Here is a 46,961-nt window from a genome sequence, read left to right on the forward strand (position 1 = left end):
AACCCGGAGCAGCGCGCGCGCCTCGCGCCGGGGGAACGGCGGCTGGTCGAGGTGCAGCTGACGCCGCAGCGCCGCGGCGACCTGCAGGCGCACCACGTCACCGTCCGGTCGCTGGGGCCGCTCGGGGTGGCCGCGCGCCAGATCACCATCGCCCTGCCCGGCCGGCTGCGGGTGCTGCCGCCGTTCCATTCCAAGCGTCACCTGCCCTCCAAGCTGCGCAAGCTGCGCGAACTGGACGGCCGCGTGGCGGTGCAAATCCGCGGGGCCGGCACCGAATTCGATTCGCTGCGCGACTACGTGCGCGGCGACGACGTGCGCTCCATCGACTGGCGCGCCACCGCCCGGCGGCAGGCCGTCGTCGTCCGCACCTGGCGTCCCGAACGCGACCGCCGGGTGGTGATCGTGCTGGACACCTCCCGCACCTCGGCCGCACGGATCGAGGACGAGCCGCGGCTGGACACCGGAATCGAGGCGTCGCTGCTGCTGGCCGTGCTCGCCGAGCGCGGCGGCGACCGCGTGGATTTTTTGGCCTTCGACCGGCGGCCGCGGGCCAGGGTCGCCTCCGCGGCCAAGGGCAACCTGCTCAACCAGCTGGTCAACGCCATGGCCCCGCTGGAACCGGAACTGATCGAAGCGGACTGGTCGCAGATACCCGCGGAGATCCACGCCCTGTCCTCGCACCGGTCGCTGGTGGTGCTGCTGACCTCGCTGGACTCCGGGGCGGCGGAGGAGGGGCTGCTGCCGGTGCTGGCCCAGTTGACCGCCAAGCACACCGTGGTGGTCGCCTCCGTCAGCGATCCGCACGTGGACCGGCTGCGCGCCGTCCGCGGGACCGCCGACGACACGTACCGGGCCGCCGCCGCCGAGCGTGCCGTGCTGGAACGGGCGGCAGTCGCCGCGCAGATCCGCCAGTTCGGCGCGGAAGTGGTGGACGCTCCCCCGCACGAACTGCCGCCTCAACTGGCCGACCTGTACATCCGGCTCAAAGCCGCCGGACGGCTGTAACCGCCGTGGACCCCGCCACCGGCCTGCCTGGCCGGCCCGCCTCCCGACCCGGATGGTGATGCAATGGTTTCCGTCTACCAGATGGCCCTGGGGCCGGACTTTCCCCGCCTGGCGCCCGAACTGCAGGAATACTTCTCGCTCGCCCCGCCGGCAGCGGACGACGGCGGACACGAAGCCCGGGGCATCGGGTCCGGCCTGTTCGACGTCGCCGGCTGCCCGGTTCCGGCGCTGCGGCCGTTCCTCGGCCTGACCAGCGGCGACAACGCCTTGTTCCCCGAGTACCAGCAGAATGTGCCCTTCAGCATCGAGAACCGGGCTTCCCTGAACGCCAGCGGCCAGCCGGAGCTCACCGCCGTCAGGACACTCAGCTTCGACGACCGGACCCGGATCGTGGAGGACCGGACCAGCTGGGACGACGATCTGCGCCGGCCCGTCGGTGCCCTGGGCCGCAGCGGTCGCCTGCTGACGGACGTGGCGTGCTCGGTCGGTGCCGACGGCCGGATGCGCCTCGCGTCGCGGCGATGCCGGATATCAGCCGGCCCGCTCACCATCGGGCTTCCGCTGCTGCTGGATGCCGCGGCCTTCACGGAACAGTGGTGGGATAGGTCCGAGGGCCGTTTCCGGATCCGGACGAAGGTCATCCAGCGCCAACTCGGCACCGTGCTGGAATACTCCGGATCCTTTACGTACGCGGTGCACGCCTAATCGAAGTCCAACACAGCGCCGAATCCGGGATTCTTTGCCGGCCGCCCGCCGCCGGCTCTTGTCGGAACCGCCCCGGTCGGAGCCGCTCCGGGCTCATGCCTCGGCGACGACCTGGTTCAGGGCGTCGGCCGTCTGGGTGAGCCGCTTGACCACCGCGCGCGCCGTCTCCGGTGAACGTCCGGCCAGGCCGGCGGACGGCGTAATCCTCAACCGCGGCAGCCGCGTCAACGGCAGGCCCAGCTGCCGCCAGGGACGGACGACCGCATCTACGAGCGCGCTGACCTGCGGAACGGCGCCTGCGGCCGGGTCAATGATGCCTGCCCACACGGTCCGGTCCGCTTCCACCGCGGCGGCGATGGTTTCCCACTGCCGGGTGGTCAGGGCACCGGTGGGGAGGGCGACCCCGTCCAGTCCGCTGCCGGCCACGGCGTCGAGAGAGGAATCGGCGGCAGGGACCAGGGCGACCACCTCCACGGCTCCGGCATCGCGCAGTGCGGCGGCCACCAGGTCCCAGGCGGCGGAGGCCTCCGTTGCCGCGACCGCGCGCAGGGTGCGGTATCCGCTGGCCGTGGGGATGGTCCCGGCCAGCACGGCATCGAGCTCCGGTTCCTCGAGCTGGACCACCAGTTCCGTGCCGGCCGGCAGCGCGGCCCTGACGTTGGCCAGGTGTCCGGCCGCGCCTGCCGCGAGCGACTGGGCGAGGTCCCGCCGGGCGCCGGCGTCGATCAGGGCGCGTTCGCCGTTGTGCAGGTGGAGGTTGGCGGCCAGGGACATCGGTCCGCGCATTTGGATCTTGAGTTGGCTGCCGGGGCGGTCTTCGGCGCCGACCACATCGGCCAGCACGTTCAGGTCGGTCCGCAGCGCGGACACGGTCCTGCGGTGATCCTGCCCCGGACGGTCCACCAAGCGCCAGCCGTGCGGCTGCAGATCGATGAACAGCCCCTCCAGCATGCCCGCGGTTCGTGCGGTCGGATCCGACCCGGCGCCTCGGTCCGGCAGCTCGACCAGATGCGGCAGGTTCGGCTCGCCCAGTTCACCGCGGACGATGCGCGCGGCCTCGGCTGGTTCCGTGCCGGGCCAGCTGCCCAGCCCGGTGGCGCTCACGTGGGCGGGCCGCCCGGGCCCGGCAGGCACGTCGGCGGCAGGCCCGTGGGAACCGGCGGCCATGTCAGTTGCCGCCGTTGTGCTCGTCGGAGATGGCCTGGTGGTGCCTGATGACCTCCGAAATGATGAAGTTCAGGAACTTCTCGGCAAAGGCCGGATCCAAATGCGCTTCTTCGGCCAGCCGCCGCAACCGGTTGATCTGGGCGGTCTCGCGGTCGGGGTCGGCCGGCGGCAGTTTGTGCGCGGCCTTCAGGTACCCCACCCGCTGGGTGGCCTTGAACCGCTCGGCGAGCAGATAGACCAGCGTCGCGTCGATGTTGTCGATGCTTCCCCGCACCGCCAACAGCTCCGCCATCACCTCGGGCGCCACCTGATCGGAGAGGGAGCTGGCGGTCGGGTCGTAATCATCGGCAAGGCGGGGGTCGGTCATGCCACCAGTTTATGGTTCGGCCCGCGCGGGAGGTGCACCGGTTACCGCTCTGTGAAGCACCGCCCGTGACGCGGCCCGCGCCCCCGGCCCGCGTCACGGGCCCGCGTCACGGGCCGGCGTCCCCGGCCCCGGCCCGAAAGGACGACCGCCGCCGGCGCGGCCCGGACGAAGGGGTCCCGCGCCGGGCGGGCCCTTCATCTAGGAAACGTTGGCCGGGTCCCAGCTCAGCGAACGCGCCGAATCGATGGTTGCCTGGCCCAGCACCCTGGTTCCTTGGTAGAGCACCATGGTCTGGCCCGGGGCCACGCCGCGCATCGGTTCGATGAGGGTCACGACCAACTGCTGCCGGCCATCCTCGCCAACCTCCGCCTGCGCCCGCGCCGCCACCGGGTCGCCGTGCGCGCGGACCTGCACCATGCAGTCGAACTCGGTGTGCGCCTCGACCTCGGGCAACGGCAGGCCCGCCCAGGAAACCTTGATGCCGCGCATCTGGTCGACGGCCAGCAGGTCCTCGGGTCCCACCACCACCTTGTTCTCCTTGGGCCGGATCTCCAGCACGAACCGCGGCTTGCCGTCCGGGGCGGGCCGGCCCAGCTTCAGTCCGCGGCGCTGGCCGACGGTGAACGCATTGGCGCCCTCGTGTTCGCCGACCACCTGGCCGTCCTGGTCAACGATGGATCCCGATTCCATCTCGATCTTTTCGGCCAGCCAGCCGCGGGTGTCGCCGTCGGAAATGAAGCAGATGTCATGGCTGTCCGGTTTGTTCGCCACGGAGAGCCCGCGCGCCGCCGCCTCGGCGCGGACCTCGGCCTTGGACGGCGTTTCGGCCAGCGGGAACATCGAGTGTTTGAGCTGCTCGTGGGTCAGCACGCCCAGCACGTAGGACTGGTCCTTGGCCCAGTCGGCGGCGCGGTGCAGTTCGCGGTTGCCGTGCTCGTCCTCGATGACCTTGGCGTAGTGGCCGGTACACACCGCGTCGAACCCCAGCGCCAGAGCCTTCTCCAGCAACGCGGCGAACTTGATCCGCTCGTTGCAGCGCATGCAGGGGTTCGGCGTCCGGCCGGCGGCGTATTCGGCGATGAAATCGTCCACCACGTCTTCCTTGAACCGCTCGGAGAAATCCCAGACGTAGTACGGGATGCCCAGAATGTCGCAGGCACGCCAGGCGTCACGCGAATCCTCGATGGTGCAGCAGCCCCGGCTGCCGGTGCGCAGGGTGCCGGGCATCCGGCTCAGGGCCAGGTGCACGCCCACCACGTCGTGGCCGGCCTCCACCGCCCGTGCCGCCGCCACGGCGGAGTCCACGCCGCCGCTCATCGCTGCCAGTACCTTCATGAATTCGTTTCCCTACTGATTCGTTGTCGTGTCCCCGCGGCCGCCACGTTCCGTGCACCCCACCGCACCTGCCCGGTCCGCCGAGGCCTCAGCCGAACTGCGTGCCCGCGGTCTGGATGCTGGAGACGTGGCCGGCCATCCCGGCCTTCCTGGCCCGCGCGTATGCCTCCGGCAGCGCCGCCACCAGTGAGTCAACGTCTGACTCGGTAGTTGTATGCCCGAGCGTGAAGCGCTGGGCCCCGCGGGCTTCTTCTTCGCTCAGCCCCATGGCCAGCAGGACGTGCGACGGCCGGGGCACTCCCGCGGTGCAGGCCGACCCGGTGGAGGACTCCACGCCGGCCAGATCCAGCAGGAACAACAGCGAATCGCCCTCGCAGCCCGGGAAGGTGAAATGCGCGTTGCCGGGCAGCCGCAGGCCCTCGTGCTGCGGATCCGGAGTGCCCCGCAACACCGCCTCCGGCACGCCGCGCGCGACGCCGGCGATGAGCCGGTCGCGCAATTCCGCCAGCCGTGCGGCTTCTTCCGGCAACTGCCCGACGGCGGCCTCCGCGGCCGCGGCGAAGGCCGCGATCGCCGGGGTGTCCAGGGTGCCCGACCGGATGTCGCGTTCCTGGCCGCCGCCGTGCTGGACGGGCGTCAGCTTCACGTCCCGGCCGACCAGCAGCGCACCGACCCCCACCGGGCCGCCGATCTTGTGCCCGCTGATGGCGAGGGTGTCCAGCCCGGAGGCCTTGAAATCCACCCGCAGGTGGCCGAACGCCTGGACGGCGTCCGAGTGGACCGGGATGCCGTGCGGCTGCGCGGCGGCGACTATTTCTGCCATCGGCTGGACGCTGCCGACCTCGTTGTTGGCCCACATGACGGTGACCAACGCCACGGCCGCGGGGTCGGCTTCGATTTCCCGCCGCAGGGCCTCGACGGAGACCACGCCGTGGGCGTCGACCGGCAGCCAGACCGCCTCGGCGCCCTCATGCTTCGCCAGCCATTCCACCGTGTCGAGCACGGCATGGTGCTCCACCGGCGAACACAGGATCCGCCGCCGCCGGGGGTCGGCGTCGCGCCGGGACCAATACAGGCCCTTGACGGCAAGATTGTCGGCTTCGGTACCGCCGGACGTGAAAATCACCTCGGACGGATGCGCCCCGGCCGCGGCGGCGATGGTCTCGCGGGCGTCCTCGACCACCCTGCGGGCACGCCGGCCGGAACCGTGCAGCGAGGAGGGGTTTCCGCTGCGGCTGAGTTCATGGGTGAGTGCGGCCAGGGCCTGCGCCACAAGGGGCGTGGTCGCCGCGTGGTCAAGGTACACGGGCACGCCAATATTTTACATGCCCCGGTGCGCCTGGTTTCAGCCCGTCGCCCGGCCCCGGGAGGCTCGAAGCCCGCAGGCGGTTCAGCGCCGGTTGATCCTGGCGCAGCAGAACGGCCCGTCCGGATCCGCGGCGACGCCGTGGGACTGGTCCGCGCAGCCGGCCAGCATCCCTTGCAGCAGGGCGAGGTTCAGGCCGCATACCGTTTCCGTGTGGCTGCGGGCCAGCAAGTGGAACGGGCAGTTCCCCAGCGCGAAACCGGCCGCGTCCGGCAGCGGCCGGTAGCCCGCCGCGGCGAGGGCTTCCGCCAGGCCGCCGGCGCCGGCCCCCAGCTCGCGGCCCTTGGCGCGGGCGGCCTCGGCCACCAGTTCGTGCGCCGGGCGGGCGGTCCTGGCCGATTCCTCGACCGCCGTGGCCAGCAACTCGCCGGCCAGGCCGTAGGCACGTTCCGGCACGGAGGCCGATACTTCCGGCACCGCCGCCGCGTACACCTTGGCCGGCCGGCCGGAGCCCGGCCCTGATTTGCCGCTGAGTTTCCTGAACTCGATGCTCAGCAGTCCGTGCCCGGCGAGCGCGTCCAGTTGGAGGGACACGGTGCTGCGCGGCAAATCCAGGGCGGCGGCTGCCTGGTCCCGGGTCACCGGTTCGGCGCTGTAGCGGACGAATTCGAAGAGGCGGCGGCGGACGTCGTCGCCCAGGGCCGAGACGGCGGGGAGTCCGGGTGGCGGCTGGTCGGCCATGGGGTCCTTTCCGCTGGGGGGGGGGGTGCATTGACTTATCCGGAACCGGTTTCTAAAGTCGGATGTACCCATTTTAGAACATCTGGCCCTGCCCCGACAGGCAGCTGCCGGTGCTTCCATCAGATCGGCGGCCAGGGGGCGGACCCGCCGCGTGCCCGCCGGCACATGAAGGAGCGCTGCCATGGCTGGGAAACCGATCGTCATCGCCGGGGCCGGCCTGGCCGGTGCGACAGCGGCCAGGGAGCTGCGCAGCGGCGGCTTCGGCGGCGAGATCGTGCTGGCCGGCGCCGAGGACCAGCACCCTTATCTTCGTCCGCCGCTGTCCAAGGGCTTTCTGGCGGGCCGGGAGGATGAACAGTCGGGGCTCGTGCAGCAGCCCGACTGGTATGCGGAGCACGGCGTCCAACTGTTGCGCGGCACCACGGTGGAATCCTTCGACCCCGCTGCGCGTACTGTCTCGCTCGCCGATGCGGGCACCCTGGAGTACTCGCAGCTGTTGCTGGCCACCGGGGCATCGCCGCGCAGGCTGGAACTGCCCGGCGCCGGGCTGGGCGGCGTGCACTACCTGCGCACGCTGGCGGACAGCCGGGCCCTGCACGCCGTGCTGGCTTCCGGGGACCAGCGGCTGGTCGTGATCGGCATGGGCTGGATCGGCATGGAGGTTGCGGCCACGGCGCGCCAGCTCGGCAACGAGGTCACGGTCCTGGGCCGCGGCGACATCCCGCTCGCCCCCGCCCTGGGCGACGCCATCGGCAGCATCTTCGCCGATACCCACCGCCGCGAGGGCGTCCTGCTGCGCACCCGTCGCTGGCCGGTGGAAATTTTCGGCGAGGACGGCAACGGCGGGGAGGGCAGGGTCGCCGGCATTGTCCTGGACAACGGCGAGCGCCTGCCCGCCGACCTGGTCCTGGTGGCCATCGGCGCCGTCCCGAACACCGCCTTGGCCGAAGCTGCGGGGCTGGCCGTGTCCAGCGGCATTGACACCGACCAGACCCTGCGCACCTCCGCCGAGCATGTCTACGCTGCCGGCGACGTTGCCCATGCCTACCATCCCGGTTACGGCCGCCCGCTGCGCAGCGAGCACTGGGCGAACGCCCTGGCCCAAGGGAAGACCGCCGCTGCCGCCATGCTGGGCCAGGACGCGTCCAACGACGACATCCCGTACTTCTACACCGACCAGTTCGGGATCGGCATGGAGTACTCCGGCTATTTCCCCTGGTCGGCGCGGGGCGAGCCGGTGTTCCGGGGCAACCACCAGGACCTGGACTCATTGGAGTTCATCGCGTTCTGGCTGCGCGAGGGCAAGGTGGTGGCTGGTATGAATGTAAATATCTGGGACGTCCAGGAGCCCATCCAGGACCTGATCCGTTCCGGCCGCAGCGTCGATGCCGCGGACCTGTCCAATCCCGACAAGGAGCTGACCAGCCTGTGAGCCAGCCACTGACGACGCGGTCGCCGTCCAGCGCCTTCCTGCCCGAGCTGTACCACCCGGTGCACGACTTCGGTGTCCGACGGATCGACTTCCGCCGCCAGGTGGCGCTGATGGCCATCATCAACCGCACCCCCGACTCTTTCTACGACACCGGCCGCACCTTCACCCGGCGGGCCGCCATCGACGCCGCCCTGGCGGCGGTGGCCGCGGGCGCGGACTGGGTGGACATCGGCGGCGTGCCGTTCGCCCCGGGCCCGGCATTGTCAGCGCGGGAGGAAGCCGAGCGGGTTGTCCCGGTCATCGAGACCGTGCGGGCCGGTTCGGACGCCATCATCTCCGCCGACACCTTCCTGCCCGAGGTGGCCGAAGCGAGCATCCGCGCCGGAGCCAACGTCATCAACGACACCACCGGATTGCACCACCCGGAGCTGGCGGCGGTCGTGGCGGAAGGCGGGGCGCATCTGGTCATCACGCACTCGCTCGCCGCCCCACGCACCGTCTTTCCCCGCCCCCGTTACGACGACGTGGTCGACGACGTCGCCGGGTTCCTGCGACGAAAGGTGCAGCTGGCCCTGGACCTGGGCATCCCGGCCGGGAAAATCATCGTCGACCCGGGCCACGACCTGAACAAGAACACGCTGCATTCGTTGGAAATCACCCGGCGCTTTGCCGAAATCGCGTCCCTCGGCTACCCGGCGCTGGCGGCGGTGTCCAACAAGGACTTCATCGGCGAGACGCTGGCGCAGCGCAAGCAGGAACGGCTCTCCGGCTCGCTGGCCGCAGCGGTCATGTGCATCATGAACGGGGCGCGGATCCTGCGCATGCACAACGTCGCGGAAGCCAGCTCGGCCATCCGCATGACCGAGGCCGTGATGGGCTGGCGGGAACCGTCCTGCCTGAGGCACAACATGGGCGACGTCAACGAACCGGCGGCGCCGTGACGCGCCCGATCCGGCGCCTCCTGCCGCCTGGGCCGGAGCAGGCTACCGACCAGCAGCTGCTGGCCTGGTACGGCGATCTCCCCCGCTCCGGCCCGTGGGTCCGCTTCAATTTCGTGGCCAGCCTGGACGGCGCCTCGACCTATGCCGGCCGCTCCGGAACCCTGGGCGACGAGGTGGACCAGCGGGTGTTCCTGCTGTTGCGCAGGCTGGCCGATGTCCTGGTGGTCGGTGCCGGAACGATCCGGGCCGAAGGCTACGGCGGCGAGCTGCTCTCGGCGGAGTCCCAGGCCTGGCGCCTCGCCCGCGGCATGAGTGCGCATCCGCCTGTCGCCGTGGTCTCGGCGTCGCTGGACCTGGACCCGGGCAGCGCATTCTTCACCGCCGCGCCCGTGCGGCCGATCGTGTTGACCAGCGCCGCGTCGCCCGCGACCCGGCGCCGGGCGCTGGAACCGGTGGCCGACGTGCTCGACGCCGGCACCACCAAGGTGGAACCGGCGCGGGTGGTGAAGGCGCTGGCCGCCCGCGGCTACGAGCAGATCCACAGCGAGGGCGGGCCGCTTCTCTTCGGCAGCTTCCAGGCGGCGGGGCTGGTGGACGAGCTGTGCCTGACGATCAGCCCGGTGTTGGCCGGCGGGGCCGCCAAGCGGATATCCGACCATGTTCCCGGCGCGCGCGAGTCGCTGCAGCGGCTTCAACTGCGGCAGGTGCTCGAGTCCGGGTCGATGCTGCTGTTGCGTTACACCGCCGCGGACAGCGCACCGGGGACCACGTCCACGGACACCGGCAGCCTCCCCACCCGCTCGCCGTCGGCGTAAGCGGTGACGCCGGCGGCCTCCAACCGGACCGTCCTGACCCGCTCGATGCGGACGGCCGGATGGCCGAGGTGCCGGCCGGCGTAGACGCGCGGAAAGATGCCGACGAAGGCCCGACGGGACAGTGGCGAGACGATGAACAGATCCAGCAAACCGTCGTCGTACGCCGCCCCCGGCACAATGCGCATCCCGCCGCCAAAGGAGCGGCCGTTGGCCACGGCGACGAGCATCGCGTCGACCTCCCGCGGCACGCCGTCCACGACGAGGCTGTAGCGGATGGGCCGGAAGGAAGCGAGTTCGCGCAGCATGGCCAGCGGATAGCGCAGCCGGCCGCGGGGGAATTTCCAGCGGTTGGCACGGTCGTTGACGGCCGCATCGAAGCCGGCCGAGAGCACCCCGGCGAACCAGGCCGTGGACCCGTCCGGATGCGTCACCCGGCCCAGGTCCACCCTGCGCGGTTGCTCCAAGGCGTGCAGGAAATGCCCGACGGCGGCGGCCGGCCCGGCGGGCAGGCCGAACAGCCGGCCAAAGTCGTTCCCGGTGCCCGCCGGCACGATGCCCAGCGGAACCTGTGTGCCCGCCAGCGCGTTGACTGCTAAGTGAACCATTCCGTCACCGCCCACCACCAGGAGGGCGGAGACCCCGCGGCGCAGCGCGCCGGCGACCAGGTCGGCGAGCGCGGCCCCCGTTTCCGCCCGCAGCTCGACGGCGGGGCGGCCACGCCGGGCGAGCTCGGCCATGACCTCCGCTCCCGCACCGGCGGCCGTTCCAAAGGACGCACGGGGGTTGACCGCGACGGCGATCGGCGCAGAGGACGGCAGCGAGGTCACAGCAGATCATTGTGGCATCGCGGCGGCCCGCGGTCGCGGTACGACACAGGCGGCCGGCGGTTACACTTGGCTTCGCGCAGGACTCCCGAGACCCGACAGAGAGGCGGCCGGTGATTCCCCTATCCCACTACGACGTCCTGGGGTTGCCGGTTAATGCCACGGCGCACCAGATCAAGGCCGCGTACCGCCGGGCCGCCCGCGCCACGCACCCGGACCATGGCGGGGATGCCGCCGAGTTCCGCCGCGTCAGCCAGGCCTACGAAGTCCTCAGCAACCCGCAGGCCAGGTCCCGCTACGACCGTTCCTACGGTGCCGCCGGCCCGGGCGCCCCGACGGACAGCACCGGAACCTTCGCGGCCGGCCCCGGCCCCCGGCACTCTGCGCCCGGACAACGCGGGCCGTCGGCGTCGGACTCCCCCGTCTATGTTCCCGCCTACGGCTCCCCGGACGGGTCCCCTGCATTGCCGGAGAACATCGCCCGCCAACACATCCATGGGGCGCCGCGGAAGCGTGGCATCTTCGGCGCCGGGGCCCGACTGCGGCGCGAGGCGCTGACGGCGCAGCTGATCAGCCGGCAGATCCTGCCGGCCATCCCGTCCGCACGGCTGGTCAACGGCTTGCACTCGCCGGCGGACAACGGCTTCATCGACCACGCGCTGTTGGCAGGCTACCGGCTGGCACTGATTGATTCGATGCTGCTGCCGCGGGGGAATTTCCGCTGGGACGGCCGCACCCTGCACAAGGACGGACGGATCGTGGAACCGCCGAGGCTGGCACCGGCGGTGCGCAGGATGCAGGAACTGTTTCCGGAACTCAATGTCACCGGTTGGACGGTGATCCACTCCGCCGACGGGAACCTCCACGAACCGGTCATCGATTACACGCGCGGCTACGACCCGGACGGGATCGTCCCGGTGCACGTGGTCAACGCGGCGCGTCTGGTGCGCGAGCTCAAACAGTTCCTGTCCTCCGGCCCGGCGCCAAACACCGTGCACGTCCCCTCGCTCGCCAGGTTGCTGGGCGGCATGCACGCCTGACGGCGTGCTTCCCCGCCCGCCCGGGTGCTGCTCCGCCCGCCAGCCCGGATGCCGGGCCGCGGCTGAGGCGCGCTTAGGATGTAATCCGTGTTCCGCATCCTCTTCTACGCCCCCGAAATCCCCGGCAATACCGGCAACGCCATCCGGCTGGCCGCGGTCACCGGAGCCGAACTGCACCTGGTCGAGCCGCTGGGCTTCACCTTCGAAGACTCCAAGCTGCGCCGCGCCGGGCTGGACTACCACGATCTTGCCGTGGTCCGGGTCCACGCGGATCTGGAGGCTGCGTGGGACGCCCTGCAGCCGGAACGGGTCTTCGCTTTTGCGTCCGACGGGGAGCGCTCCTACACGGACGTCGCCTACGCTCCCGGCGACGTGCTGATGTTCGGGCCGGAGTCGGTCGGTCTGCCGGCATCGGTCAAACAGGATCCGCACGTCACGGCGCGGCTGCGCCTGCCCATGCTTCCGTCGCTGCGGTCGCTGAACCTGGCCAACGCGGCCTCCATCGCCGTCTATGAGGCGTGGCGGCAGCACGGTTTTGCCGGGGCCAAACTGTAGCGCCGACGCGGTTCGGTGCGGCGGCGTGTCGGGCTGGACCCTGCCTTCGGCGGGGACGGATAGACTTGAATGATATGGATACGCCCCAGCCATCTGATCGCCTGGCCAGCCCCGGTAACTCCCCCGGGGACAACGACTACGCACCGGATGACGATGCCTCCGTGCTGCACGCCGACCAGCTCACCGGCGGATCGGAAGACGCCGAGCGGCGGCCGATGCCGGCCGTCACGAAGTGGCTGCTGCTTGCCCTGGCCGCCGTCGTCGTGGTGGTGGGGGCCATCGCCGTAGCGAAAACCGTGGGCGGAACCTCGGACCAGGACGTCACGGCTGCCGCGGACGTCGTCGCCAGCCAGCAGGAACTGGAGGGAGGCGGCACCGTGGACGCCTCGGTGTCGCTCCGCGAGAACGCCGCCGTCCTGACGTTCCACGGCGTCCAGGCGTCCGAGGGGCGCACGTACCAGGTCTGGCGGCTTCCGGCGGACGGTTCGGCGCCGGTGTCGGCCGGCACCATCGACGCCGCCGACATCACCTCGGGCAAGCCGGTGGTTATCGACGGCATCTCCACCAGCCGAGAACTGGCCGTCTCCATCGAGGCACCCGGCGGAGCCGAATCGCCCCGCCTGCCGTTCGCCGTCGTCATTCCGCTCGCCACGCCGTAGCCCGGCGCCGCCGGCCACCTGCCGAGGCACGGGCACAGGCACCCGCGCGGCCTGCCACCGTGACGCCGTGGGGGCGCAGGTCTCCCACCGGGCCGGCGTGAGCGGGAGATCGGCCGGCGGCCTGCGGCCTGCGTCAGAATCCGGCGATGGTTTCCGGGGTATTGATTTCCACCACGTGGAAGGCCTCGGCGCTGCGTCCGGGCAGGCCGCCGCGCATGGCGTTCTCCGCCAGGTTCTGGCGCACGCGGGCGTCCATGGCGGCCAAGTCCGGGTGTTGGCTCGCGTGGATCCTGATGGCGGCCAGCTTCGTGTCGACGTGGTCGGTGATGTCCACGTAGTGGTTCTCGCGTTCCCGCGGCCCGCCGTAGAACCACAGGAACGGCACCTTGTAGGCGGCCAGCCCTGCCTCGAGCAGTTCGGGATAGGCGTACGGGTTTTCCACGGCCGGGTAGATCGCGCGGGTGACGATTTCTCCGCAGGCCAGATGGTCCGGGTGGCTCTTTTGAATGCGGTCCCAGGCACGCTCCGGGTGCATGGACAGCACGATGTCGGGCCGGATGCGGCGCATCAGCTCCACCACCTGGCGGATCACCTCGTGGGTGGGCTCCAGGTAGCCGTCGGGCTGATGCAGGAAATGCAGGTCGGTGACGCCGGCCAGCGCTGCGGCCTTGGCCTGCTCGGCCGCCCGCAGTTCGACGATGCCGGCGCGCTGGGCGTCGTCAAAGCCGCCCGCGTCGCCGTCGGTCATGATGCAGTAGCTGACTTCCACGCCCGCCGCGGTCCAGCGGGCAATGGTGCCGGCGGCCCCGAAGTCCAGGTCGTCGGGGTGCGCGGCAAAGACCAGGACGCGTGCTGGCTGGAATTCCTCAACCGTCACCGCCGCTAGCCCTTCCGCCGGCGGATCTCGGCGGCGGCCTGCGGCAAGACGGTGGCCAGGTCGCCCACGATGCCAAAGTCGGCGATCTCGAAGACCGGCGAGTCGGCGTCGTTGTTGACCGCAACAATCACCTTGGCGGTCTGCATGCCGGCCTTCTGCTGGATGGCCCCGGAGATGCCCGCGGAAATGTAGAGCTGAGGCGAGACGGTCTTGCCGGTCTGGCCGACCTGCGCCGAGTGCTCGATCCAGCCGGCATCGGTGGCGGCCCGGGAGGCACCCACCGCCCCGCCGAGCGCGTCGGCCAGGTCTTCGATCGGCGCGAAATCGCCGCCGGTGCCGCGGCCCCCGGCCACGACGACGCGTGCCTCGGTCAGGTCAGGACGGCCGGTGGCGGTCTTCTCGGTGCGTTCGGTGATCCGGGCGGCGGGGCCGAAGTCCCCGGCGTCGACCGTCACGACCTGCGGCGCCGCCGCCTGGGCCGCCGGAGCCTCGGCCACAACATTGGCCTTCACGGTGATGACCGGCGTGCCTTCGGTGACGTTGGCCTGCACGGTATAGGCGCCGGCCAGCACGCTCTTGGTGACCGTCAGGTCCGCCGAGACGTCGATGGCGTCGGTGATGACCCCGGATGACAGTTTGATGCCGGCCCGTGCGGCGATCTCCTTGCCTTCGAACGTGTTGTCCAGCAGCACCGCGGCCGGAGCGGCCTGGCGCACGGCCGCCGCCAGAAAGGCGGCCTTCGGGGCCACCAGGGCGCCGTCCACGTCCGCGGCCGGCAGGTAGACGGTGCCCACGCCGTACTCCCCGAGCTCGGTCCGCAGGGCGTCGGTGAGATCGCCGTTGAATGCTGCCACCGGTTCTCCGATGCCGCGGGCGAGCGTGAGCAGTTCCCGGTGGATCTTGTGCAGGGCGTGGCCGGGACGGTCGATGAAGACAAGAACAGTAGTCATGGTGCCGATATCCTTCGCGGTTTCCGTGGCGGACTAGAGCAGGTTCTGGGCGGCCAGGAAGTCCACCAGGCGGATCCCGGCGTCGCCCTCATCGGTGATGATGGTGCCCTGCGACCGCGGCGGCCGCGCTTCTGCCTTGGCGACGGCGGTCCAGGCACCCGCCGTGCCGACCGCGCCGGGTTCGATGCCCAAATCCGCCAGCGACACGGTGGCCACGGGCTTTTTCTTGGCGGCGATGATGCCCTTGAAGTTCGGGTAACGCGGTTCGTTAATCTGGTCGGTGACCGATACCACCGCGGGGAGTTCCGCTTCCAGGCTGTCGGCGTGGGTATCGCCGTCCCGACGGGCGCGCACGGTGGTCCCGTCGACCTCCAGGCTGGCGGCGAAGGTCAGCTGCGGCAGGCCCAGGCGCTCGGCCAGCTGCGCCGGAACCAGCGAGGTTTCGCCGTCGGTGGATGCCATCCCGGTGAGCACCAGGTCGATGTCGCCGAGGCTGCGGACGGCGGCCGCCAGCACCAGCGACGTCCCGGCGGCGTCCGAGCCGGCCAGGGCATCATCGTTTACGTGCATGCCTTCGGTGGCGCCGATCTGGAGCGCCTTCTTCACGGCGGTGGCCGCTGCTGCCGGGCCCATGCTCAGTGCGATGACCCGGTTGCCGGCCTTCGGGCCGCCGCGCTCCTCCGCCAGCTGCAGGGCGGCTTCGATGGCGTATTCGTCCAGTTCGGACAGGATGCTCTCCGAGCGGTCCACCGTTGCCGGATCGCCGGTCAGGTGCCGGTCGAACTGTGCGTCCGGTACGTGCTTGACCAGCACCACGATGTTCAAGGCTGTGCCTGCTGCTTTTTGCATCCTCGCTGAACTTCCTTCCGCCGTCCACGGCCCGCGCGGGTGTTGCGGGCCGCTGCAAACACCCTAACCTTACCGGCATCGCCGCGGCGGTAAACACCTGCGGGGCCGCCGCCTGCGCCACGGCAAACCCCGCGGCGGTAAACACCTGCGGGGCTGCCGTTGTGCGCCGCCCCGGTGAGGGCTGGTGCCTCACCGGGGACGTGCGGTCAGGCCTGGCCTTCGCCCAGGGTCACGTCGACGGTGCGTTCTTCGCCGCCACGCAGGTAGGTGACCTGCACGGTGCTGCCGGCGGCGTGTTCGCGGATGGCCGCGGTCAAGGACTGGCTGTCGTCAATGACGCGGTTTTCCACCCGGGTGATGACGTCGCCCTTTTGCAGGCCGGCCTCCTTGGCGGGCGATCCCTCAACCACCTCCACGACGGCCGCCCCCACCGAGAACTGGGTGTTGCCGGAGGAGTTGCCGGAGGGCTTGGCCGTCACCGTCACACCGAGTTGGCCGTGGCTCGCCGTCCCGTCTTCGATCAGGTCCTGGGCGATCCGCTGCGCGTAGTTGCTGGGGATGGAAAAGCCCACGCCGATGCTGCCGCTGTCTTCGCCCGAGGAAGCGATGGCCACGTTGACGCCGATGACCTCTCCGTTGGTGTTCACGAGCGGACCGCCCGAGTTGCCATGGTTGATCGCCGCATCGGTCTGGATGACATTCAGGAAAATGCTGCCCTGGTTCGAGGACCGTTCCTCGCCGGGGAACTGGAAGTTCCACTGGTCGCCCGGGCCCGGCTGGGCACTGTCGCCTGAATTCTCCGGCACGGCGGAGGACGAGACGCTGATGGTGCGGCTCAAGGTGGACACGATGCCGTCGGTGACGGTGCCCGCCAGGCCCAGCGGCGCTCCGATGGCAATGGTGGTGTCGCCGACGTTGAGCTTGTCGGAGTCGGCAAACGTCGCGGGCGTGAGGCCCTTGGCATTGATCTTGATCACGGCCAGGTCCGACAAGGGATCGGTGCCGACCACCTTGGCCTTGTGCACGCCGCCGTCGCTGGTGCGCACCTCGACGTCGGGATTAGCCGTCTGGCCGCCCAGCGTCACCACGTGCGCGTTGGTGAGGATATGCCCCTCCGTGTCCAGGGTGATGCCCGATCCTGATCCCCCGGTGTTGCCGCTGGCCACCGAGATCGTCACCACGCTCGGCGAGGCCTTGGCCGCCGCGGCGGTGATCTCGTTGACCGAGTCCGTGTTGTTCACGATCAGCTGCTCCGGACCGCTGCCGGTGATGGAGGTGCCCGCCGAGCCGTCCGCCAGCGCCTGCGAACCCACGGCGACTCCACCGCCGGCCAGGCCTGCCAGCAACATGCCGGCGATCAGCGTCCCGGTGCCAAAGCGTTTCCTGGTGCCCGCCCCGGCACGCTGCCCGCCTGCCGGGTTTCCGTAGCCGTTCCCCTGCCCGTGGCTGCCGCTCCCGTATCCGGGGGTGTGGCCCTGTCCCCCGTAGCCGCCTGAACTGCCCGCGTTCTCCGGGCCGTAGGACGGCACGGCATACTGGCCAAACGTGCCCGGGGCGTGCTGGCCGTACTGAGGCTGCTGCGGGGTGTGGTGTTGGGGCTCCTGCCGGGCCTGGTCTTGCGCCGAAACCTGCCGCGCAGCTTCCGGTGCCGGGCGACGGAACCGCTGGGTCTCGTCGGTTGCCGCCGGCTGCTCCCCGGCACGGAAGGCCGGCGGATTCTGCGGCAACGGTGGCATCGGCCGGGCGGGCCGCTGCTGCGGCTCCTGGTTGTTCTCGCTCATGGCAGGTCCTTTCTTGGTCTGCATTCCACTATGCACGGCTTCGCTGGGATAACGTCGCACGTTTCCTGTAAGGAATCTGGAAACCAGCCGTATGCCGGCGACGGGGCGCGGCCCCGCCGGACGCCTCCGCACGCCCACCCATAGGGTCAAACGATGTATCGCAGTCCGCCACATGCGGCGGAGGAGCTGCTCGGGTGTTCGCCGCGGGCGGAGGGCTGTGGTGGACGGTGCCAAACGCAGGACCATAGAATCACGAGTGGGTGGATCCGCCCCGGCCGGGGCCAGGACCACGCCGATGAGCCGGGGCGCCACGGCCCCAGCTGCTGCTGAAGGGACCTTTATGCGCTCACCGTTCAGGCGTCTGGCGGCCGTAGCCGGCCTGACGGCAGTCTTTCTCGCGCCCGCAGCGCTGGCGCACGCGGTGCCGCCGGTCGACATTCCGCCGGGCGAGTTCGTGGTGGACCAGGCCGGTGTGCTCGGTGCCCGGACGGCCGAGGTCGAGGACGCAGTACGCGAGCTGCAGCAGTCCGAAGGCCTGAACGTCTACATCGTCTTCGTGGATGAATTCACCGAACCGGCCGACCGCAACCAGTGGGTGCTGGAGATGGCCGAGCTCAACTCGCTGGGCTCCGTCGACAGCTTGCTGGCCGTTGCCGTCGACGGCCGCGAATACCTGTTCCAGTCGGCCGAGGGCAACCCCGTCGTCTCCCGGGACCAGAACATCGCGCAATCCATCCGGCCTGCCCTCGGGGAAGCGGACTGGGCGGGGGCCGCGCTGACCGCCGTGGCGGCGGTCGAGGATGCCGCCACCGGTGGCGACGGTTCCGTCGCATCCGGTGGCGGGGGCGGCTCGCTGGGCCCGGTGCTGCTCCTGGGCGGCGTCGTGGTGGTGGGCGGCGGCGCGGCGCTGCTGTATGCGCGGTCCAAGCGGAACAAGAGCCAGCGCCCGCAGCCTCAGCTGCAGACCGGCCCCGACGGGCGTCCGCTGGATCCGCATGACGCCATGTCCGTGGAGGACCTTCGCAAGAAGGCCGGCAGCCTGCTGGTGGCCGCCGACGACGCGATCAAATCGAGCGAGCAGGAGCTGGGCTTCGCCATGGCCCAGTACGGGGACGAAGCCGTGCAGCCGTTCCGCCAGGACATCACCGCGGCCAAGTCCCACATGATGGAGTCCTTCAAACTGCAGCAGCAGCTCGATGACCATATTCCGGACACCGAAGAAGAGCAGCGCGCCTGGCTGGGCGACATCATCCGCCGCTGTGAGGCAGTCAACGATTCCCTCCAGTCACACAAAGAGGACTTCGACGCGCTGCGGGAGCTGGAAGAAACCGCACCGCAGGCGCTTGAGCGGGCCCGGGCCGCCGCCCGGGAAACCCGCGGCAGGCTGGACGACGGCACGGCCCGGCTGGAACAGCTTCGCACCCGCTTTGCCGACAGCGCGCTGCAACAGGTCGCCGACAACATCGGCCAGGCCGGGGAACGGCTGGATTTCGTCGAGAACGCGGCCGGCACCGCGCAGGACAAGCTCGACGAAGGAGACCGCAGCGCCGCCGTGATCGCCGTGCGCGCGGCCGAGGAGAGCCTGCACCAGGCCAACATCCTGTTGGAGGCCATCGCCAGGACGGCCAAGGACCTTGAGGACGCCCGGCAGAGCATGGAACGCAGCATCGCCGACGCGACCCAGGACATCGCCCAGGCCAGGGCCATCATCGCCTCCGGGCAGCACCCCGAGCTCGCGGGCCCCTTGGCCGGGCTGGAGGCGGCCGTGTCCGCCGTCCGGCAGGAGGCCGCCGGGGGGCGCATCGATCCGATCATGATGGTGCAGCGGCTGGAGGCAGCCATGGAGCCCTTGGATGCCTCGCTCTCCGGAATCCGGGACGCCCAGGACCGCAACCGGCGTGCCCGCGAGGCCCTGCAGCACGCCATCATGTCCGCGCAGGCCCAGATCTCCGGCACCTCGGATTACATCCAGGCGCGGCGCGGCGGCGTTCGGAGCGAGGCACGCACCCGGCTGGCGGAGGCGGAACGGAATCTCGACCATGCGCTGGCCATCGCCGACTCGGATCCGGAGCAGGCGCTCAACTACGCCCGCCAGGCCAATGCCCTGGCGCAGCAGGCCAGCCAGATGGCCCAGGAGGATGTGGACGGTTTCGGTGGCGGCATGGGCGGCTTCGGCGGAGGAGGAATGTTCGGCGGTCGGGGCGGCGGCCTGGGCGGGGCGATCCTCGGCGGCATCCTCATCGATTCCATCCTCCACGGCGGACACGGCTCGCACGGCGGCGGCGGGATCTTCGGTGGCGGCGGCGGCGGTGACGTTTTCGGCGGCGGCGGCTTCGGCGGTTTCGGCGGTGGCGGCGGCGGCTTCGGTGGCTTCGGCGACGGCGGCGGCGCCGGCGGCGGCTTCTAGACCAGACAGACCGGGCAGCCGTCCTGGCTGCTTGGAAGGCAAAGTTCGAGTAATTCCGATCGAAAGGCATCACCGTGGTAAAGCACTCAATTTTCGGCCGCATGGCACAGTTGGCCAAGGCAAACATCAACGCGCTGCTCGACCAGGCGGAGGATCCGCAGAAGATGCTGGACCAAATGGTCCGCGACTACACGAACAACATTGCCGAAGCCGAAAGCGCCGTCGCGCAGACCATCGGCAACCTGCGCATGCTGCAGGACGACTACAACGAAGACCTCGAGAACGCCCGCAGCTGGGGTGCCAAGGCCTTGGCCGCCAGCCGAAAGGCCGATGAGTACCGCGCCTCGGGCCACGCCGCTGACGCCGAGAAGTTCGACAACCTCGCGAAGGTGGCAATCCAGCGCCAGATCTCCTCGGAGAACGAAGCCAAGGGCGCCGAGCCCACGATCTCCTCGCAGACCGAAATCGTGGAAAAGCTCAAGCAGGGACTCAACCAGATGAAGTCCAAGCTCAACGAGCTGCAGAACAAGCGCGACGAGCTGATCGCGCGCGCCAAAACCGCGCAGGCCCAGTCGCAGGTCCACGACGCCATCAAGAGCATCGACATTCTCGACCCGACCAGCGAAGTCGGCCGCTTCGAGGAGAAGATCCGCCGCGAGGAAGCAAAGGTACGCGGCCAGGCCGAGCTGGCCGCTTCCAGCCTGGATGCCCAGTTCGAGAGCCTGGAAGACCTCGGCGAGCAGACGGAGGTTGAGGCGCGGTTGGCAGCCCTGAAGTCCGGGACCGGCCCGGCCCCGTCGTCGCTGGAGGCCGGCAAGGAAGCTACCTCAGAGAGCTACTGAGCACCAGCCCTCCGGCCGCCCTGGCATGAATGGCTCCGTGCCGCACCTTCCGGTGTGGCCCGGAGCCTTTCCTGTCGGCCCGGGTCCTTCCTTTCCGGGGGCGGTGCGATCGCGTTAACGGCGCGGCTTCACGGCCCGGAGAAGGCTGCGGCCGGTGAAACGGCCGGGTCCGGAGGCGCGGATCCGCGCGCGGCGCAGGGCCTTGGGGTTGTAGTGCCGGGGACGGTGCTCGACTGCGTCCGGCACGCCGGCGCCCCGCCCCCGCGGCGCCGAACCCACTCCCCCGTCCTGCTCTGGCGACGGACGACGGCGGGAGCCCGCCCGGGACGCCGCCGGAGCCGGCTGTGCGGCGGGCGCCGCGGCCGGCGCAGGGGTGGCGGTCGCCGCGGCCGGAGCAGGGGTGGCGGGCGCCGCGGCCGGAGCAGGGGTGGCGGCCCGGTCGTGCCCGGACTCAGGTTCCGGGGGCCCGGGACGCCGCCTGCGCAGCAGTAGCCAGCCGATCAATGCAAGGTAGGCAGTTGGAACCAACCAGGCGGGGACGGCGTACAGCACATCGGTAAGCAACCCGTGGGCCCCGTGCGCGGCATCGATCAGCCGGTCCTCGACCTGGTGCCCCGCGGCATTCCGGACAGCAAAGAAGGCGTAGTAGGCGGTGCCCAGCCCGGCGAGCAGCAGCAGGTAGCCCTGGGCTCTTTCCAGCACCGGCCAGGCTTCGGGCCATCGCCGGCCGGCGGCGGCCCCGACCGAGGACGCTGCGGCGCACAGCAGGCCGAAACCGGCGAGCAGGCCCAGGACGTAGGCGGCCATGCCGGCGACAGGGGCTTCCGCGCCGCCCTGCTCCCCGGCCGCGGCCAGCAATTCCGGCAGCTGTGGCGCGAGCGAGGCCAGCCCGATCACCGCACCGGCAACAGCCATCGCGCTGAGCCGGACGAACGCTCCGCCTCCCGCCGCCGCTGCCTGCAACAGCCGGACCCGCCCGCCGGCCACCAGGAAGGACGCGAGCAGGACCAACAACATCCCGGTCCCGGCCGAAATGTAGGCCAGGGCCCCGGCATGGGTCGCCGGATTACCTGCCGCCAGGAGCGCCAACGAGAACGACGTCGTGTAGCCGCCGGTCAAGACAAGAGCCGTCACGGCGGACCGGCGCACGGCGTCAGCGGCCGTGCTGTGCCAGCTGCTGCCGGCGGCCATCAGGAGCCACGCCGGCAACAGGAGCAGGCTGCAGGGGTTGAACAGGGCTGCCGCTCCGGCGGCCAGGGCGTAGCTGCTCACTGATTCCAGCATGGGACAACAACGATCTTTCCGAGGGAAAATCGGGGACGGGTGAAACCATACTACCGGTCGGGGTTGTGGCCTCGGGCACTAACCCGCCTGGCTCGCGGCCCGGGGCTTGCGGCCCAGGCACGCCGGTCCGGCTTGCGGCACCCCGGGCACAGCCGGTCCGGCTTGCGGCATCGGGGCACGCAAAAGCCCCGCCCGACATGACATCGGACGGGGCCCTTGCTCTTGGTTGCGGGGAGAGGATTTGAACCTCTGACCTCTGGGTTATGAGCCCAGCGAGCTACCGAACTGCTCCACCCCGCGGCGCAGTGAATACATTACCGGCCGCGGGGTAGCGAAGCAAATCGGTCAGTTGCCCTCGGTCGCCTCCGGAGAAGGCTGCTCCGTTGCCCCGTTCGCTCCGCCTTCGGGGGCGGCGCCGGAGATCGCTGCCTCGGCGTCGATGGCGTCCTGCAGCGCCGCCTGGAGCCGCTCCTGGGCTTCGCCGTAGGCGGCGAAGTCGCCCTCCGCCAGCGCGGCCTGTCCCTCCTGGATCGCGGTGCGCGCGGCCTGCAGGGCCGCCTGCAGGTCCTCCTCGGCACTGGTCTCCGGTGCGTCCGGCGTCGCCGGTGTCTCCCCGACGTTTTCTTCGTCGCCGGTGGTGGCGCCCGAATCGCCTTGGAACACCTGGTCCAATGCTTCGGACAGCGTCGGGGCGAAGCCGACTTCCTCACCGAAGCTCACCAGCACGCGGCGCAGGATCGGGTAGGAGGAAGCGCCCGAGGACTGGACGTAGACCGGCTGCACGTACAGCATGCCCCCGCCGACCGGCAGGCTGAGCAGGTTGCCGTTCTTCACCTCGGAAGCGCCCTGGCGCAGCAGGTTCAGCGCCTGCGACACTTCGGTGTCCGAGTTGAACAGGTTCTGTGCCTGGCCCGGACCGGGCACGGTGATGTCGCGCGGCAGTTCGAGCAACCGCAGCGTGCCGTAGTCCTCGGACTTCACGCCGTCTTCGCCGGTGCCGGCGTCCGCGTTGGCGGAAAGGAACCCGTACAGCACGTTGCGTGCCTGCTCGCCGGGAACGGCGAACGGAATGAACGGGGTGGTGAGCGAGAAGGACGCCGCGTCCTGGTTGGGCATCTGCAGCGACAGGTAGTACGGCGGCTGCTTGACGGTCGATCCCTCGCCCAGCGTCGGATCCGTGGGAACACTCCAGGCGTCGGAGTTCTCGTAGAAGCGGTTGACGTTGGTCACGTGGTACCTGGTGAGCAACTCCCGCTGCACCTTGAACAGGTCCTCCGGGTAGCGGACGTGCGCCATCAGGTCGGCCGACATCTCGCTGTACGGCTTGATCGTCGTCGGGAACACGTTCGTCCAGGCCTTGAGCAGCGGATCCTGGTCGTCCCAGGCGTAGAGGTCCACGGACCCGTCGTAGGCGTCCACGGTTGCCTTGACGGCGTTGCGGATGTAGTTGACCTCCTCCGCCGGCAGCGCCACCGTGGCGCCCCCGGTGGTCCCGGAGTCAATGGTGGCCGACTCCAGTTGCTGCGGAGTCGAGTACGGGAAGTGCTCGCTGGTGGTGTAGGCGTCCACGATCCACTTCACGCGGCCGTCAACGATGGCGGGGTAGGCATTGCCGTCCACCGTCAGGTACGGAGCGACTTTTTCGATACGCTGGCGCGGATCCCGGTCGTAGAGGATCTGCGATTCGGAATTGACCGCGTCCGACAGCATCAGGTCCGTCGACTGGAATTTCAGGGCGTAGACCAACCGGTTGAACCAGTTGCCGATGTTGGGACCGCCGTCGCCGTCGAACGTGTTCCGGGTATCGGTTTCGGCATTGGCACTCTGCGGCCGGTCGATCTCGATCGGGGTGCTGCCCTCGGGCGCACCGACGATCGAATAGTCCGGAGACGCTTCGCCGAAGTAGATCCTGGGCTCGTAGGTCGAGTCGTCGCCCAACACGCCCTGCGACGGGATCCCGGAGAGCATGAACGACGGTTTGCCGTCCGGCTCCACGCGGGAGCCGGCGGCCGCGACGACGCCGTAGCCGTGGGTGTAGAGCAGGTGCTCGTTGACCCAGCCGGCCGGCACGCCCGCGGTGTTCAGTTCGCGGACGGCGATGACGGTGTCCTGCACCTCGCCGTCGACCGTGTAGCGGTCCACGTTGAGCGTCTCGTCGAACTGGTAGTACTGGCGGAACTGTTCCAGCTGCGCGAACGCGTCCGACACCAGGTTCGGATCCAGCAGGCGGATATTGGCCGTGGTTTCGGCGTCCTCGCGCAGCGCGCCGGCTTCTGCCTCCACGACGGCTTCATAGTTCATGGTCTGGACGTCGTCCAGGCCGTAGGCCAGGCGGGTCAGGGCGATGTTGCGTTCGATGTACGGGGCCTCGACGTCCTGCTCATTCGGGATCACCTGGAAGCGCTGGACGATCCACGGGTAGACCCCGCCGGCGAGGATGGCGGTGACGACAAGCATGGCCGTGCCGACGATCGGCAGCCGCCAGCGGCCGATGAAGGCCGAGACGATGAAGAGGATGGCCACCAGCACGGCGGCGACGGCGAGGATGGCCTTGGTGGGAATCACGGCGTTGACGTCGGTGTACAGCGCACCGGTCCAGTTTCCGGCGTTGGACTGCACGGTGGCGTACCGGTCCAGCCAGTAGTTGACACCCTGCAGGATGAGGAACAGCGCGGCAAAGATTCCCACATGGATCTTCGCCGCGGTGGAGGCGAAGAACCCCTTGTCCTCTAGCCTGATCCCGCCGTAGAGGTAGTGGGTCAGCAGCCCGGCGATGCCGGCAATCAGCACCACGCTGATCAGGAAGCCGTTAATGAAACCGAGGAACGGCAGGGTGTTCATGTAGAAGCTGAAGTCCAGGCCGAACTGGGGATCGGTCTGGCCGAACGGCTGCTGGTTGAAGAACAGCAGGACGGTCTGCCACGCCGAGGCGGCGGCGGTGCCGGCGAAACCGGCGAGCACTACCGGGATGCCGATCATCAGCAGGCGCCGCACCGGCTCCAGCTGCTGCTGGTAACGGTTAAGGTTGTCCTGCAGCGAGCTGTCCGGCGCGTACACCGGGCGTGAACGGTATGCCAGCCGGAGGCTGAAGTAGACGGCAAGGCCCATGATCAGGAAGGCAATGAGGAAGATGGCGATCTTGGTGCCGGTTTCCTTAAGCATGACTTCCAGGTAGCCCAGCTGGTTGTACCAGAGGATGTCTGCGTAGATCTGGGAGAAGAAGACGAAGCCCACCACCAGGACGGCCACCACGATGAGGGTGGGCACCAATGCGGAACGTTTCTTGCCAGGACTGTTAAGCGGTGTTGGCCGGTCGCCGTAAGACCGGTCTTGTCCGAACGTCACTCGTTACCTCGTTGTCTGCATGCGTGGCATCACGGCGAAACCGCCGCTGCGGGGACACTCCCCCTAGATGCCACGAACGGCGGTCTCGGAGGGTTCCGTTCCCATTCTGCCTTGTCAACACCGGCCCCGGCGAACCGCGGCGCGGGAACGGTCCGGCACCGTTGCCGGAATGTGACCGCGTCGCAGCTGAAACGAATCAGCTGCAGCCGGGCAGGGCGGCCGCGTCGCCGCCGCCGCCGATCGCGGTGACGGCCTTGACGGCGTCGTCCAGCGTCGCCACCGACACGACCTGCAGTCCCTCCGGAACGTGGCCGGCGACCTGCGCGCAGTTAGCCTCCGGCGCCAGGAAGACGGTGGCGCCGGCCTCCCGCGCGCCCAGCATTTTCTGCCGGATGCCGCCGATCGGCCCGACGGTGCCTTCGGCGTCAATCGTGCCGGTCCCCGCGAAGTGTTTGCCGCCGGTCATCTCGCCTGGCGTCAGGGTGTCGATGATGCCCAGCGCGAACATCATGCCCGCGCTGGGGCCGCCCACGTTGTCCAGTTGGATCTTCACTTCGAACGGAAAGTCGAATTCGGTGCCCAGCAGGACGCCCAGCTGGTAGTCGCCGTCGCCGTTGGCCCGCGGTGCCACATCCACGGTTTCCTCGCGGCCGTCGCGCGCGATGCCCAGTTCGACCGGGGCGCCGGCACTGGCATTGAGCTCCTCGCGCAGCACCTCGATGCCGGTGACCGGCCGGCCGTTGATGGTCCGGATCGCGTCCTGCAGCTCCAAGACTCCTGCCGCCGCCGCGTCCGGGGTGAAATCGGCCACCGAGAGGGTCTGCGAGTACTCCACGTCCAGCTGGGTCAGGGCCGCCGCGATCGAGGACTCCTGCGACGAGGCCATCAGCGCCGCATTCTGCTGCTGGATGTCGTCCTGCGTGACGTCCGGGGGGTAGACCAGGTCGGCGGGTGCGACGCTGCGCTGGGGATGGAGCCAGGCGGCCAGGACCTGCAGCATGTTGACGTTCGAGTTGGGCCCGCCCTCCACGTACACCGTTGTCAGGTCCAGGGCGCCGGAAGTCTCGTAGGTGGGGCGGTCCGGAACCTCGATCAGCGGGGTGCCGGAAACCTCACCGATGGTGTTGATGGCAGGACCGGGCGTCTCGATGACGTAGCCCGCCGGCAGGGCCAGCCCTGCGGCGCCGGCCACCACGGCGACGACGGCGGCGGCCGCCAGGACCGGTTGCCTGCGGTTTCGGGTAGGCGGCGCAGCCGGCTGCGGGCCGGGAGCGTTGCCGGACCAGCCGTCCGTGCCGTGCTCCGTGCCGTTGTTGGTGGACTGTGTCACCTGGTGGTTCCCTCCCGCAGCTGTCCGGGCCGTGCACCCAACGCGCTGCCGCCCGGGGCGCTCGCGGCGCCTGCTCTAGCGTACGCCGTCGGCCCGGCATCGGTGGTGCGGCGCCTGCTCGGCCTTGAGCGAACTGCCGGTCCCCGGCGCGACAAGGAATCCCGGCTGCCGGTAACGTGGAACTCACGCAACACCCCGGGCACAGCCCCCGCCGCCTCCCCGGCAGCCGCTGCGGCCCGTGCCCGCTCCAACCCTCGAGGACCGGTGGTAGTGATGACCCCCAAGCAGCCCGACGACGACCCGCAGGATCCGCTGGCGGAGATGTTCGCCAAGCTCTTCGGTGGCCAGGCCGGGGCAATGGATCCCGCGGAAATAGCCAAGGCGGCAGGACTTCCCTCCGACCCCACTGCCTTGGCGCAGATGTTCCAGCAGGTCCAGGCGATGATGAGTGCCCCCGCCGAAGGTCCGGTCAACTGGAGACTGGCCCATGAAAGCGCCCGTAAGGTGGCCGCCTCGGACAGCGACCCGTCCGTCTCTACCGCACAGGGCCGCGCCGTCGACGAAGCGCTCCGGCTGGCCGAGATGTGGCTCGATCCGGTGACGAGCATGCCCGGCACCGGGCTCATCGGCAGGGCCTGGTCCCGCGCCGAGTGGGTTGAGGCAACGCTGCCGACCTGGAAGCGGTTGACGGAGCCGGTCGCCAACAGCATCGCCTTCGCGCTGACCAGCGCGCTGACCGAGCAGGTGCCGGAGGAGATGAAGCAGATGCTCGGCGGGGCACACTCCATGCTGCAGAACCTCGGCGGCGCGATGTTCGGCATGCAGCTTGGCCAGGCCGTGGGCGCCTTGGCCAAGGACGTGGTCAGTTCCAGCGACATCGGCGTCCCGCTGGTGGAAGGCAAGATGGCCCTGCTGCCGGCCAACGTCAAGTCGTTCGGCGAGGGCCTGGACATCCCGGGGCAGGACGTGCTGCTCTTCCTGGCGATCCGGGAAGCTGCGCACACCCGCCTGTTCACGCATGTCCCGTGGCTCTCCGGCTATTTGCTGGGCGCTATCGAAAGCTATGCGCGGGGCATCCATATCGACATGGGGCGGATCGAGGAAGTGGCCCGCGACCTCGATCCCACAAACCCCGAATCCATGCAGCAGGCACTCTCGCAGGGCGTGTTCATGCCGAAGCGCACGCCGGAACAGGAAGCCGCCCTGGCCAAGCTCGAAACTGCGCTCGCGCTGGTCGAGGGCTGGGTGGACGAGCTCACCGCCGGCGCAGCGGCCAACCTGCCCTCGGCACCGGCGCTGCGCGAAACGGTCCGACGGCGGCGGGCCACCGGCGGTCCGTCGGAACACGCCTTCGCGGCCCTGGTCGGACTGGAGCTGCGCCCCCGCCGGCTGCGGGATGCCGCCGCCCTGTGGTCCGCCCTGAAGGAGGAACGCGGGGTCGAAGGACGGGACGCGATCTGGAACCACCCCGACCTGCTGCCGACCGCGGAGGATCTGGACGATCCGGCCGGCTTCAGCGCCCGGCGGAAGCTGCTGGACGCCTCGGAGGCGGAAGTCGACGAGGCGCTGCAGAAACTCTTGAGCGGTGGCTTCGAAGGGCAGCAGCCCGGCGACGGCGATGCCCGGAAGCCGGACGGCACCGCCGACCGTGGAGACTCCGGCAGCGCCGGCGGAGGTCCGGACGGCTCCGCTGGCGGTGAGGATACCGGCACCGCCGACGGAGGCCCGGACGGTTCCGGAAGCGGAGACCGCGGCTAGCAGTCGCTCTCGCCGGCGCCGGCACCGTCCATGTCGTCCCCGTCCTGCAGGCCGCGGCCCATGGCAAAGGCGGCGCCGGAGAGGAAGGCCTTGGCGCGTTCGAGCTCCGGATAGGCCTGCAGCAAGCGCCAGAAGCGTGGGCCGTGGCCGGGCTCCAGCAGGTGTGCCAGCTCGTGCAGGATCACGTAGTCGACGACCCAGGCGGGCATGTCCTTGATCTTGTCCGAGATGCGGATGGTGCCCCGGGCCGGCGTTGCCGACCCCCAGCGGTCGTTCTGGTTGGAAACCCATCGGATGCTGGTCGGGACGGCGTTGCCGGCCAGGTAACGCTGCGACAGCTCCGCCGCGTGGCGGGCCAGGTCAGTGTCGCCCGCGGCGGTCCGTCCCTCCGGCCGGGAGCCGCGCGTCTCGAGCCTGGCCAGCATCCGCTGCACCCACTCCCGTTCCTGCGCCGGCGAAAAGTGGCCGGGAATGGAGATCACGGCGGCCCCGTCCCGCCACGCGGCGGAGACGGTCCGGCGCCGGCGTGCTGACCGTTTAACCACCACGGGGGCCCCTGTGGATGTGGTCAGCGCCACCCGCTCCCCCGTGTCGGCCACCAGCGGGACCGGCCGCGGAGGCGTTGCACTGGCACGGGATTCCTGCGTCTGATCTGCTCGGGACATGCGACGAGGTTACCGGGTCAATCCGACCGTCCGCATCCGCCCAGGCCCGGGGCCCGGTTTTCTGTGGATAACCCTCCGACGCCTGCCGCCGCCGTGCCAGCATGGAGGACCGGGCCGCGCCCGGACCACGGGCAGGCGGCGAGGAGGGTTGCGGTGGCACAGTTGAGAATCAATCCAGGCCTGCGCATGCTGGAGGGCGCCGCGGGCAGCGTCCAGTTCGGCCTGGGCGCCGGCGGACTGGTGGTCGAGGGGACCGGGGAAGCGGACCGGCACTTCCTGTCCCGGCTGTGCCGGGGCATCGAATCGGCCGACCTGGATGACGTGCGGGCAGCCTGTGGCCTGGACAGGGAGCGGGCCGCGTCGCTGTTGGCGGCACTGGCACCGGTCCTGCTGCCGGACTCCGGCGGGGAACGCCTGTCGGGGTTGCGCGCCGATCGGCTCGCGCCGGATGCGCGCCGTTGGTCGGCGGTGTACTCGGCCGACGGTGAAGGACCGCTGGCCGCCCGGGGCCGCTGCATCGTTCAGCTGATCGGGCTGGGACGCACCGGTGCAGCGTTGGGCACCGCCCTGGCTGCGGCCGGCGTCGGCACGCTTCTGCTCGAGGATTCGGCGGTCGCCGCGGCCTCAGATGTCGGTTCCGGCGCCATCCGGCTCGCCGACATCGGTCTGGGCCGCGGGCAGGCCGTGCGGCGGGCGGTGCACCAGGTGGATCCCACGGTAGCCTGCCACCTCTTGCCCGGCTCGACCGCGGAGCAGGGTGGCGCAGGCATCTTTCCGCGCGCGCTCAGCCTGGCCGTCTACGTCGACCGCGACGTGGCCGATCCCCGGGTCGCCGCGGCGCTCATGAGCCGGGGACACCCGCACCTGAGCGTCCTGGTGCGCGAGCAGGACACCCTGATCGGACCGTTGGTGGTCCCCGGCCAGACAAGCTGCCTTGGCTGCGTGGAACTGCACCGCGCCGACGCCGATCCGGGGTGGCCGGACGTCGTTGCCCGGTTGACCAGCCGGCCGGCGGAGCCGCAGGCAGACCGGGGCGCGGCCGACGAAGTGTCGCAGGCGGTGGCCGCGGCCGGCCTGGCGGCGATGCAGGCCCTGCTGTTCCTGGATGGACGGAACCAGCCCGGCAGCTTCTCCGCCGTGCTCAAACTCGACAGCGGCGACGGCGCCGTGTCGCGCCACGCCTACCCGCCGCACCCGGGCTGCGGCTGCGTGCTGGGCGCGGCGGCCTGAGCGCGCTCGCCTCCGGGCCGCACAGTCTCAGTTCGCGGCCAGGACGCGCAGCACCTCCTCGCCGTAACGCTCCAGTTTGGACGGCCCCACGCCGGCCAGCCTGGACAGCTCCTGCAAGGACTGGGGCCGGGCTTCGGCGATGGCCACGAGGGTGGCATCCGTGAAGATCACAAAGGCGGGCATCGAGGCTTCACTGGCCGTCTCCTTGCGCCACTCGCGCAGCGCCTCGAACGTCGACTCCTCGTAGGTGGGCGGACAGTTGTGGCACCGGCCCACCTTGCGTTCCGCCCCGCTGCCGAGCAGGGTGCCGCAGACGCGGCACGCCGCCGGTGCGGCCTGCTTGCGCCGCGCCGGCCGCTGGCCCGGCGTGCTGCGGACGGAGGAGGAAGAGGCCGGCCGCAGCCCGTCCAGGAACCGGGACGGCTTGCGGTTGGCGCGGCCTCCCGGGGTCCGGGCCAGCGACCAGGACAGCGCCAGGTGCTGGCGGGCACGGGTGATGCCCACGTAGAGCAGCCGGCGTTCCTCATCCACGGCCTCGTCGGTGTCGGCGAAGGAGATCGGCATCAGCCCCTCGCTCAAACCGACCAGGAAGACTGCGTCCCATTCGAGGCCCTTCGCCGAGTGCAGCGAGGCGAGGGTGACACCCTGTACGGTGGGGGCATGCTGGGCGGCAGCGCGTTCGTCGAGCTCTGCCACGAAGTCGGACATGGTGAAAACACCGCCCGCCGCGGAACCGCGGGCCGCGTCCAACTCGTCGGCCAGTCCCACCAGCGCGGCCAGAGATTCCCAGCGTTCGCGCACCGCGCCGCCGGTCTGCGGAGCTTCCCGCGTGTAGCCCAGGTTCGCCAGCACGTCCCGGACCAGTTGCGGCACGGGTTCGGTTCCGGCGGCCCGGGAGGAGGCCCGCAGCTGGAGGATCGCGTCGCGGACCTCCCGCCGCTGGAAAAACCGCTCCCCGCCGCGCAGCTGATAGCCGATGCCGGCATTGGCCAGCGCCTGTTCGTAGACTTGGGACTGCCCGTTGGTGCGGAACAGCACGGCGATCTGGGCGGCGCCCACGCCGTCGTCGAGCAGTTTGCGGATGCGGGTGGCCACCTGGGCCGCCTCGGCCTCGTCGTCGGCGCATTCCGTGAACGAGGGCTCGGGCCCGGCCGGACGCTGGGCGATGAGCTCCAGCGGGGTCGGCCAGCTGTCGTTGTCCCGCGCCGGCTGCCGGGTGCGGGCGGCCAGCAGCGAGTTCGCCAGCTGCACCACCTGCGGCGAGGAGCGGTAGTCCCGGACCAGTTTTACGACGTCGGCTCCGGGGAAGCGTTTGGTGAACTCGAGCAGATGCCGGGAGGTCGCTCCCGTGAAGGAGTAGATGGTCTGGCTGGCGTCGCCGACGACACAGAGTTCTTCACGGTCACCCAGCCAGAGGTCCAGGAGCCGCTGCTGGAGCGGCGAGACGTCCTGGTATTCGTCCACCACGAAGTGCCGGTACTGGTCCCGTACGGCGGCCGCCACCTTCGGGTCTTCCTCGAGGATCCCCACGGTGATGAGCAGGACGTCCTCGAAGTCGATGATGTTCCGGTCCGTCTTCACGTCCTCGTAGGCCTGGTACAGCCGCGCCACCGTCGTCAGGTCGTAGCCTGCCGGTGCGGCACGCCCGGCCGCCCGGCGGACATAGCTCTCGGGCGTGAGCATGGAAACCTTGGCCCACTCGATCTCGGCCGCCAGGTCGCGGATGGCGGCACGGTCGGTGGTCAGCCGCAGGCGCCGGGCAGATTCGGCGATGACGCTGGCCTTGTGGTCCAGCAGGCCGGGCAACGGACCGCCGACCGCCTGCGGCCAGAAAAACTGCAGCTGGCGCAGCGCCGCGGCGTGGAACGTTCGCGCCTGCACCCCGCCAACACCGAGGTCGCGCAGCCGCGTCCGCATCTCGGCGGCCGCACGCGCGGTGAACGTCACCGCCAGCACCCGCTGCGGCGTATACACCCCGGTGTGTACCCCGTAGGCGATCCGATGCGTGATCGCCCGGGTCTTGCCGGTGCCCGCTCCGGCGAGGACGCACAACGGTCCGGCCAGGTTGGTGGCCACCTGCCGCTGCTCGTCATCCAGTCCGGCCAGGATCCGGTCTTCGAGGCTGCTGTCCGGGAGGGGCCCGGCTGCCGCTGCGCTCATCGTCCGGCCTGCGGCAGTTCGCCGCCGTACCAGTGCTCGATCAGCGCCCGCGCAATTGAAATGCCGCTGGCCACCTGGACCTCGTCGGCCTTCAGTGCCGCGGCCAGTTCCTCCCGGCTGAACCACCGTGTGTCCAGGATCTCCACGCCGTCGGGCACCGACGCCGCGTCCGTCGCGACCGCCGTGAAACCAATCATCAGCGATGCCGGGAACGGCCACGGCTGGGACCCAAGGTAGCGCGGCGAGTGCACGACGACGCCGGACTCCTCCTCGATTTCCCGCACCACCGCGGCCTCGAGCGACTCCCCCGGCTCGACGAAACCGGCCAGGGTCGAATACCGGCTGGCCGGCCATGCGCTGTTGCGGCCGAGCAGCAGGCGGTCGTCCTCGTCGATGACCGAAACGATGACGGCGGGATCGGTGCGCGGGAAATGCTGGCTTCCGTCGGCGGGACAGCGGCGCACCCAGCCGCCCTGCTCGATCTCCGTGCGGTGGCCGCAACGCGGGCAGTGGGTGTGGGTCAGGTGCCAGTTGGAAATCGCCGCGGCCTCCACAAACAGCCCGGCGTCCTGCGCAGAGAGCTCCCCCGCCACATCCCGCAGGCCCAGCCACTCGCCGTCGTACCCGGCAGCTTCTGCGCGGTCCGCCAACACCGAGAGCACAATGTCGGTCCCGACGGGCACATCCGCACCCTCCACGGCCCGGCCGAGGTAGACGGAGAGGTCGGTTGCGGTCCGTTCCCTGCTCGGAAGCAACACGATCCTTCCGCCGCGGACCAGCGTCTTGCCATCGGCGATCAGCATCACATGCGTGGTGTCGCTGCCCCAGATGCCGTCCACCAGGCCGGGGTGGCTGCGCCGCTCGCACCCGCGGTCCATGGTGGTGCGCGCCAGCATCAGCTGGCCCAGCGGCGGGAACCCTGCAGCGGCGGTGCTAAGACTCATGCTCTCTACCGTACTCACCCCGGCGCCCGGACCGTTATTCGCGCCGCCGGCGCTGTGGACTGCGCACCGGCGGTGCCCCGCCGGTGCGGCCTGCCTCACCCTTCCGGCGACTCGCCGCGGCCGTGGCCGGGCTGCCGGTACCGGTTGCACGTACGGTGGACTACGTGAGAAAGACACCTCTGGAGCTGGCGGCCATAGCCACCGCGGCCGTTCCCGGGTTGACGCCCACGGGCGTTGCCGGGCTGCCGGATGATGCGGCGGATTTCCAGTCCGCGGTACTCACCGATGCGTCCGGCAAGCGGTGGCGCGTGCGTTCTCCGAAGCACGCCGAGGCGAGCATGCGGCTCGAAACGGAACTGCTGGTGCTCCGGGCCTTCTCGCCCGCGATCCGCGCGGAGTTGCCTTTCCAGGTGCCCACGGTCGCCGGGACCGTCCAGCAGTCCGAACTGCGCACCTTCGTTTACAACCACGTGCCGGGGAGCATGCTGGCGCTGGAAGCTCTGGTCGCCGCCGGCGCCGCCGTCCCGGTATCGATCGGACGGGCGACAGCCGGCATCCACGACCTGCCCCAGCGCATGGTCGACGCCGCGGATCTGCCCAGCTACACGGCCGACCAGTTCCGCCAGCGCAAGCTCAACGAACTCGACCAGGCCGCCACCACCGGCAAGATACCGCCGGCCCTGCTGCGCCGGTGGGAGCACGCCCTGGAGGACGTGGCCCTCTGGAAGTTCAATCCGTGCGTGGTGCACGGCGACCTGCACGAAGACAACCTCCTGGTCCAAGACGGCAGCGTCAGCTCGGTGACCGGTTGGACCGACCTGCGCATTGGCGATCCCGCCGATGACTTCGCGTGGCTGGTGGCCGTGCACGAACAGTCGTTCGCCGACGTCGTGCTGGAGTCCTACCGCAAGTACCGCAAGGACCCGGTCGATCCCCACCTGATGCGCCGGGCAGCGCTGTCCGCCGAATTCGCGCTGGCCCAATGGCTGGTCCGCGGACTGGCCGCGGGCGACCAGACCATGGTTGACGAGGCGGTCGACATGCTGAACGAGCTCGAGGCCGACGTGGCCGTACACGGCGGCCAGCCCATCAGTGTCACCGCTCCCCCGCCGCCTGCCGTTCCGCCCACGGTTGCCGCTGTCCCTGCGGCTCCGGCCCGGGAACCGGCCGCCGGTTCCGAGGGCCGGAACCGTGCCGCTGAGCCGGCTGCTGCCGACCGGCCGACAGGGGACGAAGCGGCGGACGGCGAGCAGGACGGCGCCGGCAGGGCGGCTGCGGCGGGCGGGAACGGTTCGGCCGGGCAGGAGCACCGGCACGACGGACCGGCCCGCGTCCAGCTCGCCGGCCGATCCGGGAGTTCCAAGGTCACGCTGCTCCCGGTTGAGGGGCCTGACGTCGATCCAGCTTCTCCGGCACCGCCCGCGGCGGAACAGGACGCCGCGGAGCCTGCGCCGCCGGAGAACGGCCGCGCCGACGGCGCAGCGGCCGCCGGCAAGGAGGCCCCGCCGGCCAAGGAAGCCGAGCCGTCGTCCGCGGACACCACGGCACTTCCGATCATCAACCAACGGCGCTGACACTGCTGCGCGGCGCCGCTGACCGCTGACCGCTGCTGTGCGGGGCGCTGACCGCTGCCGCGCGGCGGCCCTACGCGTAGGCCCGCAGCACCGCCGCCTCCAGCTCCGCCTCGCCGGCCAGGCCGTGCGGGCGCACCAGTTTGTCCTGCCCGACGTAGTAAAAGGCGGCCTTGACGCGGTCCAATTCGATGCCGCGCAGGCGTGCCCACGCCAGCCGATAGACGGCCAGCTGCACCGACTTCACCGACAATTGCCGGCCCGTCGGCGCGGTTCCGGTCTTCCAGTCGATCAGGTCCCAGCTGCCGTCGGCGTCGCGGAACACGGCGTCGATGCGCCCGCGCACCACGACGCCGCCGACGCGGGTCTCGACGGGCACTTCGATGGCTGCCGGGACCCGGTTGGCCCATTCGGATGCCCTGAAGTTCTCGACCAGTCCGGCCAGCTCATAGGCCTCGTCGACGAAGGCGTCGGCCGCGTCCGGGTAGGCCTCGAGATCGAACATCCCCGTGGTGCCGAAGTATTCCTCGATCCAGCTGTGGAAGGCGGTACCCTTTCTGGCGGCCATGCCCGGCTTCCGGGGCACCGGGCGCCGCAGGCGCCGCGTGACTTCGTCCGGGTCGTCGGCCAGGTCCACCAGCAGCGACGCGGAGATGTGCGCCGGCAGCTCCACCTCGCCGGCGGTCGGTGCGGCATTGTGGCGTTCCAACAGCAGCCTGGCCTCATGGGCCCAGGTCGAGTCCGCGGCCGGCTGCCGGTCCTGTGCCAGCGACTCCAGCACGGCCTGCGCGGCCTGTTCCATGGCCGCCCGGCGGCCCGGACGCTGCCGCTGCGGGACACCGCTGCGGTAGACCCGCGGCCCTTCCAACGGGTCGAAGGGCCACATGGCTGTTTCCACTTCGGCCCGAAACGGATTCTCCGGCCCGAGTTCCTCGTCCGCTACCCATCGCCGCACCTGCACTGCCGTGGGTTCGTCCTGTGACATTGCGTGCAGTTCGGCCAGGAAGGCCGACACGGCCGTGGGCTTGACCTTGCTGCCGGTCCAGCCCGCGGAACTGCAGACCAGCAGGTGCTTGGCCCGGGTGTAGGCGACGTAGGCCAGCCGGCGCTCTTCGTCTTCACCGTGTGCCTGGACTTCCGACTTGTAGTCCGCTTCCGCGTTCAGCCAGGACAACTGGTCCGGCTGGTCGGTATCCCACTGGGGAAGGTCGGACCGGTCTCCGCGCAGCGGCCAGGGCAGGGCGGCGTGGCCGCTGCTCCACCGGTTGTCCGAGGAGGAGGGGAAGGCGCCGTCGTTGAGCCCGGGGACGAAGACTGCGTCCCATTCGAGCCCCTTGGAAGCGTGCACGGTCAGCAGCTGCACGGCATCGTGCCGCACGTCCACCTGCGCCATGTCCAGGCCTCCCTCTTCGGCGGCAGCCGCTTCCAGCCACGCCAAAAAGGCCAGCAGGTCCACGCGCTGCGACGTCTGCATGAACGCTGCCGCCGCGTCGTGGAAAGCATCAAGGTTGCGCCGCGCCTGGTGGATGCTCTGCCCGGGTTTGGAGGCAACCTCGATGTCCAGCAGCATGGTGCGTTCCACCTCGCCCAGCAACAGCGTCAGGTCGTCGCCGACGAAGCTGCGCAGGTAGCGGACCTCTTCCGCGAGGCGCCCCAGACGCTCCAGCGCGACGGGTGTCAGCGACCGCCCGTGGCGCGAGGTCCAGCCCGGCTTGGGCAGCCGGTCCAGCGCCTCGACCAGGGACGCGGCCTCGGCCAGGTCCTGTTCGACGACGGCCTCCCCCGCGGCCTCGTCCCGGTCCAGCTCGGCGGCCTCGCCTGCCGTTGCCGCGCGGCGCCTGCTTTCCAGGAACCGGGACCAATCGGCCAGGGCCATCAGGTCCGCCGGTCCGATCCGCCAGCGTGCCCCCGCCAGCAGCCGCATCAGCGCGTCGGACCGTCCCGGATCAGCCAGGACGCGCAGGGTCGCCACGAGGTCCACGATCTCCGGCTGTGCCAGCAGCCCGGCCAGCCCGATGATTTCGTAGGGAATGCCCCGCTCTTCGAGTACCTTGGCGATGCCCGGGATCTGTGCCCGCCGCCGGCACAGCACGGCGGTGCTGACGGGTTCGGCACGGCCGGTTTCAGGGTCCCGGGCGAAAACCGTCTTCCGTGCCCGTTCGATCGCGTCGGCGAGGGCGAGGGTCTCCTCCGCCTCGGTCGCGTAGCGCCCCAGTGCCACCGTTCCTTCCGTGGCTCCCGGCCGTGGGCGCAGCGGCGGAACGCTGATCCGGCCGGGGCGCGGACGGTTCGGGTCTTCCCGGTTCAGCGGTGCCGAGATCCGGTTGGCCATCCGCAGGATGTTGATGCTGTTGCGCCAGGCCACCGTGAGGAAACCGGCCGGAGCCGGGGCCCGCCGGCCGTCGTCGCCCACCAGGGGAAAGTGCTCCTGGAAAGCGAAGAGCTGGCCGGCGGAGGCACCGCGGAAGCCGTAGATGGACTGGTTCGGGTCGCCCACTGCGGTGACGGCATGCCCGTCGCCGAACAGTTCGGAGAACAGCACCATTTGGGCGTGGGAGGTGTCCTGGAATTCGTCCAGCAACACGACTTTGTAGCGGCTGCGTTCCAGCTGGCGGGCCTGCGGCACTTCACGGGCGATGCGGGCCGCGAGGGAGACCAGGTCACCGAAATCCAGCACCCCCCGTTCCCGCTTTGCCCGGTTGTAGCCGGCCGCCAGGTTGGCCACGGTGATCCGGGTCCGCAGCCGGTCCAGCAATTTCCGCACCTCCGCCTTGGCCTGCTTGGTGCTGCCGTCGATGTAGGGAAGGGCGGCGATCCGCTCCACCTCCTCCGCGAGGTAGCCGGCAGCCTGGTCCGGGGTGACCAGATGCTCCGAGCATTCCCCGGCGAACTGCATCACGGCGTTGACCAGGGTCGATTTGCCGGCCACCAGGTGCTCGATGGGGCCGTCGTACGCCTCCACGCAGTGGCTGGCCAGCTGCCAGGACTGCGCGGTGCCCAGCAGCACCACGTCGCGTTCAATTCCCAGGCGCAGCCCGTAGTCGCTGACCAAACCATTGGCGTACGAGTGGTACGTCGAGACCTTCGGTTCCACCAGTCCGGCAGCATCGTCGGCCTCCTGCGGCAGCAGGCCCTTGCGGTCCAGCTTGGCCAGCTGCGCGCGGATCCGGGCTGCCAGCTCGCCTGCGGCCTTGCGGGTGAAAGTGACGCCGAGGATTTCATCCGGGCGGACAAAGCCATTGGCCACGAGCCAGACCACGCGGTCGGCCATTGTCGCCGTCTTGCCGGAACCCGCGCCGGCGATGACCAGCATCGGCTGCAGCGGGGAGCTGATGATGGCCGACTGTTCGGCTGTCGGCAGGTGCTGGCCCAGCAGTCCGGCAAGCTCTTCCGGGCTGTAGGTTGTGGTGACCGTTCCTATGCTCATTCGGTGACCTGCCTTCCTTCTGCGCACAGGGGACAAATTTCCGGTGCACGGCAGCCGTGACCGCCGTTGCCGGACCGCTGCGGATCGTGCCGGGCCTCGAATTCGGAAGCGGCCATGAGCGCCGCGGCCTCGTGGATCATCGCTGTGGCCCAGTCTTCGCCGTCGGCCAGGCTCTCCTGCTGCTGGACTTTGACCGATTTCAGGTCCTGTCCCAGTTGGACCAGGGAAGCGCCGCCCGGGGCTGACGCATGTTCGGGGAATCCTCCGGCCTGGACCGCCGCCTGGTAGCTGCCCAGCTGCGGGTGCCGCTCCAGTTCTGCCTTGGTCGGGGCAGCGCGTCCCGTTTTCAGGTCCACGATGTGGAGCCGCCCGTCGGCGTCCAGTTCCAACCGGTCCACCTGTCCACGCAGCCTGGCCACGCGTTCCGGACCCGGCAGGTCAACCGAGAAGTCCTGTTCCACGCCGACCAGGCTCCGGCCCTCCGCACGCATCTGGATCACATACTGGGCCAGTCTCCGGACCATTCCTTCGGCACGGTTGAAGTCAAGCCGTCCCTCCCAGTTCTCCTTCATCCCCAACTGCGGCCAGCGCCGGACCAGTTCGGCCACGTATTCCGTTCCCGTGCCCGCGGGGATGTCTTGCGCAATTCCGTGGACCAGGGTACCCAGGCTGCGGGCGAAGTCGGTGGCCGCTTCGCCCCCTGCCGCTTGGATGAACCAGTCGAGCGGGGATTTCTGGACGGCTTCCACCTTTGAGGGGGAAACCGGGACGGGTTCCCCCTCCGGAACGACCGGTGCCGTGCTGCTCAGCGGCAGCAGTCCCCACCAGTCGCGCGGGTGAGCGCCGGGCACCGGCACCGGGCTGGCCGCCAGCATGGCGAGCACGGCGGCCGCATCCGCCGCCTCTTCCGGACGGGTCGAGGCTTGCTGGGCGGCCTGCCGGAGTTCCGCTGCCAAGGCACGCACGGTTCGCGGGCGGAGGACTTCGGTCGCCGGACGGGGGGTTTCCGGATCCAGCCAGGGCTCAACCAGATCGAGGAACTGGGACGGCTGGGCGTCTTCGGACTGCACCGCCGTGCAGATCAGCCGGCGTTCGGCGCGCGAAATGGCCGTGGAGAAACTGCGCAATTCGTCGTACCGGATTTCCCGCAGCCGGGTCACCGCGTCGATCCGCCGGGCCTCCTCGACGCCGCGCTCCAAAACCTCCACGAACTCCGTGCTGCCCAGCAGTTCGCCACGCAGCCTGGTGTTCGGCCACACCCCCTCCTGGACGCCCGCCACGATGACCAGCGGCCAGCCCCGGCCCGCCGCCGAGGCGGGCGTGAGCAGTTCCACGGCTTCCCGCACCTGGGCGCGCGGCGCGAGGTTGTCCATCGGCAGTTCCTGGTTCAACAGGTATTCCAGGAACTGCCGCGGGCTCGAGCCGGGGAGTTGGTCCACATACCGCTCGGCGGTCTGGAACAGCGCCATCATGGCGTCGAGGTCCCGGTCGGCCCGCACGCCGACCGGGCCGCCTTGCAGTGCCTGTGCCGCCCAGCGATCGGAGAGCCCGGTGGCGGACCACAGTGCCCACAGCACCGTCTCGGCGTTGGCCCCCGGCTCGGCCGCCGCGTCCCGACCGGCCTTGAGCATCCGCGCGATCCTCCTGGCGGATCCGCCTTCCCTTCCGAGCGTGCCGAGGAACACGGGGTCGCCGATCGCTTCCACGAGCAGGGAATCGCTGGACCGGCCCCCGCCGCCGAGCAGCTCTTCGCGCCTCAGTGCCTGGCGCAGGCGGCGCAGGTCGATCGCCGTCGCGCCGCCGATCCTGGAGGTCAGGAGGGCGACGGCAGCGTCGGGGGTGAGTAGTTCCGGCTCCAGGGCCACGGCCAACGCGTCCAGCAGCGGCCGGACCGCGGCCTCGTCGCGCACCGCGCTTTCGGCAACCGGGACCTTGACCGCGATGTCCTGGCCGGTGAGGTAGCGGGCGAGGGCCGAGAGCTGGCCGCCGGTGCGGACGATCACGGCCATCTCGCTGAGCCGGTAGCCCTCGAACAGCCTGGCTTCCAGGATCCGCTGCGCCACATAGCGGTGCTCGTGGACCGGCGACGCGACCACGTGCGAACTGGCGGCGGGCGCGTCGTTCCGGTCCGCGCCGCCGTGGGCGGGCGCGGTTCCGCTCCCGGTTTCTGCTTCCGCACCGGGATGGACGAGGTCGCGGGCGCGGTGCGCCCCGGCGACCTGCGAGATCCGGGCGGCAGCTGACTGCCAGGCGGTTGCGACTCCGGGAGCCATCCGGTGCGAACTGGTGAGGACCAGCGTGTGCAGCGGCCTGTCCGGTGTGCCAACCAGCCCGGGCAACTTGCCGAGGACATCCGGACGGGCGCCGCGGAACCCTTGGACGACGGTGTCCGGCGAGGCCGCGAAGACGGCATCCTGTCCCTCCGCAAGCAAGGCCAGGAGCTCGAAGACCGCGGGGTTGGCTTCCTGGAGGTCGTCCGCCAGGATCAGCCGGAGGCGGCTGCGCTCCCGCTCCAGCAGGCCGGGATGCTCCAGCAGCAGCTGGCGTGCCGAAGTGATGATTCCGGCCGGGTCGAAGGCCTCGGGCATCCGGAGGTCGATCACGTCACGGTACTCGCGATACAGCCGGGCCGCCGCCATCCAGTCCGCCCGGCCATACTCTGCGCCCAACTGTTCCAGTTGCCCTGCGGTGCTGCCGTACTCGGTCAGCCGGTCGAAGAGCTGGCGGACCTCCTGCCGGAAGCCGCGGGTCGCCAGAGCCTGCTGCAGGTCTTCCGGCCAGCCGGCCCCCGGACCGTAGCCGGCACGATGGCCGGCCAGCAGTTCGGCGATGATCTGGTCCTGCTCGGGTCCGGACAGCAGCCGGGGCGCGCGCTCCACCAGCGGCAGCAGTCCTTCCACCCGTGCCCGTCGGATCAGGTCGAAGGCATAGGCCGACCAGGTCCTGGTCGGGGTGGTGCCCAGGCTGCGGTTGAGGCGCCCGGTCAGCGCGTCGCGCAGGCGCGCGGCCGCCAGCCGGTTCGGGGCCAGGAACAGCAGGTTCGCCGGGTCAAGTCCGGTTTCCTCCACGCGGCGCACCGCGAGTTCCACCAGAGCGGTCGATTTTCCCGTACCCGGGCCGCCGAGGACCAGCACCGGACCGCAGCCGGCGGGCAGGTCGATGACCTGCGCCTGGTCCGGACTCGGAAGCGGGGCACCGGCGGATCCGGTTTCGGGCCGGACCAGTTGCAGCCCGGCCGACGGCTTGGTCTCGATCATGGCCCCATCCCATCAGCCGGTTCGGACACTTTGCGCCGGAGCTCCTCGATCGCTGCGTATTCTTCAGGCCCGGGCACCCAACGGGCTTCCGCCATGCGCACCCTGGCCGGCCACGCCGCCGGCTCCGCCAGGGGCGTGCCTTCCCGGCGGTAGTGCGCCACAGCCTGTTCCATCAGCTCACCGGGCAGGGAACCGTTGGCACGAATAACGCGCCACCACGGAACCGCCGCGCCGTGCAGGGACAGGATCCTGCCGACCAGCCGGGCGCCTCCGGCGTCGAGCAGCTCGGCGACATCGCCATAGGAGAGCACCCGGCCCCGCGGAATGATCGCGGCAAGGTCGAGGACCGCCTCTACAATCGCCTCGCGCATTACACCAGTGTAATTTAGCGGCCCCGCGAGGCCTGCACCGGCGGGCTGCGGGAGCCGCTTCCACACACCGCGCGGCGCCTCCCCGGGATTGTCCGATCCGCCGGATAGCGTTGCGGACATGAACAGCTGGCATACCGGTCCCCGCGCCGCCTTCGATCTCGAAACCACGGGCCGTGATCCCCACACCGCGCGGATCGTGACGGCGTCCATCGTCCTGGTCGACGCGGCGGGACAGCCGCTGCAGGAGCGGGAGTGGCTGGTGGACCCCGGAGTGGAGATCCCTGCGGAAGCCGCCGCAATCCACGGGGTCAGCACCGAACGGGCCCGCAGCGAGGGCCTGCCCGCGGCAATTGCCACCGCCGGTATCGCCGAGGCACTGACCGGCTACTTCGACGCGGGCATCCCGGTCATGGCCTTCAACGCCGCCTACGATTTCACCGTGCTGGCACGCGAATGCTCACGGTACGGCCTGCGGGCCCCGGCGGCGGCTCCGGTGATCGATCCGTATGTCCTGGACAAGCAGGTGGACCGCTACCGGCGGGGGAAGCGCACCTTGGGGGCGCTGTGCGAACTTTACGGCGTCCGTCTCGACGCGGCGCACACGTCGGCGGCGGACGCCCTGGCCACCATCGGCGTCGCGGATGCCCTCGCCCGCCGCTACGCCGGATTGTGCATCGGCGCGGCCGAGCTGCATGCCCTGCAGGTCGACTGGTGCGCACAGCAGGCGGCAAATTTCGAGGCCTGGCTGCGGCGCAAGGATCCGGAAGCCGTCGTGGACGGGGTCTGGCCGGTGCGCCTGATGCCCGCCGCTGTCTGACCCTGCCCCGGCCGGCACGAGCGCACGCGCCCGGCCCCTGAGTCAGCGCGGCGCTGTCAACTTCGCGTCGCCGTATGACGCAACGTCCCGTCGAATTCTGGCGTGTTGTCGCGGCTGTCATAATTAATCCTTGATGGCGGCACATGCTATGGCGGCTGTCGACGCTTCAGACATCGATTCCCCGAGGTTCCATGATCACCGTTACCGACCTGCGCAAGGTCTACCGCCAAGGCGGCCGCGAAGTGGTGGCCCTGGACGGCGTCAGCCTGTCCGTCCCCAAGGGCACCGTCCACGGCATCGTCGGCCATTCCGGTGCCGGCAAATCCACGTTGGTGCGTTGCCTGACCCTCCTGGACAGCCCGACGTCCGGATCGGTATCGATCAACGGGGCCGAGCTCAGTGCCGCCCGCGACGCCGACCTGAGGTCGGCCCGGCGCCGCATCGGGATGATCTTCCAGCACGCCAACCTGATGGACTCCCGCACCACCGCCCAGAATGTGGCGCATCCCCTGGAGATCGTCAAGACGCCCAAGGCGTCCATCCGCGCCAAGGTTTCGGAGCTGATCAGGCTCGTCGGCCTGGAGGGGTTTGAGGACGCCTACCCGTCCCAGCTCTCCGGCGGCCAGCGGCAGCGGGTCGGCATCGCCCGCGCCTTGGCTTCGGACCCGGACGTGCTGCTCTGCGACGAGCCCACGTCGGCCCTGGACCCGAAGACCACCGACGAAATCCTGACCCTGATCCGTGACCTGACCGAGCGGCTCCAACTGACCGTGCTGGTGATCACGCACGAGATGCAGGTCATCAAGCGCATCTGTGATTCGGTGTCGCTGCTGGAGGCCGGCCGGATCGTCGAACACGGCCCGTTGCGCGAGGTCGCCGCCGACCTGGGCGGCCGCCTCTCGAGCACGCTGCTGCCGCTGCCTTCGGCCGAGGCGACCGGCGGGGGCACGATGCTGGAAATCCTCTATTCCGGCGAACGCGCGTCGGAGCCCGTGCTGACCGGGGCTGCCCGGGCCTTCGGCCTGGACCTGAACGTCCTGGCCGGCAGCGTGGAGTCGCTGGCCGGCACCCAGTTCGGCCACCTGCGCATCGAACTGCCGGCCGGGGCGGACACGGCTGCCCTCACCGAGCACCTGGTCGGCCAGGGCGTTGCCGTCCGCGTCCTGCAGGAGGAAGCGGCATGAACTTCATCGACGAACTGACCACCAACCCGGGCATCACCAATGCCCTGCCGGAAGCGATCGGCGAAACGTTGCTGATGGTCGGGGTCTCGGGGGCTTTCACCCTGCTGATCGGCCTGCCGCTGGGCATCTTCCTCTACACCAGTGCGCCCGCCGGGCTGCGGCCCATGCCCGTGACGAACCGGATCGTGTCGGACATCATCGTGAACATCACCCGGTCCATTCCGTTCGCCATCCTGATGATCTCGCTGATCCCGCTGGCCCGGGTCATCACCGGTACCTCGATCGGTGCCCTGGCCGCCTGCGTCTCGCTGACCATCGGCACGGTGCCGTTCTTCGCCCGCCTGGTGGAAACCGCGCTGCGGGATGTGAGCTCCGGCAAAATCGACGCGGCCCTCGTCATGGGTTCCACCCGCCTGCAGGTCGTGGTCAAGGTCCTCGTTCCCGAGGCTTTGCCCGGGCTGGTTGCCGCCTTGACGACGACGTTGGTCACGCTCGTGGGATACTCCGCCATGGCGGGCCTCACCGGCGGCGGCGGCCTCGGCCAGCTCGCCTACAACTACGGCTTCCAGCGGTTCGACACCACCGTCATGGTGGTCACCATCGTGATCATGGTGGTCCTTGTCCAACTCATCCAATGGATCGGCGACGCCGTGGCCCGGCGGGTGGACCACCGCAGCGCTTCCACCGCAGGCTCGAAGCGCCGGCGGCATGAGCCGGCAACCGCCGTCTGAGCGCAACGTCCGCGACCGTGTCGGGACACCGCCGTCCCGCCCCCACGCTTCCCGCCCGCCTCACCGGCAGCGGAAGAATGCAGCCAGTAGCCGCTAGCTGCACCACATCCGGGACGAACCGACTTCGGCCGGCCCGGTCATTCGAAAGGAACGCACGCAGATGCGTAAAGCACTAACGCTCATTGGTACCGGCCTGGCTGCGGCCTTGGCGCTGACGGCTTGCGGTGGATCCGAATCCACCCCCAGCGCCGAGACCACGCTGGATCCGGCCAATCCCGTCACCGTCACGGTCGGTGCCACTCCCGTGCCGCAGGGCCGGATCCTGGAATTCGTTGATGAGAACCTGGCCCAGGAAGCCGGGATCGATCTGGAGATCAAGGAATTCACCGATTACCAGACCCCGAACATCGCCCTGAGCGACGGCTCGCTGGATGCCAACTACTTCCAGCATCTGGCCTTCTTTGAGCAGCAGGTGGCTGACAAGGGCTACGACTTCGAACATGGCGAAGGCATCCACATCGAGCCGTACGCCGGGTTCTCGTCGAAGCACCAGAGCGTCGAGGACCTTGGCGAGGGCGCAACCATTGCGATCACCAACGACCCGGGGAACCAGCCGCGCGCACTCAAGATGCTCGAAACGGCCGGGCTGCTGACCGGGATCGAGGACGATTCGGCGGCGCTGACGCTGACCGCGGAGCAGAACCCCAAGGGCCTGAAATTCGAGGAGAACCAGCCTGAAATCCTGGTCCAGTTGATCGAGGATCCGAAGATCGACCTGGCCATCATCAATGGCAACTTCATCCTGGATGCGGGGCTGAACACCGACGATGCAGTGGTCGTCGAGTCCTCGGAGAACAACCCGTATGCCAACTTCCTGGTCTGGAACGCCGGTGACGATAATCCTGCCGTGGCGAAGCTCGAAGAGCTGCTCCACTCGCCGGACGTGAAGAAGTTCATCGAGGAAACGTGGCCCAACGGCGACGTCTTCCCCGCTTTCTAGTCAGTCCCGAACCGCTGGCGTGAGCGGCAACGGCCGACGCCAGAAAGGTCCCCGGAAGCTTGGGCTTCCGGGGACCTTCTGTGTCCGGCCGATATCTGGCCGGCGGCGTGCCTGGTCAGCGGCCTCGCCGGACCGGCGCGGGTTCCTCCGCGGAGCTCCTTCCCGACATCACCTGGATCACCACCCAGCCCACGGCGGTGACCGGAACGGCCAGGACGGCGCCGATGATGCCGCCCAGGATGGTTCCCGCGGTCAGGGCCAACAGGATCACCAGCGAGTGCAGGCTCACCGAGCGGCCCATCACCACCGGCTGCAGGAAGTTGCCCTCCAGCTGCTGCACGATGATCACGACGGCGACCACTACCAGCGCGGCCACCGGCCCGTTGGCCACCAGCGCCACCAGGGTCGCCAGCACGCCGGCGACGGTGGCTCCGACGATCGGGATGAAGCCGCCGATGAAAATCAGTACCGAGAGCGGCAGCGCCAGCGGTACCTGCAGGATGAACAGGGCGAGTCCGATGAAGAAGGCGTCGACGGCCGCGACGGTGGCGGTGCCCCGCACGTAGCTGCCCAGCACGTCCATGGCGCGCGACCCGGCCAGCTCAAGCTGCGGCCGCTTGGCCGCCGGGAACCAGCTGAGCAGGAAACGCCAGATGCGCGGCCCGTCCTTGAGGAAGAAGAAGAGGATCACGGCCATCAGGACGGCCCCGGTGACGACTTCGGCCGCCGTCGACAATCCGCTCAGCGCGCTGCGTCCCACCGTGGCGCTGGTCAGGAAGTCGACCACCCCGGCGAGCGCCTCGTCGATCTGCTGCTGGCTGACCGGCAGCGGGAAGGTGGCCAGGAACTCCTGCAGCTGCATCCAGCCCTCGCGGGCGGAGCTGACCAGCTCGTCCGCTTCGCTGCGGACCGCGAAGACGATCCCGGTGATCACGCCGCCGAGCACCACGAGGATCCCGAGGAACGCCGTCGCCGTGGCCAGCGCCGCGGACCAGCCCCAGCCGCGCAGCAGCCGCACCACCGGGCCCACGGCCGCCGCCAGGATCAGGGCGATCAGGACGGGAATGACGAGGAGCCGCAGCTGCAACAGTCCGTAGATCACCACGCCGGCCAGCAGCAGCGTGAGCAGCAGCTGTGCGGAACGGGTGGCCGTCCGTCCGAGTCCGTCGGACCAGATCGCGCGGGGCGGCATGGGCGCCGGGGCCGGATCCAGCCGTGACTGCACCGGCGCGGGGGCGGGCTCGGTCCCGGACCGCACCGGCGGCGGCCCGGCCTCCGCCAGGGGCGTC

37 protein-coding genes and 1 tRNA gene are annotated in these 46,961 nt (G+C 70.1%); 17 read left to right on the top strand and 21 right to left on the bottom strand.

Annotation, left to right across the window (positions count from 1 at the left end):
* Both AC5RUH_RS11600 and AC5RUH_RS11605 read left to right on the top strand, forming a co-directional pair.
* A partial coding sequence (locus AC5RUH_RS11600; protein WP_494128635.1) for a DUF58 domain-containing protein occupies positions 1-1,005 on the top strand: 1,005 nt, incomplete at its 5' end.
* A 63-nt stretch (positions 1,006-1,068) separates the two neighbouring features.
* Complete coding sequence (locus AC5RUH_RS11605) at positions 1,069-1,710, top strand: DUF4166 domain-containing protein (protein WP_494128636.1); 642 nt, start codon at positions 1,069-1,071, stop codon at positions 1,708-1,710.
* A 93-nt stretch (positions 1,711-1,803) separates the two neighbouring features.
* Here the strand turns inward: AC5RUH_RS11605 and AC5RUH_RS11610 are convergent, their stop codons facing one another.
* From AC5RUH_RS11610 to AC5RUH_RS11630, 5 genes are all read right to left on the bottom strand, one after another.
* Positions 1,804-2,877 carry a uroporphyrinogen decarboxylase/cobalamine-independent methonine synthase family protein gene (locus tag AC5RUH_RS11610; RefSeq protein ID WP_494128637.1) on the bottom strand — a complete coding sequence of 358 codons (1,074 nt, stop codon included), beginning with the start codon at positions 2,875-2,877 and terminating at the stop codon, positions 1,804-1,806.
* 1 nt (position 2,878) lies between these two features.
* Positions 2,879-3,244: a chorismate mutase gene (locus tag AC5RUH_RS11615; protein ID WP_494012522.1), complete on the bottom strand. Its 366-nt coding sequence runs from the start codon at positions 3,242-3,244 to the stop codon at positions 2,879-2,881.
* Positions 3,245-3,442: 198 nt separating this feature from the next.
* Positions 3,443-4,579, bottom strand: coding sequence for a tRNA 2-thiouridine(34) synthase MnmA (mnmA, locus tag AC5RUH_RS11620; RefSeq protein WP_494012523.1), 1,137 nt, complete (start codon positions 4,577-4,579; stop codon positions 3,443-3,445).
* An 88-nt stretch (positions 4,580-4,667) separates the two neighbouring features.
* Positions 4,668-5,891 carry a cysteine desulfurase family protein gene (locus AC5RUH_RS11625; RefSeq protein ID WP_494012524.1) on the bottom strand — a complete coding sequence of 408 codons (1,224 nt, stop codon included), beginning with the start codon at positions 5,889-5,891 and terminating at the stop codon, positions 4,668-4,670.
* A gap of 78 nt (positions 5,892-5,969) precedes the next feature.
* Positions 5,970-6,626, bottom strand: a complete 657-nt coding sequence (locus AC5RUH_RS11630; protein WP_494128638.1) for a helix-turn-helix transcriptional regulator — start codon at positions 6,624-6,626, stop codon at positions 5,970-5,972.
* A 181-nt stretch (positions 6,627-6,807) separates the two neighbouring features.
* Between AC5RUH_RS11630 and AC5RUH_RS11635 the strand changes: the two genes are divergently transcribed.
* The 3 genes from AC5RUH_RS11635 to AC5RUH_RS11645 are packed head-to-tail and all read left to right on the top strand — an operon-like array spanning position 6,808 to position 9,814.
* On the top strand, positions 6,808-8,058 hold the full coding sequence (locus AC5RUH_RS11635) for an NAD(P)/FAD-dependent oxidoreductase (protein WP_494128639.1): 1,251 nt from the start codon (positions 6,808-6,810) through the stop codon (positions 8,056-8,058).
* Positions 8,055-8,999, top strand: a complete 945-nt coding sequence (folP, locus tag AC5RUH_RS11640) for a dihydropteroate synthase (RefSeq protein WP_494128640.1) — start codon at positions 8,055-8,057, stop codon at positions 8,997-8,999. Before AC5RUH_RS11635 ends, folP begins: the two co-directional genes overlap by 4 nt.
* A complete protein-coding gene (locus AC5RUH_RS11645) occupies positions 8,996-9,814 on the top strand; it encodes a pyrimidine reductase family protein (protein WP_494128641.1) in 819 nt (272 codons plus the stop codon). The genes folP and AC5RUH_RS11645 overlap by 4 nt, the downstream gene beginning before the upstream one ends.
* Here AC5RUH_RS11645 and AC5RUH_RS11650 read toward each other — a convergent pair.
* Complete coding sequence (locus tag AC5RUH_RS11650) at positions 9,736-10,641, bottom strand: diacylglycerol/lipid kinase family protein (RefSeq protein WP_494128642.1); 906 nt, start codon at positions 10,639-10,641, stop codon at positions 9,736-9,738. The genes AC5RUH_RS11645 and AC5RUH_RS11650 overlap by 79 nt on opposite strands.
* A 110-nt stretch (positions 10,642-10,751) precedes the next feature.
* Here AC5RUH_RS11650 and AC5RUH_RS11655 point away from each other — a divergent pair, with 110 nt between their 5' ends.
* From AC5RUH_RS11655 to AC5RUH_RS11665, 3 genes are all read left to right on the top strand, one after another.
* Positions 10,752-11,678 (top strand): J domain-containing protein, encoded by a 927-nt coding sequence (locus AC5RUH_RS11655; protein ID WP_494128643.1) that lies wholly within the window; start codon positions 10,752-10,754, stop codon positions 11,676-11,678.
* Between the two features lie 87 nt (positions 11,679-11,765).
* Complete coding sequence (locus tag AC5RUH_RS11660) at positions 11,766-12,233, top strand: tRNA (cytidine(34)-2'-O)-methyltransferase (protein ID WP_494012531.1); 468 nt, start codon at positions 11,766-11,768, stop codon at positions 12,231-12,233.
* Positions 12,234-12,307: 74 nt separating this feature from the next.
* Positions 12,308-12,892, top strand: a complete 585-nt coding sequence (locus AC5RUH_RS11665) for an anti-sigma factor (protein WP_494128644.1) — start codon at positions 12,308-12,310, stop codon at positions 12,890-12,892.
* 133 nt (positions 12,893-13,025) lie between these two features.
* Here the strand turns inward: AC5RUH_RS11665 and AC5RUH_RS11670 are convergent, their stop codons facing one another.
* The 4 genes from AC5RUH_RS11670 to AC5RUH_RS11685 form a co-directional block, all read right to left on the bottom strand.
* Positions 13,026-13,769 (bottom strand): PIG-L deacetylase family protein, encoded by a 744-nt coding sequence (locus tag AC5RUH_RS11670; RefSeq protein ID WP_494000242.1) that lies wholly within the window; start codon positions 13,767-13,769, stop codon positions 13,026-13,028.
* A 5-nt stretch (positions 13,770-13,774) separates the two neighbouring features.
* A complete protein-coding gene (locus tag AC5RUH_RS11675) occupies positions 13,775-14,719 on the bottom strand; it encodes an electron transfer flavoprotein subunit alpha/FixB family protein (protein ID WP_494128645.1) in 945 nt (314 codons plus the stop codon).
* Between the two features lie 33 nt (positions 14,720-14,752).
* The gene (locus AC5RUH_RS11680; RefSeq protein WP_494000244.1) at positions 14,753-15,568 is read right to left on the bottom strand and encodes an electron transfer flavoprotein subunit beta/FixA family protein; all 816 of its coding nucleotides are present in this window, start codon (positions 15,566-15,568) and stop codon (positions 14,753-14,755) included.
* Positions 15,569-15,774: 206 nt separating this feature from the next.
* Positions 15,775-17,349 (bottom strand): S1C family serine protease, encoded by a 1,575-nt coding sequence (locus AC5RUH_RS11685; RefSeq protein ID WP_494128646.1) that lies wholly within the window; start codon positions 17,347-17,349, stop codon positions 15,775-15,777.
* 340 nt (positions 17,350-17,689) lie between these two features.
* On the opposite strand from AC5RUH_RS11685, the gene AC5RUH_RS11690 reads away from it, so the two are divergent.
* The gene (locus AC5RUH_RS11690; RefSeq protein ID WP_494128647.1) at positions 17,690-19,756 is read left to right on the top strand and encodes a TPM domain-containing protein; all 2,067 of its coding nucleotides are present in this window, start codon (positions 17,690-17,692) and stop codon (positions 19,754-19,756) included.
* A gap of 74 nt (positions 19,757-19,830) precedes the next feature.
* Positions 19,831-20,598 carry a PspA/IM30 family protein gene (locus tag AC5RUH_RS11695; RefSeq protein ID WP_494128648.1) on the top strand — a complete coding sequence of 256 codons (768 nt, stop codon included), beginning with the start codon at positions 19,831-19,833 and terminating at the stop codon, positions 20,596-20,598.
* A gap of 114 nt (positions 20,599-20,712) precedes the next feature.
* Here AC5RUH_RS11695 and AC5RUH_RS11700 read toward each other — a convergent pair whose 3' ends face one another.
* The 4 genes from AC5RUH_RS11700 to AC5RUH_RS11715 all read right to left on the bottom strand — a co-directional run bounded on the left by AC5RUH_RS11700 (position 20,713) and on the right by AC5RUH_RS11715 (position 26,557).
* Positions 20,713-21,882: a hypothetical protein gene (locus AC5RUH_RS11700; protein ID WP_494128649.1), complete on the bottom strand. Its 1,170-nt coding sequence runs from the start codon at positions 21,880-21,882 to the stop codon at positions 20,713-20,715.
* A gap of 223 nt (positions 21,883-22,105) precedes the next feature.
* Positions 22,106-22,182, bottom strand: a tRNA-Met gene (locus AC5RUH_RS11705).
* 45 nt (positions 22,183-22,227) lie between these two features.
* Positions 22,228-25,152: a UPF0182 family membrane protein gene (locus tag AC5RUH_RS11710; RefSeq protein ID WP_494128650.1), complete on the bottom strand. Its 2,925-nt coding sequence runs from the start codon at positions 25,150-25,152 to the stop codon at positions 22,228-22,230.
* Positions 25,153-25,423: 271 nt separating this feature from the next.
* Positions 25,424-26,557 carry a YlbL family protein gene (locus AC5RUH_RS11715; protein WP_494128651.1) on the bottom strand — a complete coding sequence of 378 codons (1,134 nt, stop codon included), beginning with the start codon at positions 26,555-26,557 and terminating at the stop codon, positions 25,424-25,426.
* A gap of 273 nt (positions 26,558-26,830) precedes the next feature.
* On the opposite strand from AC5RUH_RS11715, the gene AC5RUH_RS11720 reads away from it, so the two are divergent.
* Complete coding sequence (locus tag AC5RUH_RS11720; RefSeq protein ID WP_494128652.1) at positions 26,831-28,315, top strand: zinc-dependent metalloprotease; 1,485 nt, start codon at positions 26,831-26,833, stop codon at positions 28,313-28,315.
* On the opposite strand, the gene AC5RUH_RS11725 is transcribed toward AC5RUH_RS11720, so the two are convergent.
* Positions 28,312-28,980, bottom strand: a complete 669-nt coding sequence (locus AC5RUH_RS11725; RefSeq protein WP_494128653.1) for a M48 family metallopeptidase — start codon at positions 28,978-28,980, stop codon at positions 28,312-28,314. The genes AC5RUH_RS11720 and AC5RUH_RS11725 overlap by 4 nt on opposite strands.
* 153 nt (positions 28,981-29,133) lie before the next feature.
* Between AC5RUH_RS11725 and AC5RUH_RS11730 the strand changes: the two genes are divergently transcribed.
* Positions 29,134-30,210, top strand: coding sequence for a TOMM precursor leader peptide-binding protein (locus AC5RUH_RS11730; protein ID WP_494128654.1), 1,077 nt, complete (start codon positions 29,134-29,136; stop codon positions 30,208-30,210).
* Between the two features lie 27 nt (positions 30,211-30,237).
* Here AC5RUH_RS11730 and AC5RUH_RS11735 read toward each other — a convergent pair whose 3' ends face one another.
* Together AC5RUH_RS11735 and nudC are read right to left on the bottom strand one after the other, a co-directional pair.
* On the bottom strand, positions 30,238-32,370 hold the full coding sequence (locus AC5RUH_RS11735) for an ATP-dependent DNA helicase UvrD2 (RefSeq protein ID WP_494128655.1): 2,133 nt from the start codon (positions 32,368-32,370) through the stop codon (positions 30,238-30,240).
* Entirely contained in the window at positions 32,367-33,314 is a 948-nt protein-coding gene (nudC, locus tag AC5RUH_RS11740) for an NAD(+) diphosphatase (RefSeq protein ID WP_494012544.1), read from the bottom strand. The genes AC5RUH_RS11735 and nudC overlap by 4 nt, the downstream gene beginning before the upstream one ends.
* A gap of 164 nt (positions 33,315-33,478) precedes the next feature.
* Between nudC and AC5RUH_RS11745 the strand changes: the two genes are divergently transcribed.
* A complete protein-coding gene (locus tag AC5RUH_RS11745) occupies positions 33,479-34,888 on the top strand; it encodes a macrolide 2'-phosphotransferase (RefSeq protein ID WP_494128656.1) in 1,410 nt (469 codons plus the stop codon).
* Positions 34,889-34,958: 70 nt separating this feature from the next.
* On the opposite strand, the gene AC5RUH_RS11750 is transcribed toward AC5RUH_RS11745, so the two are convergent.
* From AC5RUH_RS11750 to AC5RUH_RS11760, 3 genes are read right to left on the bottom strand one after another with little or no spacing between them, the layout of a single operon-like run.
* Positions 34,959-38,312, bottom strand: a complete 3,354-nt coding sequence (locus AC5RUH_RS11750; RefSeq protein WP_494128657.1) for an ATP-dependent helicase — start codon at positions 38,310-38,312, stop codon at positions 34,959-34,961.
* Positions 38,309-41,569, bottom strand: coding sequence for an ATP-dependent helicase (locus AC5RUH_RS11755; protein ID WP_494049681.1), 3,261 nt, complete (start codon positions 41,567-41,569; stop codon positions 38,309-38,311). Before AC5RUH_RS11755 ends, AC5RUH_RS11750 begins: the two co-directional genes overlap by 4 nt.
* Entirely contained in the window at positions 41,566-41,940 is a 375-nt protein-coding gene (locus AC5RUH_RS11760; RefSeq protein WP_494022650.1) for an MGMT family protein, read from the bottom strand. The genes AC5RUH_RS11755 and AC5RUH_RS11760 overlap by 4 nt, the downstream gene beginning before the upstream one ends.
* A gap of 118 nt (positions 41,941-42,058) precedes the next feature.
* On the opposite strand from AC5RUH_RS11760, the gene AC5RUH_RS11765 reads away from it, so the two are divergent.
* From AC5RUH_RS11765 to AC5RUH_RS11780, 4 genes are all read left to right on the top strand, one after another.
* A complete protein-coding gene (locus AC5RUH_RS11765; protein ID WP_494128658.1) occupies positions 42,059-42,757 on the top strand; it encodes a 3'-5' exonuclease in 699 nt (232 codons plus the stop codon).
* Positions 42,758-42,948: 191 nt separating this feature from the next.
* Positions 42,949-43,941, top strand: a complete 993-nt coding sequence (locus tag AC5RUH_RS11770; protein ID WP_494000261.1) for a methionine ABC transporter ATP-binding protein — start codon at positions 42,949-42,951, stop codon at positions 43,939-43,941.
* Entirely contained in the window at positions 43,938-44,672 is a 735-nt protein-coding gene (locus AC5RUH_RS11775) for a methionine ABC transporter permease (RefSeq protein WP_494128659.1), read from the top strand. The genes AC5RUH_RS11770 and AC5RUH_RS11775 overlap by 4 nt, the downstream gene beginning before the upstream one ends.
* A 160-nt stretch (positions 44,673-44,832) precedes the next feature.
* Entirely contained in the window at positions 44,833-45,672 is an 840-nt protein-coding gene (locus AC5RUH_RS11780) for a MetQ/NlpA family ABC transporter substrate-binding protein (protein ID WP_494128660.1), read from the top strand.
* Positions 45,673-45,787: 115 nt separating this feature from the next.
* Here AC5RUH_RS11780 and AC5RUH_RS11785 read toward each other — a convergent pair whose 3' ends face one another.
* On the bottom strand, positions 45,788-46,954 hold the full coding sequence (locus tag AC5RUH_RS11785) for an AI-2E family transporter (protein ID WP_494128661.1): 1,167 nt from the start codon (positions 46,952-46,954) through the stop codon (positions 45,788-45,790).
* Positions 46,955-46,961: the final 7 nt, after the last annotated feature.

This window comes from Arthrobacter sp. Y3223166 (genome assembly GCF_059090935.1).

Bases quoted from the DNA above. Each gene is read 5' to 3' on its own strand.
- AC5RUH_RS11605 (WP_494128636.1), top strand. From the start codon at position 1,069: ATGGTTTCCGTCTACCAGATGGCCCTGGGGCCGGACTTTCCCCGCCTG.
- AC5RUH_RS11610 (WP_494128637.1), bottom strand. From the start codon at position 2,877: ATGGCCGCCGGTTCCCACGGGCCTGCCGCCGACGTGCCTGCCGGGCCC.
- AC5RUH_RS11615 (WP_494012522.1), bottom strand. From the start codon at position 3,244: ATGACCGACCCCCGCCTTGCCGATGATTACGACCCGACCGCCAGCTCC.
- mnmA (WP_494012523.1), bottom strand. From the start codon at position 4,579: ATGAAGGTACTGGCAGCGATGAGCGGCGGCGTGGACTCCGCCGTGGCG.
- AC5RUH_RS11630 (WP_494128638.1), bottom strand. From the start codon at position 6,626: ATGGCCGACCAGCCGCCACCCGGACTCCCCGCCGTCTCGGCCCTGGGC.
- AC5RUH_RS11635 (WP_494128639.1), top strand. From the start codon at position 6,808: ATGGCTGGGAAACCGATCGTCATCGCCGGGGCCGGCCTGGCCGGTGCG.
- AC5RUH_RS11665 (WP_494128644.1), top strand. From the start codon at position 12,308: ATGGATACGCCCCAGCCATCTGATCGCCTGGCCAGCCCCGGTAACTCC.
- AC5RUH_RS11675 (WP_494128645.1), bottom strand. From the start codon at position 14,719: ATGACTACTGTTCTTGTCTTCATCGACCGTCCCGGCCACGCCCTGCAC.
- AC5RUH_RS11680 (WP_494000244.1), bottom strand. From the start codon at position 15,568: ATGCAAAAAGCAGCAGGCACAGCCTTGAACATCGTGGTGCTGGTCAAG.
- AC5RUH_RS11685 (WP_494128646.1), bottom strand. From the start codon at position 17,349: ATGAGCGAGAACAACCAGGAGCCGCAGCAGCGGCCCGCCCGGCCGATG.
- AC5RUH_RS11690 (WP_494128647.1), top strand. From the start codon at position 17,690: ATGCGCTCACCGTTCAGGCGTCTGGCGGCCGTAGCCGGCCTGACGGCA.
- AC5RUH_RS11700 (WP_494128649.1), bottom strand. From the start codon at position 21,882: ATGCTGGAATCAGTGAGCAGCTACGCCCTGGCCGCCGGAGCGGCAGCC.
- AC5RUH_RS11720 (WP_494128652.1), top strand. From the start codon at position 26,831: ATGACCCCCAAGCAGCCCGACGACGACCCGCAGGATCCGCTGGCGGAG.
- AC5RUH_RS11725 (WP_494128653.1), bottom strand. From the start codon at position 28,980: ATGTCCCGAGCAGATCAGACGCAGGAATCCCGTGCCAGTGCAACGCCT.
- AC5RUH_RS11735 (WP_494128655.1), bottom strand. From the start codon at position 32,370: ATGAGCGCAGCGGCAGCCGGGCCCCTCCCGGACAGCAGCCTCGAAGAC.
- nudC (WP_494012544.1), bottom strand. From the start codon at position 33,314: ATGAGTCTTAGCACCGCCGCTGCAGGGTTCCCGCCGCTGGGCCAGCTG.
- AC5RUH_RS11750 (WP_494128657.1), bottom strand. From the start codon at position 38,312: ATGAGCATAGGAACGGTCACCACAACCTACAGCCCGGAAGAGCTTGCC.
- AC5RUH_RS11755 (WP_494049681.1), bottom strand. From the start codon at position 41,569: ATGATCGAGACCAAGCCGTCGGCCGGGCTGCAACTGGTCCGGCCCGAA.
- AC5RUH_RS11760 (WP_494022650.1), bottom strand. From the start codon at position 41,940: ATGCGCGAGGCGATTGTAGAGGCGGTCCTCGACCTTGCCGCGATCATT.
- AC5RUH_RS11765 (WP_494128658.1), top strand. From the start codon at position 42,059: ATGAACAGCTGGCATACCGGTCCCCGCGCCGCCTTCGATCTCGAAACC.
- AC5RUH_RS11770 (WP_494000261.1), top strand. From the start codon at position 42,949: ATGATCACCGTTACCGACCTGCGCAAGGTCTACCGCCAAGGCGGCCGC.
- AC5RUH_RS11775 (WP_494128659.1), top strand. From the start codon at position 43,938: ATGAACTTCATCGACGAACTGACCACCAACCCGGGCATCACCAATGCC.
- AC5RUH_RS11780 (WP_494128660.1), top strand. From the start codon at position 44,833: ATGCGTAAAGCACTAACGCTCATTGGTACCGGCCTGGCTGCGGCCTTG.